The sequence below is a fragment of the Micrococcus sp. Alg238-R198 genome (assembly GCF_900537135.1).
Classification (GTDB): Bacteria; Actinomycetota; Actinomycetes; order Actinomycetales; family Micrococcaceae; genus Micrococcus; species Micrococcus luteus.
The window spans coordinates 1-55,445 of the sequence record NZ_UNRH01000004.1 but is presented as its reverse complement, the minus strand read 5'-3'; the positions used below and the strand labels follow the sequence as shown (position 1 = coordinate 55,445).

Sequence of the window (55,445 nt, the reverse complement as noted above, 5' to 3'; positions counted from 1 at the left end):
GCGCCGCCGTCGCCACCGTCCTGTTCGTCGTGACCGAGCTGCGCGTCGCCGAGCCGCTCATCCCGCTCACCCTCTTCCGCGACCGCACCTTCACCCTCGCGACGATCGCCTCGATCGCCACGGGCCTGGCCATGTTCGGCTCCTCCGTCTACCTGGCCCAGTACATGCAGCTGGCCCGCGGCGCGGCGCCGACCCAGGCCGGCCTCATGACCATCCCGATGATCCTCGGCCTGCTCGTGTCCTCCACGGTGATCGGCGGCCTCATCACCCGCACCGGCGTGTGGAAGCGCTGGCTCGTGATCGGCGCCGTCCTGCTGATCGCCGGCACCGCCCTGCTCGGCACCCTGCACTACGACACCTCCTTCTGGCTGGTGTCCCTCTACATGTTCCTGCTCGGTGCCGGCGTCGGCATGACCATGCAGAACCTCGTGCTCGTGGTGCAGAACACCACCGACCCGCGGCAGATGGGCGTCGCCAGCTCCGGCGTCACCTTCTTCCGCACCCTGGGCGGCAGCATCGGTGTCGCCGTGATGGGCGCCGTGGTCTCCAACGTGGTCCCGGACCGCATCGAGGAGCGCCGCGCGGACCTCGCCGCGGCCCTGCGCAGCCTGGGCCCGGACGCCGCCGAGTGGTCCGAGAGCCTGCAGTCCAGCACCCTGCCACGCGTGGCGGAGATGCCCGACGGCCTGCGCTCGATCTTCGAGGACGTCTACGCCACCGGCATCTCCCACGCGTTCCTCGTGGGCGTGCCGCTCGCGATCGTCGCGCTGATCGCGATCCTGTTCCTGCCGAACATCCCGCTGGGCCGCATGACCACCTCCGAGCGCCTCCACGCCACCCGCGCCGACCTGGCCACCCACTCCACGGCCGAGGCCATGCAGACGCTGCCCGCGACCGGTCCGATCCCCGTGGTGACCGCGGCGCAGGGGCAGCATCCGGCCGAGGACCCGGAGGAGTCCCGGGCGGTGGCGGCCGAGCGCCCGGCGACGGCGTCGCCGGTGGCCGGCCGGCCCGTCGTCCCCGCGGCGCTGGCCGTGGCGGGGACGGCCCTGCTGGCGGCCGTCGTCACCGCGCTGGTCCGGGCCCGCCGTGGCTGACGGCGCCCCGGACCCGGGCAGAGGCGGCGACGACGCGGGCTTCGAGGCCGCCGTCCAGGGGCTCGAGCAGGCGTTCTCGCGTCTGGTCCTGCAGCACCGCCAGGTGATGGTCCGCTACGCGGCGGCCCTCAGCCCGGCCCTGTCCGTCGGGGCGATGAAGGCGTTCATGATGCTGGCCAACGAGGGGACCATGACGCCCTCGGCCGTGGCCGAGGGCCTGCTGGTGGACCGCGCCCAGGTCTCCCGCATGGTCCGCGACCTCGAGGCCGCCGGGCTGATCACCCGAGAGCCGGACCCGCGGGACCGCCGCTCCGCCCTCCTGAGCGCCAGCCCCGAGGGGCTCGCCCGCCTCGACGCGGTGCGCGGCGGCCCGGCGGGTCGCGGGCTGCGCGACGACCTGGCGCGCTGGGACCGCGAGGACATCCGGACGCTGACGCGCCTGCTGGACCGGCTGGCCGCCGAGCGTCAGACCCGGATGCAGGACCCCGCCGAGTCCGAGTGAGCCGCCGGCCGGACCCGCGGGCCCGGCCGGCGGGCGGGATCACCAGATGGTGACGCGCTCCTCCGGGGCCAGCCACATGGGATCCCCCTCGCGCGTGCCGAACGCCTCGTGGAAGGCGTCGATGTTCTTGACCACCTGGTTGCAGCGGAACTCGTTGGGCGAGTGCGGGTCCGAGGCGATGCGGGTGACCATGGCCTCCGGTCGCGTGAGCTGACGCCACACGGTGGCCCAGGCGGTGAAGAACTCGCGGTCCCCCGCCGCGGCGTCGAGGGAGGCGCCGTCGCCCTCGTCCCGCCAGATCTCCAAGGCGCGGTGGGCGATGCCCAGGCCGCCGAGGTCGCCGATGTTCTCCCCCAGGGTGAACTCGCCGTTGACGCGGTGGTCCGGGGCCTCGGCCGGGGAGAGCGCGTTGTACTGGGCCACCAGCCGGGAGGTGCGCTCGGTGAACGCCGCGCGGTCCTCCTCGGTCCACCAGTCCTCGAGCCGACCGGCGCCGTCGTACCGCGAGCCCTGGTCGTCGAAGCCGTGGCCGATCTCGTGGCCGATCACGGCGCCGATCGCCCCCAGGTTCGCGGCCATCGAGGCCTCGGGGTCGAAGAACGGGGGCTGCAAAATGGCGGCCGGGAAGACGATCGCGTTCTCGAGCGGGGAGTAGTACGCGTTCACCGTCTGCGGCGTGATGTGCCACTCCTCCGGGTCCGGCCCGTCCGCGATCTTGCGCAGGTCCCGCTCCCACTCGAGCTCCGAGGATGAGCGGGCGTTGCCCAGCAGGTCGCCGGCGTGGACCTCGAGGGCGGAGTAGTCCAGCCACTTCGAGGGGTAGCCCACCATGGGGCGGAACATCGCCAGCTTCTCGAGCGCCCGCTGACGGGTCTCCTCGCCCATCCACTCGAGCTCCTCGATGGACCGGCGATAGGCCTCCTGGAGCAGGCCCACGAGCTCGTCCATCGCGGCCACGTGGCCCTGCGGGAAATGGCGGGCCACGTAGAGCTGCGCCACGTCCTCGCCGGCCGCCCCGTTGACGAACGCGACCGCGCGCTTCCAGCGGGGGCGGACCTCCTCGGTGCCGGCCAGGCGGCGGCCGTAGAAGGAGAAGTTCTCCTGCACGAACGCGTCCGGCAGGAAGCCGGCGAAGGAGCGCAGCACCTGCAGGATCAGCCAGTGACGCCAGTCCTCGAGGTCGGCGGCCTCGGGTCCCTCGAGCAGCCCCTGCACACCGGAGAGGAAGTCCGGCTGCCACACCACGACCTCCGCGGCGCGCTCGCCGGCGGCGTCCACGCCCTCGAGCCACGCGTCGGCCAGGGGGAAGAGCTCCGTCAGCCGGTCGTGGGTCATGGGGTTGTAGCGGGCCACGGCGTCCCGGCTGCGGACCAGGTCCCAGTGCAGGGCGGCGATGCGCTTCTCCAGCTCCACCACCCGGACGCCCAGCGCGGCGGCCTCGTCCCGGTCCGCGCCGATCCCGGCCAGCGTCAGCAGGCGGCCGGTGTGCTCGGTGTACTGCGCGAGGATCTCGGCGTAGGCCTCGTCCCGGTAGTAGGACTCGTCCGGCAGGCCCAGGCCGCCCTGGAGCAGGTGCAGGAGCATGCGGTCCGGGTTCCCGGCGTCGTTGAGTGCGCCGGTGTTGATGAGGCCGGAGACGCCCTGACGCTGCAGTCGCCCGGAGAGGGTGAGCAGCTCCGCAGGGGTGGTCACGGTGGCCACCGCCGCCAGGTCCGAGGCGATCGGCTCGAGGCCGCGGGCCTCCACGGTCTCGTCGTCCATGAAGGAGGCGTACAGCGCGGCGATCCGGCGCTTGAGCTCCGGATGCTCCATGCCCTCCGTGTCCTCCGCATCCAGCGGCGCGAGCGGGGCGTCCCGGTGCGCGCCGGCCGCGGCCGTGGCCTGCACGCGCGCCTGGGCGGGGTCGAAGCCCGCGCCGACCTCGCGCACGGCGTCCTCGCACAGGTGCCGGACGGCGAGCTCGGCCGCGTCCCGCAGCTCGAGGAACGCGCCGTAGGCGCCCTGGTCCGCGGGGATCTCGTGGGTGTCCAGCCACCCGGCGTTGACGTGGCGGTACAGGTCCTCGCGCGGCGACGGGACGCGGGGCTCGGCGGTGGCGGTCACGGCGGATCCTCCTGGACGTGGGGGGTGGGACGGTCTCGCACGGCACTCTAGCCGTGACACCGGACACGACGACGGGCACGCACCCTGGTCGGGTGCGTGCCCGTCGTCGTGGGGACGGCCGGCCCGGGGGCCGCCGTCGGGAGGCGGGGGCTCAGCCGACCTCGGCGGCCAGCTTCGCGAGCGACTCCTCCATCTGCTCCTCGGAGACCATCGGGAAGAGGTTCTTCTCCAGCAGCTCCGGGTCGGTCACGTCGGTCCAGTCGTAGGTGAGGGACACGTCCGTGCTGCCGGAGCCGTTGTCCTCGAGCCGGTAGACCCACTGCCAGCCCTTGGGCTCGGTGCCGGCGGGGGCGGTCTTCCAGCCGACCAGCTTGTTCGGGTCGTAGGCGACCACGTGGTTGTCCGTCTGGTAGTCGCCACCCATGTGCTCCGCGTGCATGTTCATGGTGAACACGTCGCCGACCTTCTGGATGCGCTGGGTCTTGTCGTCCGACTGCACCATGCCCGAGCCGTCGAACTTCGCGTGGTTCGCGGGCAGGGTCAGGAAGTCGAACACGTCCTTGGCGGACGCGTCGATGGTCCGGGTGACGGTCTGCTGGGTCTCGCCGTGGGCGGTCTTGTTCATCTCGGTCATGGGATCAACCTAGGCACGGGGCCGGGGCGGCCGACAAGGTCTGGGGCTCAGTCCGGCACGTTGCGCCCACGCCGGAACGCGGACACGCTGCGGTGGCCGGCCACGCTGAACCGCCACGGGAAGCGCACGGAGCCGCCCTCCCCCGAGACGCCGACGCGCGGGCCCGTCACGACCTCGATCGGCGGCTCGGCCGGATCGCGGGGCGCGGGCGGGGCCAGGAGGAAGCGGGCGGGCGCGGCCGGCGCGGCGAGGCGGGCCGGGGTGCCGCCGTCGTCGGCCACCTCCGGCGGCGCGGCGACGATCTCCACGGGCGCGTGGCCCATCTCCAGGGTGATGCCGAGGCCCTGGCCGAGGTTCCCCGGGCCGGAGAGCAGCTTGAGGCCGGTGTCCCGGCCACGGCGGGCCACCGCGAGGTCCCCTCCCGCGAGCACCTCGGCCGCACGCAGCAGCACACCGCCGGCCTCCCCCTCGGGGTGGCCCACCAGGTTCAGGCAGCGGTGGATGCCGTAGTTCAGGTACACATACGTACGCCGCGGCGGCCCGAACAGCGCGGCATTGCGCTCGGTGCGACCGCGGAACGAGTGGGCGCCGGGGTCCGCGCCCGCGTTCCCGTACGCCTCGGTCTCGGTCAGCCGCACGGTGACGGCGCCGTCCGGGGCGACGACGGTCAGCCGGCACCCCAGCAGCGTCGCGGCGAGCGCGGGCGAGGGGCCGTCGAAGGCGGCGGCGAGACGCTCCGGGGTCACGGCAGCGGCCCCGCGGCGGGCAGCACCATGGTGTCGATCAACCGGACGGGCGGCACGTGCGCGGCCACGAGGGCGAGGGCCTCGCGGCGCAGCGGCTGGCACAGCAGCTCCGGACCGAGCTCGGCGAAGGTGTCCCGGTCCACCACCACGAGGTGGTCCAGCTCGACGCCCGGCTCGTCCTCGACCATCCGGCGAGCGGCCTGGACGTCGACGGGCTCACCGGCCGCCGCGGCGTCGGCCAGGGAGCGCAGGGCGCGGCTGAGGACGAGCGCGTGTTCCAGGCCCGCGGCGTCCAGGCGGGTGTTGCGGCTGGAGAGCGCGAGGCCCTCGGGCGAGCGGACGATGGGCACGGCGCGGACGTCGACGTCGATGTCCAGGTCCGTGGCCAGGCGGCGCAGGACGGTGAGCTGCTGCGCGTCCTTCTGGCCGAAGTAGCTGCGCAGGACCGGCACCGCCGGGCGCACGATGTTCCACAGCTTCGCCACGACGGTGGCCACGCCGTCGAAGTGGCCCGGGCGGGAGGCGCCCTCGAGGACCTCCCCCATGCGGCCGGCGGAGACGGTGACGATCGGCGCGTCCGGGTAGCCCGGGTACATCTCCTGCACGTCCGGGGCGAACACCACGTCGGCGCCCGCCGCCGCCAGCAGGTCCAGGTCCGCGTCCAGGGTGCGCGGGTAGTGCTCCAGGTCGGCCGGATCGCCGAACTGGAGCGGGTTCACGAAGATGCTGACCGCGACGACGTCGTTCTCGGCGCGGGCCCGCCGCACCAGGGCCGCGTGGCCGCCGTGGAGGGCGCCCATCGTGGGGACCAGGCCGACGGTGACGGGCTCGGCGTCGCCGTCGTCCGTGGCGTGGGCGACGAGCTCACGGAGAGCGGAGCGCATCTCGGCGACGGTCCGGGCCAGACGCGGGCGCGCGGAGACGCCGTCAGCCTCGGGCGTCACGGGAGCGGGGAGGGCGTCCTCGAGGGTCAGGCCGGTGCCGGCGGGGACGGGGCGCTGGTCGGGGACGCGGTCGAGAGGGGTCACCCTCCGAGTCTAGGCACGGGGCCTCGGGGAGGACTTCCGCCTCACCACGCGCATCTGGTCCAAGGCCTGAGCCGCGGGCCGGATTCGGCCCCGCCACGCGCGACGCCGGCCGGTCCCGTCAACGGGACCGGCCGGCGTCGTGCTCGAGTCGGGCTCAGGCGTCCTTCGCGGTGTCCTTCACCTGGCGGGCGGCGTCCTGGGACTCCGCCTTGAGGCCCTGCGCCGTGTCCGTGCCCTGCTCCTTGAGGTGGGAAGCGGCCTCGGCGGCCGACTCCTTCACGCTCCCGGCGGCCTCGCGGGCGGCGGGCTCGAGGTCCTCGCGCAGCTGCTGGGCGGCCTGCTTGGCCTCGTCCACCAGCGGGGCGGCCTGGTCCTTGAGGCCCTCCGCGGCGCGCTGCTCCGCGCGTGAGGCGGGGATCAGCGAGCTGAGCAGCAGGCCGGCACCGAAGGCGATCAGCCCGGCGGCCAACGGGTTGCCCGCGGTGCGGCCGCGCAGCTGAGCCGGGGCCTGGTGCAGGGCGTGCTGGGCGTCGTCGGCCCACTCGGACACCCGGTCGCCGGCGTCGCCCAGGCGGTCCTGGGCCTGGCCGGCCGCGTCATACGCGGAGGCCCGGGCGTCGTCGACCACCGCGTGGGCGCGATCGCCCAGCGAGGGCTCGTGGCGGTGCTGCTCCGGGGAGCCCATGATGTTCTCCTTCGCGTGGATGAAGCCGTCCTTGATGCGGTTGGTCTGCCGGGACACGGCCTTCGTGGGGCTCACCTTCTCGGCGAGGGCGTCCACGTCCTGGCCGAGCTCGCGGCGCGTGCGCTCGATGTCGGCGCGGATCTCGTCGGGGTTGTTGCTCGTGGTCATCGCGTCTCCTTCGCGGGGTTCAGGGTCTCGGGGATCTCCTGAAGCGTCTCCTGGGTCTGCGGCAGACCCTTGATCTTCTCGATGTCCTTCTTGCCCTGTACGGCCAGCACGGCCGCGACGACGCCCCACAGCACGGCCACGATCAACGCGGCCCAGCCGATCGGCAGGAATACGTCGAGCAGGTGCATCAGGGCCAGGGACAGGAACATCAGCAGGAAGAAGCCGCCGACGGCGGCGCCGGCCAGCAGGCCTGCCCCCTTGCCGGCCTTCTTCGCGGACTCGGTGGCCTCGGCCTTGGCCAGGGCGATCTCCTGGCTGACCAGCGTCGACAGCTTGGCCGACAGGCTCTGGAACATCTCGCCGAGGCTCTCGTGCTCGGCACGGAACTCCGCCTGCGTGGGCGGCGGGGTGTGCGCGCCGGAGTGCGGCGTCGCGTCGCGGAACGGTTCGTGGGCGGTGCTCATGCGTCACCCCCGGGCCGGGTCTGGTCGAACGGCCGCTCGGCGGTCAGGCCCTGCTGGACCGGCGCCTGCGTGCCATACGGGGTGTCCCCGACGCCGGCCGCGCGGCGGGGCCCGGCGCCGTCCGCGACGCGGCCGTCGGCCTGGGAGAGCGAATCGCTCGAGTAGGCCGGGGCCTGCGAGTCCAGGTGGTGCGGGGTCACGTCCGCGTGCACCGCGTCCGGACGGGTCGTGTGACGGCGCGGCGAGGTGGAGGCGGCGGAGTCGGGCTGGGCGGCGTCGCGGATGCCGCGCGTCAGTCGACCGGCCACCAGCCCGGCGCCCAGGGCGAGGGCCAGGAACGTGCCCGGACGGCGAGCGGCGAAGCCGCGCACGTCCTGCAGCAGGTCCTGCGGGGAAGCGGTCTCCAGGCGCTGCGTCAGGGCCTCGGCACGGTCCGCCACCGAGGCGACGCCCTGGCGCACCAGGTCGGTCTGCGGCTGCTCACCGGAGACCACGCGGTGCAGGTCGTCGGTGTAGCTGCGCACCTGGCCCGCGAACCGCTCCTGCTGGGTCTGCACCTGCGCGCCGACCTGCTCCTGGGCGGAGCCGACCAGCGACTGCACCTGGTCAGCGGCCTCGTCCTTCACCTGGCCGGCCTCGTGCTTGGCGGTGGCCGCGAGGTCCTGGGCCTTGTCCTTGGCGTCCTGGGCCACGGCCTTCGCCTGGCCCTGGGCCTCGCCCGCGGCCTGCTGGGCCTTGTCCTTCGCCTGGTCCTTGGCGTCACGGCCCTCGGCTGAGGAGCCGTGGGCGTTCTTCGGCGTGTTCGTCGTCATGCTGTGCCTTCCTTCGTCCGGGTCGGCGGCCCCTCATGGCCAGCCCTTCTGGCCGTCCACGTCACCGGGTCCACCGGTCCTGAGGGCCAAGGTAAGCACCGCGACGGACGTGCCGGAAGACCTCGGGTCCGCCGGGATCGTCTCCGGTCGGGACGGGGTCAGCGCACCTTCAGGCCCCGCTGGGCGGTCTTGCCGACGCCCCGGCCCGGGTGCTCCTTCTTGCCCTGCATCCAGGTGTCCACGGCCTGCACGCCGAGGTCGGGGTGGTCGGTGAAGAAGCCGTCGATGCCGGCGTCGAGGAACGGCTGGATCATGCCGACCATGTCGCCCCGCGCGTTCGGGTCCGTGGAGGAGCGGAACTCCGTGTAGAGGAACTGGTTCTCGGCGCGGAAGGTGTACGGCACCACCTCAAGGCCCGCGCGGTGGGCGAGGGAGACGAACGCGGTCTCCTCGCCCATCGAGCCGTCCTTCTCCTTGGTGATGATCTGCGCGAAGGCCGGGCCGAGCGTGTCGACGCCGGCCGCGCGGACCTCGCGCATGCCCGCGGCGGTCTCGTAGAAGTCGTAGTCGCGGAGCCCGTCGCCGGCGGCCACGGAGTCATAGGGCGCGCCGGTGACGCTGGAGAGGAACACCGTCTCGGCCTTGAGGCCGAGGTTCTCGTTGAGATCGCGCAGGTTGGCGAGCTCGAAGGACTGCACGGTGGCGGGGGCGTTGCGCTTGTTCAGGCCGTACTCGTCGAGCAGCTCGACGACGCGCTCCTCCATGGACAGGCCGATGGAGTCGAAGTAGGTGGGGTGCTTGATCTCGGGGATGACGCCGATCTCGCGGCCGTACCGGGCAGAGAGGCGCTCCCGCAGCTCGAGCACCTCCTCGAAGGTGGGCACCTGGTACCGGCCGTCGTAGGACGCGGACTCGGGGCGGACCTGCGGCAGGCGCTCCTTGGCGCGCAGGGTCTTGAGCTCGGCGAGGGTGAAGTCCTCGGTGAACCAGCCGGTGAGGGCCACGCCGTCGACGACCTTGGTGGTCTTGCGGTCCGCGAACTCGGGCCGCTGGGCGACGTCCGTGGTGCCGTCGATCAGGTTCTCGTGGCGGACCACGAGCACGCCGTCCTTGGTGGAGACCAGGTCCGGCTCGATCACATCCGCGCCCTGGGCGGCGGCCAGCTCGTAGGCGGCCAGGGTGTGCTCGGGGCGGTAGCCGGAGGCACCACGGTGACCCACGACGTCGGGGCGCACTACGGGCTTGCCCGTGACGGACTGCGCGGCGGCCGGGGTCGTCGGTGCGGCGGGGGCGGCGGCGGCCGGGGCGGCCAGCGGGGCGCTGACGGCGACGGCGGCGGCGAGGGCCACGAGGCCGCGGGCGGCGTGACGACGGACGGAGGTCATGGAACGGTCCTTTCCGGGAGGGGGATGACCGCTCCAGTGGGCCAGATCCGGGTGTCGGCCGGGTGGCCCCCCTCCGGCCACAGCCGGCCCGTCCGGTGAACAGCCGGTGACGGGCGGCTGATCGGAGAGGTTCAACCGCCCGTCACGATGCGCGGCGCCGGGCCCGGCGGCTCAGCCCGCCGTCGGCGACGGCCGCGTCAGTCCCAGCGTCTCCGGGGCCGACGGGGTGCCGTCGCCGAGGACGTGCTCGCCCAGGAAGCCGAGGACGACCTCGTACCAGACCCTCGCGTGCTGCGGGGCGAGGATCCAGTGGTTCTCGTGCGGGAAGTAGAGGAACCGGTGGTCGGTGGTGCCGTCCGCGGCGGCCGGCCGCCCGGACTTCGCCAGCAGGTCCGACCACAGGCGCAGCCCCTCGCCGATCGGCACGCGGTAGTCCTTGTCGCCGTGGATGACGAGCATCGGAGAGACGATCTCCCCCACGAACCGGTGCGGAGAGTTCTCCTGCTGCATTTGCTCGTCCATCTCGCGGGCCCAGTAGAACGCGGCGTCCGTCGTCGGGCCGAAGCCGTCCAGCGCCCACAGCGAGGCGTGCGTGACCACGCACCGGAACCGATCGGTGTGCCCGGCCACCCAGTTCGCCATGTAGCCGCCGAACGAGCCGCCCATGGCGGCGGTGCGGTCGCCGTCGACGTCCTCACGCGCCACGACGGCGTCCGTGAGCGCCATCAGGTCCGTGTAGGGCGCCTGACCCCAGCGGCCCCAGCCGCGTTCGATGAAGTCCTGGCCGTAGCCCGTGGACAGCGCCGGGTCCGGCATCAGCACCGCGTAGCCGCGCGCCGCCATGACCCACGGCGTCCAGCGCCAGCTCCACGCGTTCCACGAGCCCAGCGGCCCGCCGTGGATCCACAGTAGCAGCGGGTGACCGCCGGCCGGCGCCTCCCCCTCGGGGAGCACGAGCCAGCCGCGCACGCGCGTGCCGTCCTCGGCGACGGTCTCCACGTCCTCGAGGGTGCCCGGGATCGCGGGGCGCTCCACGGGGTTCGGCAAGCGCGTGGCCTCGCCCGTGGCCAGGTCGATCCGCGCCACCTCCGGCGGGAACAGGTAGGAGGAGCGGACGCCGTAGGCCGTGGCCCCGTCCGGGGAGAGCACGACGTCGGTCCACGCCTCGTCCTCCCGGGTCACCTGCGCGACGGCGCCGGTGGCCACCTCGATGCGGAACACCGGGCGGCGACCCTCCGAGTCCGCGAGCGCGATCACCGCGGAGTCGTCCGGCAGCCACGCGACGACGTCGGCCCAGCGGTCCCAGCCGTGGGCCAGGGGCGTGGTCTGGCCCGTGGCCGTGTCCATCACGTACAGGCGCGGGTGCACGGCGGAATGCGGGGTGGAGTCGGGGGTGCGGACGACGACGGCGCGCGTGCCGTCATGGCTGACGGGGCCGACGGCCACGTCCTCACCGGGGACGTCGTGCAGGACGCGGTGCTCGCCCGTGGCCAGGTCCACGCGCACCACCGTGCCCTCGCGCACGTTGCCGCGAGCCTCGGCGGTGGCGGCCGTGGTGAGCAGGAACGAGCCGTCCGGGGCCACCTGCGCGCCGATCCCGAACGCGTGGGAGCGCGGGAATCCGGAGACGTGGCGCAGGTGGTGCGCCACGTCGTCGGCCTCGGGAGCCAGGCCGGAGGCGGCGGGGCCGGGCTCGGCGACGTCGGCGTCGGTGGCGGGCTCGCCCTGCGGGTCCGGGCCGGGCTCGAGGACGAAGAGCTCGGGGCGGGCGGGGCCGAGGTCGTGGTCCCAGAAGCGGATGGGGTAGCCGGTGTGCAGGATGGCGTCCACGCCGGCGTCCCTGCGGGTCTGCGCGAGGGCCGCGTGCTCGGCCTCGGTGGTCGCACCGAGCAGCCGGTCCGCCGTGACGACCACGCGGTCCGCCGCGGAGGCGCACGTGACCGCGGCGACGCCGCCCGGGCGGGAGAGCACCACGCGCGCCTCGCCGCCCCGGGCCGGCAGGGCCCACAGGGCGTTGCGCTTCTCGGCCTCGGCGTCGGCGGGGTCGGGACGGGCGGAGGTGAAGAAGAGGGTGCCGTCCGCGGCGAACTGCGCGCCGGCCTCGCCCTCGCGGGAGCGGGTCAGGCGGTGGGCGGGGCGCTCGCCCGCGGGGTCGACCTCCCAGAGGGCGGTGGCGTAGCCGGTGCCCTTCGCGTCCCGGGTGGCGACGGTGGTCACCAGGCGGGCGCCGTCCGGGCTGAGGGTGAGACCGGCGACGCGCGGCAGGGCGGTGAAGGCGTCGAGGTCGTGGAAGGGGGTGGCGGGGGTGTTGTCCGGGGTGTCCGGGGTGGAGGTCATGCGTTCGTTTCTATCGGCCTGCACGTGATCCGGGCAACACGGAGGGCGGCGGGGTGGTGGCCTCGACGGCGGGCCGCCCCGGTGCCCGCCGCGCCTCAGGCGCCGGGCAGCGCGCCGGCGTCGGCCCGGATCTGCTGGAGCTGCTCGCCGAGCCAGTCGACGTACCCGCCCATCCACTCCCCCGTGGCCTGGTCGTTCCAGCTCTGGCCGACCACCGGCTGCGGGAAGACGACGGCGTCCGAGAGGGTGTCCCGCAGCGCGAGGGCGGGCCCCTCCTCGTCCGCGACCGTCACCCACTGCATGCCGTGGCGCGCGCCCAGGTGCTCGCCGAGCAGCACCGCGACGACGTCCAGCAGCACCGCCAGCTCCTCGGGGTCCAGCTCGTCGGCCTCCGCCTGCGAGCGGGCCAGCACGGCGTCGTAGTACGCGGCGACCGCGTCCAGGTCCAGGTGGTCCACGCCCTCCTGCGCGGCGAAGTCGCGACGGACGCGCACCCACTCCCGCTCGGGCTCGGTCAGGGGGCTCATCTCGGGCTGGTCGGTCATGGCCTCCATCCTGCCAGGCGCGTCGGGCGCCGCCGTCGCCGGAACGGGCGGCGCCGGCCGCGCTTTCGTTCGAGAAACGGCGAGGAACCGGGGGGACACACCGCCGGAGGCCTGCGATCCCCCAGCGGGAGCACTCGTGGACGCGCCCGATGTCGTGCCGCCAGCGACGAGGCGAGCGTGCGGGCCGTCGTCGTCCGCCGCCCCCGACCGGACTTGAGACACTGGCCCCATGCGCATCATGACCGTCTGCCTGGGGAACATCTGCCGCTCGCCCGCCGCCGAGGCCGTGCTGAACCGCAAGCTCGCGGAGGCCGGTCTCGACGACGTCGAGGTCACCTCCGCCGGCACGTCCGACGAGCACGTGGGCGCCCGGCCGCATCACCTCACCCGCGAGGTCGGCGGCGAACTGGGCTACGAGTTCCCGACGGTGGGGGTGCAGCTGTCCGCCGACCTCGTGGACGACGCCGACCTGATCCTCGTGATGGACGAGGCCAACCTCGCCGACGCGCGGCGGCTCGCGACCACGGACGAGCAGCGGGACCGGATCCACCTGATGGGCGAGTTCGCGTCGGATGCGGACAGCGCCGGGGTGCGCGAGGTCCCCGATCCGTACGGGTATCCGCGGCCGCAGTTCGAGGAGATGTACCGGCAGATCGAGGACGCAGCAGACGGCGTCGTCGCCGCGATCCGCGACGGCCGCCTCTGACGGCCGGGGCGCGGCCCCGGACCCGCCGTTTCCCGAACGAAAACGGTCCGGGACCCGCCGTTTCCCGAACGAAAGCGGGGGGCGGGGGCGGCGGGGGGTCGGTCAGTCGTCGTGGGGGTCGTCGGAGTCGTCGAGGACCTCTCGCAGCCGCGCCGCCGTGTCCGCGCGCAGGGTGCCGCGGGTCTCGGCGCGGTCGGTCGTCGCGCGGGCGAGGGTCTCCCACACGGCCCGCACGTCCGGGGGCAGTCCCCCGGCCTCGAGCTCCCCGAGGGTCTCACGGTGGGTCCGCAGCGTGTCGACGTCACCGCGGGCCACGGGGCCGGTGAGGGCGCCGTCGCCGTCCGTGAGCGCGTTCTCCAGCGCGGCGGTCATCAGTGAGCGCAGCACCCGCTCCGGGTCGGCCACCCCGATCGTCTCCAGGATCTGGCGGGCCTGCGCCGTCAGCGTCACCAGGTGGTTCGACCCGTGGGACAGCGCCAGGTGGTAGGCCGCCCGGTCGGCCTCCTTCACGACCACGGGCTCGCCGCCCATCTCCACCACGAGCGCCTGGGCCACGGGCAGCACCACGGGGTCCGCGGTCACGCCGAACACGCAGTCCTGCAGCCGGGCGACGTCGAGGCTCAGCCCCGTGAACGTCATGGCCGGGTGGATCGCCAGGGGGATCGCCCCGTGCGCGCGCACCGGCTCCATCACCCCCACCCCGTAGCGGCCGGAGGTGTGCACGAGCAGGTGGCCGGTCTGCACGTGGCCCGCGGCGGCCAGGCCGGCCACGAGCTCGCCCAGCGCGTCGTCCGGGACGGCGAAGACGACCATCTCGGAGCGGCGCAGGATCTCGGGGATCTCCAGGACGGGCACGCCCGGCAGGAGCATCTCCGCGCGGTCCCGCGAGGCCTCGGAGACGGCGTGCACGCCCGTGATCGTGTGGCCCGCAGCCCGCAGCGCCGAGCCCAGCACGGCCCCCACTCGACCCGCGCTCACCACGCCGACGCCCAGCCGCCCGGGCCGCTGCGCCGGGTCATGCGGGTCCAGGCTCAGGTCGAGTCCGCCGGTCATCGCTCCTCCTCGCCGCGCACGGCGGGGACGTCTGCCCCGCTCTCCTCCCCGACGACGACGCCGCCGCCGACGCCGGCCCGCGCCAGTTCGCGGCGGCCCACCTCGGTGGCCGCGACCTCGCGCGTGCGCTGCTCGAAGCGGGCCAGCTCCTCCGGGCGCATCCACTGGTCGCGGTCGGCGAGGCGACGTGAGACGGCCGCGTGCCGTGCCTCCCGGGCGTACAGGTCCACGGCCACGTCCTCGTCGAGGTCGCGGACCACGGCGTTCGCCCCCGCGACCCACACGCGCACCGTGGCCAGGCCCAGGCGCCGCTGCACCGGCCCCTGCACCAGCTCGGCCGCCTGCACGCGCTCGTGCTGGAGGGTCTGCAGCCGGCGGTTCAACCAGCCGCTGCGCACCACCAGCAGGGACCGCGTCGTCGTGAAGCCGATCCGCCGCCAGGCGAACCAGTTGAACCACCACCTGCCGCGCCGCGGCACGTGCTGGAAGCCCCCCTCCGTGCCGGAGCCGTGCACGCCCAGGTGCATGAGCCCCGCGGGGGTCAGCCCCTGCGCGGCGCGCGGATCATCCTCCAGGCCCGGGTCCGGGGCCACGACCGTGAGGACGCGGAGCACGTCCTCCCACGGACCGACGGGCAGCGCCACGTCCCGGGTGCCGTCGGACTCCTGCAGGTAGCCGGCCACCGCCATGGTCACCCGATACCAGCCGAAGGGCCGCCAGAACAGAGGCTGGGAGACGGTCACCCCCTGCACCCGCCCCGGCGGGACGGTCTGGTGGGTGGTCTCGGTGAGCCCGTGCCGCAGTCGCAGCCCGTCGGTGGAGCGGCGCACCTGGAAGCCCCAGCCGGCGTTCAACCGGGACCACGCGACGCCGGCCACGGAGAACAGGGCGGGCAGGGACGCAGCCGCGCCGATCCCGGTCAGGGTCTCCCCCTCGTCCAGCACCGCCTCGGGCAGCAGCGCGACCACGAGGGCGAGGCCGGCCAGCCAGATCAGGGACCCGGCCAGCACCCCCAGCACGCCTCCGGAGAGCAGGACGGAGCCGAGGAGCCGCCCCGCGGGCACCTGCAGCATGAGTTCGCCGGCGTCCGCGGCGTCGGCGTCGGGGAGGCCGGGCTCGGCCGCCCGCTCCGGCGCGGACGCGTCCGCCCCGGCTCCCCCGAGCATCCCCGACGCGCGGTCCAGGATCTCCCGGCGCACCGCTTCGGCCTCGGCGCGGCGCAGGAAGGACAGCTCGAGCGCGGACTCGCCGCCGTCGGCCGCCTCGACCTTCACTGTGGCCAGCCCGAGCAGCCGGGCCACGAGGGGGTGCTGCAGGTCCACCGCCTGGATGCGGTCGTAGCGCATCTGCCGGCGGCTGCGGAAGAGCCAGCCCTGGCGCAGCTCGATCCGGTCCTCCCCGCAGCGGAACCGGGTGAACCACCAGGAGAAGAAGAACACGAGGCTGATCAGCAGGGTGACCCCCAGCAGGATGCCGCCGGCCACGAGCAGGCTGCCGTCGCCGCCGCCCGGGGCGTCCTCCCCGCTGAGCCGGCCCGCCGCGAAGTCCTCCACCGCGTTGCGGCCCGCGAAGAACAGGATCAGCAGCAGGAAGGTCCAGCCCCGCACCCAGGGCGAGGCGGGGTGGACGCGGACCCAGCCGGCGTCGTCGGCGGGGGGCGGGGCGGCCGCGCTCACAGGCCCGCCAGCCGCGCCTGGCCGCGCGCCATGAGGACTTCGCGCAGCTCCTCGGCCCTCTCGCGGGGCACGCCCTCCAGGGTGACGTCCCCGCCCGCGGCGGCGGTCTTCAGGGTGAGGGTCTGCAGCCCGACCCGGCGCAGCAGCGGACCGTCCGACACGTCCACGTACTGCAGGCGGCCGTACGGCACCGCGTGCACGCTGCGGAACAGGATGCCCTCGCGCCACAGGACGTCGTCCTCGCGCTCGGCCCAGCCCATCGCGCGCACGCGCCGCGGGATCAGGATCAGGTCCACGATCCAGGACACGACGACGACGGCCGGCAGCCCCCACGCGACCCACGCGGCCATCCCCGCCCACGGGCCGGTGAGCTTGAGGATCAGCGGCACGGAGAACGCGGCGAGCCAGATCAGGTGGCCGATGGACGTGGCGATGAGATTCACCGTGGTCAGCCGCGGCGAGGCCGGCGTGAAGGCCACGCCGCTCAGGTCAATGCCGGGCACGGGCATACCCTCCTTCGGTCTCGGGACGGGCCGGTCGGCCGCGGCCCGGGGACCCATCCTGCCCACGGCCGCCCTCGGGCGCATCCTCCTCAGGGGGGATCCGGCACCACCGTTCGACGATCAGCCCCACCACCAGCAGGACGAGACCGCCGGCGGCCTGCAGGGCGGCCTCCCGCACGGTCGGCGCCCCGACGCCGGCCCGCAGCAGCACCTGCACCGCCACACCGGCGTGCCAGCCGCCGAGGGCCGCTCCCGCGAAGCCGGAGGCCTGGCCGAGCACGAGCGTGCGGGCCGCGGCGAGCGGGTCCATCCGCGCGGCGGCGGGCTTCTCCCGGTCCCGGCGCACCCGCCAGCCCAGCCCGATGCACAGCACGGAGACCGCGGCCACGGTGATCAGGCCGCCGCGACCCACCACGGGCGCCGGCCAGCCCAGGGACGGCGCGGCGAGCCCGGCCAGCCAGCCGAGCACGGCGGCCGCCAGCACCACGAGCAGGGTCCACCCGGAGCGCAGCGCGATCACGTGTCCTCCCTCCCGAGGGCGTCCGGGCATGCCGGGCGGAGCGGGACGACGTCGTCGGTGCCGGCCAGCAGCCGGTGCCGCTCGGGCTCCTGGCGGCGCACCCCGGGGGCGTCCGCGGCGACGGCGGCGAGGTCGGCGACGGGCGTGCCGGCGAGCGTGGCGTCCGCGTCGAGCCACAGCCACGGCAGCAGCACGAAGGCCCGCTCGGCCGCGCGGGGGTGCGGCAGGGTGAGGTCCGGGTGGTCGCTGCGCACGTCCCCGTAGGCGATCACGTCCACGTCCAGGGTGCGCGCGCCCCAGCGAACCTCACGCCGCCGATGGTGGTCCTGCTCGAGCCGGTGCGCCACCGCGAGCAGCTCCCACGGCGCGAGGTCCGTGCGCAGGGTGACCACCTGGTTGAGGTAGTCGGGTTGGCCCGGCGGCCCGCCCACGGGCGCGGTGACGGCCCGGGGCGAAGCCCGGACGTCCGTGATGTGCGGCAGCGCGGACAGGGCGGCGACGGCGGCGTCGAGCGTCTGCGCGGGCTCGCGCAGGTTGGCGCCGAGGGCCAGCACGGCCGCGACGGGCGCGTCCGGGCGGGCGCCCAGCTCGGGGACGGGCGCGGGGCCCTCGGCCGGGTGCGTCCAGTCGACGGTGCTCACGCGAGATCCTCCCGGGTGCGGTGCACGGTGACGGCGGCGTCCGCGAAGTCGTGCGGGATGGGCGCCTGCGGCTTGTGCACGGTGACCTCGACGGCGGTCACCACGGGCTGCTCGGCGAGGACGGCGCGGGCGATCCGGTCGGCGAGGGTCTCGATCAGGTCCACCGGCTCCCCGGTGACCAGGCGGACCACCGTGTCCGCGACCTCGGCGTAGTTGGCGGTGCGGGCGAGGTCGTCGCCGGCCGCGGCGGGGCCGGCGTCGAGGTGGAGGACGACGTCCGTGACGAACGGCTGCCCGTCCCGGCGCTCGTGGTCGAAGACCCCGTGGTGCCCGACGGCGGACAGCCCGGCCAGGCGGATGCGGTCCCGGGCGCTCACGGCAGCACGTCCTCGGAGACGGGCTCACCCGGGGCATGCGCCCCGACCCAGGCGGCGGCGGTGCGGACGGCGTCGGCGCTGGCGCGCACGTCGTGCACGCGCACGCCCCACGCGCCCTGGGCGGCGGCGAGGGCGGAGATGGCCGCGGTGGCGGCGTCGCGCGCGGCGGGCGGGGCCGGGGTGCCGTCGTCGTCCGCCAGCAGCGTGCCCAGGAACCGCTTGCGCGAGGCGGCGACGAGCACCGGGTGGCCCATGGCGCGGAGCCACTCGAGGCCGCGCAGCAGCTCCCAGTTCTGCTCGCCGGCCTTCGCGAAGCCCAGGCCCGGGTCGACGATCAGCTGCGCGGGCTCGACGCCCGCGGCGAGGAAGCGGCCGGCCACGTCCCGCAGCTCGCACACGACGTCCGGGACGGTGTCCTCGTAGACGGCCAGCCCGTCCATGGTCTGCGGGTTCCCGCGGTTGTGCATGAGGATGTACGGCGCGCCCGACGTGGCGATCAGCGCCGGCATATCCGGCTCGTGGGCGAGGCCGGAGACGTCGTTGACGATCACCGGCCCCAGCGCCAGGGCAGCCCGGGCGGTGGCGGTGTGGCGCGTGTCCACGGAGAGGACGACGTCCTCGGCCAGCAGCGCCTCGATCACGGGCAGGATGCGCTCCTGCTCCTCGGCCGGCGGCACGGCGCGGGCCCCGGGGCGGGTGGACTCCCCGCCCACGTCCACGATGTCCGCGCCGTCCGCGACCATGCGCCGGGCGTGCTCGACGGCCGCGCGGACGGTGGCGTGCTCCCCGCCGTCCGAGAACGAGTCAGGGGTGACGTTGAGGATGCCCATGACCAGGGTCCGGTCCGCGGGCAGCCGCCCCAGCAGGGCGCGGTTCGCCTCCCGCGCCGCCGCGTCGATGCTCTCGTCCACGTGTCCTCCTCCGCCGTCGGTGGTCCTCAGCCGTGCATGATGAGGCTCATCGCCTCCGAGCGCGTGGACGGATCCCGCAGCTGGCCGCGCACCGCCGAGGTGACGGTCTTCGCGCCCGGCTTGCGCACGCCGCGCATGGACATGCACATGTGCTCGGCCTCCACCACCACGATCGCCCCGCGCGGGGCCAGGTGCTCCATGAGCGCCTCCACCACCTGCGTGGTCAGCCGCTCCTGCACCTGCGGACGCCGCGCGTACAGCTCCACGAGACGGGCCAGCTTGGACAGCCCCGTCACGCGGCCCTCGGCGGAGGGTATGTAGCCGATGTGCGCGGTGCCGTGGAACGGCACCAGGTGGTGCTCGCAGGTCGAGTAGAACGGGATGTCCTTCACCAGCACGAGCTCCTCGTGCGCGATGTCGAACGTGGTGCCGAGCACCTGGTCCGGGCTCTGGTGCAGGCCCGCGAAGAACTCCGCGTACGCCTTGGCCACCCGCGCCGGGGTGTCCGCCAGGCCCTCGCGGTCCGGGTCCTCACCGATCGCCAGCAGGATCTCCCGCACCGCCGCCTCGATGCGCGGCCGGTCCACCGCGGTCGAGTCCGGGTCGAACGTGCCGGGGACGGCGTCGTCGGGGGTGTGGGCTGTCATGCGGGCCTCCTGCGCGGTCAAAAGGTCGGTCCCTCGCCGGGGCCCGGCGTGTTGCTCGGACCGCCGTGCGGCGGCAGGCCGGGGCCGGCCGCGTCCCCGCCCAGCGACGACGGCGGCGCACCCTCCGGACGCACCGGCACCGTGGTGCCCTCGACGCCGACGGGGGTCTGCTCCCCGCCGTCGTGGCGCGAGCGGCGCTCGGAGGGGGAGAGGACCGGCGGGATGTCCTGCGGGAGCCGGTCGTCCGAGGCCAGCCACACGCCGCGCTCGGGCCGCTTGCGCACGTCCGCGAAGATGGCGGCGATGGCCTCCTGGGTCAGCGTCTCCTTCTCCAGCAGCTCGTAGGCCAGCCGGTCCAGGACGTCCCGGTTCTCCGTGAGCACCCAGTGGGCCTCGGCGTGGGCCTGGTCCAGCAGGGTGCGGACCTCGGCGTCCACCAGGTACGCGAGCTCCTCGGAGTACTCACGGGAGGAGCCGCCGGCGGCGCCGCCCACGAAGGGCTCGGAGCTGCCGCCGCCGAGCTTGACCGCGCCCACCTTGGCGGACATGCCGTACTCGGTGACCATCTTGCGGGCCGTGTCCGTGGCCTTCTGGATGTCGTTCGCGGCGCCCGTGGACGGGTCCTTGAACACGATCTCCTCCGCCACGCGCCCGCCCATCGCGTACGCGAGCTGGTCCAGGAGCTCGTTGCGGGTGACGGAGTACTTGTCGTCCTCCGGGACCACCATCGTGTAGCCCAGGGCGCGGCCGCGGGGCAGGATCGTGATCTTGGTGACCGGGGCGGAGTTGCGCAGCCCGGCCGCCACGAGCGCGTGGCCGCCCTCGTGGTAGGCGGTGACCTTGCGCTCGTGCTCGTTCATCAGGCGGGTGCGCTTCTGCGGGCCGGCCATCACGCGGTCCACGGCCTCGTCCAGGGCGTGGTTGTCGATCACGTTGTTGTTCGAGCGCGCCGTGAGCAGCGCGGCCTCGTTGATCACGTTGGCCAGGTCCGCACCCGTGTAGCCGGGGGTGCGCTTGGCCAGGGAGCGCAGGTCCACGTCCAGGGCGATCGGCTTGCCCTGCGCGTGCACCTCGAGGATCTTGGCGCGGCCCTCGAGGTCCGGGGCGTCCACGGGGATCTGGCGGTCGAAGCGGCCCGGGCGCAGCAGCGCCGGGTCCAGGACGTCCGGGCGGTTGGTCGCGGCGATCATGATGACGTTCGTGGAGGCGTCGAAGCCGTCCATCTCCACGAGCATCTGGTTCAGGGTCTGCTCGCGCTCGTCGTTGCCGCCGCCGATGCCTGCGCCGCGGTGCCGGCCGACGGCGTCGATCTCGTCCACGAAGATGATGGCGGGGGCGTTGGACTTGGCCTGCTCGAAGAGGTCGCGCACGCGCGAGGCGCCGACGCCCACGAACATCTCCACGAAGTCCGAGCCGGAGATCGAGTAGAACGGCACGCCGGCCTCACCGGCCACGGCCTTGGCCAGGAGGGTCTTGCCCGTGCCGGGCGGGCCGTAGAGCAGCACGCCCTTGGGGATCTTGGCGCCCACCGCGCGGAAGCGGTCCGGCACGGTGAGGAACTCCTTGATCTCCTGGAGCTCCTCCACGGCCTCGTCCGCGCCCGCGACGTCCTTGAACAGCACGTCCGGGTTGTCCTTGTTGATCAGCTTGGCGCGGGACTTGCCGAACTGCATGACCTTGCCGCCGCCGCCCTGCATGCGGGACATCAGGAACCAGAACAGCAGTGCGATGAGCAGGAACGGGACCATGAAGCCGAGCAGCGAGAGGAACCAGTTGCTCCGCACCGGCTCGTCCGTGTAGCCGTCCAGGGCCGAGTCGTCCACCGCGGTGACCACGTCCGTGGCGCGCGCGCTGGCGAAGTAGAAGTAGACCTCCTTGCCGAGGTCCCGGTCGTCCTGCTTGTAGGGCTCACGCAGGGTGAGGTCCACGCGCTGGTCCCCGTCCACCACGCGGGCCTGCGCGGCCTTGTCGTCCTTCAGCAGGGCCATGCCCACGTTGGTGTCCACCATGGTGCGGCCGCTCTGCGACGTGGTCAGCGGGATCGCGACGGCGAGGACCAGCAGGCCCAGCAGGATCCAGACGTAGGGCTTGTTGAACAGCTTCTTCACGGTCCGAGTGTCTCCTGGTCTGCCGCGGGGGCCGGGCTGCCCGGGGCGGCCGCCGTGCGGCCGGGGACGGCGCAGGGCCGACGTCGCGCCCGGGTCAAGCCCCCACGGTACCGGCCCGGCCCGGGTGTCCGCTGACTGTTCGCGTCAGGTGGACAGGGCGCGGGCGGTCGGCCGGCGCCGACGTCGGCCAGCGCCGTCTTGACGCCCACCGGGAATGCGAGAGGTCGGAATGGCGCGTGGATGGCGCCTCGGAGCGACCGCTCGCGTGACAGGTCGCCGGCGCTGCGGTCGCGCCCCTGTGTCCCCTCCTGCACAGGCCCCCGCGCACCCGAAATCCTCCCCGGGCCGGCGGCGGCCCAGCACATCGCCCGCCCCACCGCGCCAGGCTGGCACCATGCGTCGCCCCGCCCCGCTTCCCGCGGCCTTGCCTGACGGTCCCTTCACCGCCGCGCAGGCGAGGGCCGCCGGCATCGACCGCAACCGGCTGCGTCGCTCCGACATCGAACGCCTCGCCCGGGGCCTCTACCGCCGGCGTGAGGCCACCCCGGCCGCCGTCGAACGCCCCGTGGCCGGCTCCTCCCCCTACCGGTGGAGCACCCCGCTCTCGGCCACCCAACACGAGCTCCTGCTGCGACTCGCCCGGCACCGCGCCACCACGGTGGTGTCGCACCAGACCGCGGCCCGCGCCCGGGAGATCTGGCTGCCGGAGCGACTGGACGCGGGGGACGACGTCCACGTGAGCCGCCCGCGAGACCGTGGCCAGCTCTCCCTCCCCGGCGTCACCTCCCACCGAACAGCGCTCCCGCCCGCGGACGTGGAGCGCGTGCGGATCGGCGGCCTGGCCTGGTACGTCACCGCCCCGCCCCGTCTCTGGGTCGACCTCTCGGCCCTGCTCGACGACGACGAGCTCGTCATCCTCGGCGACCATCTCGTCCGCCGGGCGCAGCTGTCCGGCGGCCCGGACGCCGCCGAGCGGACCCGGGCGGCCCTGGCCCAGGCGGCCGAAGCGAGCCCGTCCGCGCACAACCGACGACGACGGCTCCGCACCACCGCCACACTGGTCCGGGTGGGGGCGCACTCGCCGAAGGAGACGCGGCTGCGGCTCGCGCTGAGGGCCGCCGGGCTCCCCGAGCCCGCACTGCAGCTCGAGGTCTGGGACCCGGAGTTCTCCCTGCACCACCCCGCGACGGCGGACCTGGGCTATCGGCAGGCGAGAGTGGCCCTGCACTACGACGGCGGCCACCACGGCGCGGATCGCCAGATCGACCGCGACGTGCAGCGCAACGCGGCCTTCGAGCGACGGGGCTACCGGAACATCACCGTGTCCTCCTCCGACGCTCGCCGCGGATTCACGCGCGTGATCGTGGAGGTGCGCCGTCACCTCGGGGACGCCGGCGACCTGTCACGCAAGGAGTCGGAATGGGGCGTGAATGGCACCTCAGAGCGACCGCTCACGTGACAGGTCGCTGCTGCGGCGGCCACGCCGGGCCGGGCCCCCGGTCAGCTGTACACGTGCGGGGCGAGGGTGCCCACGAAGTCCAGGTTGCGGTACTTCTCCGCGTAGTCCAGGCCGTAGCCCACCACGAACTCGTTGGGGATGTCCCGCCCGACGTACTTCACGTCGATGTCCACCTTCATGGCCTCCGGCTTGCGCAGCAGGGTGCAGATCTCGACCGAGGCCGGGCCGCGGGACTCCAGGTTGGCCTTGAGCCAGGACAGGGTCAGGCCGGAGTCGATGATGTCCTCGACGATCAGGACGTGCCGGCCCGTGAGGTCCGCGTCGAGGTCCTTGAGGATGCGCACCACGCCGGAGGACTTGGTGCCGGAGCCGTAGGAGGAGACCGCCATGAAGTCCAGCTCCACGTGGGAGTGCAGGGCGCGGGTGAGGTCGGCGACCACCATCACGGCGCCCTTGAGCACGGCGACGATGAGCAGGTCCTTGTCCGCGTAGTCGCGGTCGATCTGGCGGGCCAGGTCCGTGATCGTGTCCTGCACGTCCTCGCGGGACATGAGGACGTGGGTGAGGTCGTTCTGGACATCCTGTGCGTCCATGCGCCGCTCCTGGTGAGTGCTCGTGCGGGAATGCCGGGCCGGGCCGCAGTCAGGGACCGGGCAGGCAGGGGATGAGGTCCAGTCTGGCACACGCCCGATGCGCGGCCACCCCGCCGGGCAGCTCCACCGGACCGGCCGACGTGCCCCCCGCGCGGGCGCCCGTCACGAGGGCGTCCACCGCGAGGATCCGTTCGCGGGGCGGGGCCTGCCCTCCCGCGGCGCGGGCGGCGCGCGCGATCACGCGGTGGCGCACGGCGGCGGGCAGCGCGGCCAGGGCGTCCAGATCCAGGGAGACGACGCGCGGGTCCCGGGCGGGCGGGTCGACGCGCAGCCGGGTGACCTCGGCGCCGGCCCATGCCTCGAGGGCCGCGGCGTCCTCGGCCGCGATGGCCGCGGTGCGCACCAGCCCGGCCCGCACGCCGGGGCCGAGGCCGGCGTCGGGGTCCTCGAGCGCGGGCAGCACGCGGGTGCGGACCCGCGAACGCAGCAGCGCGGGATCGCGGTTGTGCGGGTCCTCGAACCAGGTCAGCCCGGCCCAGCGGCAGATCGTCTCGGTGTCCGCGCGGGTCAGGCCCAGCAGGGGGCGGACGACGGCGGCCCCGCCCGGCAGCGTCCCGCGCGCCGGGATCCCCGCGAGGGACCGCGTGCCGGAGCCGCGTGCGAGCCCGAGGAGGACCTGTTCGGCCTGATCGTCGGCGGTGTGGGCGGTGAGGACGACGGCGGCGCCCCCCTGCCCCGCGTCCCGGGCGGCGGCGGCGAGGGCCTCCCGGCGGGCACGCCGGGCGTCGGCCTCGGGGCCGTCGCCGGTGCGGGCCACCTCGACCCGCGTGACGGTGACCGGGGTCAGACCGAGGATGCGGGCGACGTCGGCGGCGGCCGCCGCCACGGTGTCGCTGCCCGACTGCAGCCCGTGGTCCACCACGGCCGCGCCGATCGGGCCGAGCCGCGCACCCTCCCGGGTGCCCACGAGGACGGCGCAGGCCACGGCGAGCGCGAGGGAGTCGGCGCCACCGGAGAGGGCGACGAGGCCGCGGGGACGACTCCCCGCCCGGCCCGGCACGGCATCCGCGCGACGGGTCCCGTCGCCCGCCAGGGCCTCCCGCACCGCCGCGACGGCCCGGTGCAGGGGCTCGGGCCAGCGGGTGCGCGGCGGCCACGCGCCGACCGCGGGCACGCCGCCGACCCCGCCCACCGGCGTCGGCCCCGGGTCCCGCGCCTCAGGCCTGGGCACGGATGCGCGCCACCCACGTCTCGGGGGCGTGGAGCTCGGCCTCGCTCGGCAGCAGCTCGGGGGCGTCCCAGACCACGTTGAACCCGGCCATGCCGAGCTCGGCCACGGCGGCGGCCACGAACCTCTGACCGTCGCGATACTGGGCCATCTTGGCGTCCATGCCCAGCAGACGGCGGAGCATGCGGTCCAGGGGCGAGCGGCGGTCGCCGCGCTCGTCGAAGCGGCGGCGGATGGTCTTGACGGAGGACACGACGGAGGAGTCGACGCCGTCCATCACCACGTTCGCGTGCCCCTCGAGCAGGGACATCACGGCCGTCAGCCGGGACAGGCGCTCCCGGTCCTCCTCGTCCTGGATCGCACCGAGCAGGCCCGGCGCGGGGCGGGCCGGGGCCACGTCCTGCGCGTCGTGTCCGTCCCGCGCCCCAGTCCGGCCGGCGTCGGCCTCCCGACCCAGCGGGTTCGCCGCCGCGAGCGCGGTGCGCAGGCGCTCGGGCAGGGACTCGGCCTTGTCGAACAGGCCGACGGTGAGCGCCGTGATCTCGGCCCGCAGGTGCTCGCGCAGCCAGGGCGCGGCCGCGAACTGCACGCGGTGGGTCTGCTCATGCAGGCACACCCAGAGGCGGAAGTCCGCCGGGTCCACGTTGATCTCCGCGCGCACCTGCGCGACGTTCGGGGCCACGAGCAGCAGGCGTCCGCCGGCGGGGCCGCCCGCCGTCCCCCCGGGGCCGGGCAGCGCGATGAACGGGTCGTACTGGCCGAGGATCCTCCCGGACATCCAGGCGAGGATCCCGCCCATCTCCAGGGCGGTGGCGTGCCGGGTGACGCGGGTGGTGGCGGCGGCGTGCTCGCGGGGCCGGGTGTCCCGCAGATGCGCGAACGTGGGGTCCAGCAGGGTGGCGAAGGACTGGGTGGCGGCGCGCGACCAGGTGGGGCGGTCCACCACGAGCACCTGCGAGTCGCGCAGGTCCCGTGCCGCCTCGAGCCCGGTCAGGCGGTGGACGTGCGGCACGGCGGCCTCCGCGGCGGCGCGCAGGCCCTCCGCCTCGCGCGTCGCCTCCCGCGGCGTGAACCGGGGCCCGGCGGCGGCGAGGGACCGTGCGGTCCGTGCTGCGAAGGCCCAGTCCACCGGGTGGGCGACGGCGGGGCCCGGCTCGGCGGTGGCGCCCGGCTCGGCGTCCGCGGCGGTGCGGGGGCGGTCGGTCGCGTGGTCGTCGCTCATGGGCTCCATCAGATCACAGGCCCCGAACCTCGGATCAGAGCCCGGCGACGGCGCTGACGGCCTCGTCGACCGCCGCGCGCGCGGGCTCCAGCTTCCACTGCAGATCCGAGCAGATGATGCTGAACGCGAGGACCCGCCCGGACGTCGTGGTGACGGTGCCGGTGAGGGAGACCGTCTGGTCGAGCGTGCCGGTCTTCGCGGCCACGGCCTGCCGCGCGGGGGCATCCGGGAACCGGTCGCCCAGGGTGGAGTCCTCGCCGGGCCGCGGCAGGCCCTCCAGCACGGTGCCCAGGGCGGGTGTGCGGGCCACCCCGGCCACGACGCCGGCCAGCTGGCCCGCGCTGACGCGGTTGTCCGGGGACAGGCCCGAGGAGTCCACGAGCGCCATCCCGGCGGTGTCCACGCCGAGGTCCTCGGCGGTGGCCGTCAGCAGCCGCGTGGCGCCCTCGTGGGTGGCCGGCAGGTCCGTGGCGGGCGCGGCCGTGTGGGCCAGGGCCTCGACCACCTGGTTCTCCGAGTGGGCCAGCAGGTACGCGACCTGCTCCCCCACGGACGCGGACTCCACCGCCGCGACGGGGGCGGCGGCGAGGACCGTGGCGCGCGGCACCTCGGTGGCCGGGAACGTGTCCCGCAGGCCCACCTCGAGGTCGGCGCCGGAGGCGGCCACCGCGTCGTCGAGCGCGGCCTGGAAGGTGAGCGCGGCGAACTGCGCCGGGGCCTCGATGCGGTCCTCCCCGGTGCCGGGGGCCTCACGGCCGCCGTAGGTGGCCAACGGCTGCACCGGCGCGATGTTGCCGCTCTCCGGGATGTCCGACGTCCAGCGCGGGTTCAGGGCCGTCCGGTCCGTGAAGAGCCGCAGGTCCGTGCTGACCACCACCCGCCCGGTGACGCCGTCCTCGACCAGCCCGGCCACGGTCCGCTCCGCGAGGGTGCGCAGGCCCGCGCGGCCGGAGACGTGCGTCGAGTCCGAGGCGCCCGTGCCCAGCAGCACGTCGCCGCCGCCCACGAGCACCAGCTCGGTGGCCGCGCCGTCCGCGGTGGGCTGGGCCACCACGGTGGTCTGCAGGGTCGTCTCAGGACCCAGGGCGGAGACGATGGCCGCGGCGGCGAGCACCTTGAGCGAGGACGCGGGGGCCACGGGCTCGTCCGCGTCCCGCGCGTAGAGCACCTCGCCGGTGGCGAGGTCGCGGAACTCGGCGGAGACCGTGCCCGGGGACGTCGCCAGCCCCGGCTCGACGGCGGCCGCCACCTCGGCCGCGGTGGGGCCGGCGGACGGGGACGTCGACGTCGGCGCGGCGGTCGTCGACGCGGCGGGCGCGCTCGACGGGGCCGGCGGCGCGGTCACGGGCCCGCAGGCGACCAGGACGGCCGCGAGCGCGGCCAGGAGGACGGCGGGGAGCGAGCGGCTCCGGCGGTGTTCCGTGCGTCGATCCCGACGCCCAGCGCGCCCCGTGTCCACCTGTCCCATGCGTCCATCATGACGGACGCCCCCGGTAGGCTGACGGCAGCACCGCCGGGCGGCGCCGCGCCGCCCGGACACCCCACCCTCTGTGCGAAGGAGAGTCATGGCGCACGACGTCACCATCGAGATCCCCGCGGGCTCCCGCGTGAAGTACGAGTTCGACCACGAGACCGGCCGCCTGCGCCTGGACCGCGTGCTCTTCACCTCCATGCAGTACCCCACGCACTACGGCTACTTCGAGAACACCCTCGGCGAGGACGGCGACCCGCTGGACGCCCTCGTGTACCTGCCGGGCTTCGACCTGGTGCCGGGCTGCGTCGTCGAGGCCCGCCCGATCGGCGTGTTCAACATGACCGACGACGGCGGCGGCGACGCCAAGCTGCTGTGCGTCCCGGCGGACAAGCGCTACGACCACATCACCGAGCTCGAGCACGTGGAGGAGTCGCTCAAGCAGGAGATCGAGCACTTCTTCACCCGCTACAAGGACCTGGAGCCGGGCAAGTGGGTCAAGGCCGAGGGCTGGGAGGGCCGCGCGGCGGCCGAGGCCGAGCTCGAGGCCTCCATCCAGCGCTTCAACGCCGAGGGCGAGGAGTCCCCGACCGACGAGCCCCAGGGCCGCGCGGTGGACACCGAGGAGGCGCAGCCGGCCACCGAGGAGGGCGAGGCGACGGACGAGCCCCAGGGCCGCTGATCCCCGCACCGCCCACGCGCGCGACGCCGGCCGCTCACCCCTCGGGGTGGGCGGCCGGCGTCGTCTGCGGGCTGGCAGAATCGACGACCATGTTCGTGCTCACCATCAACCAGCGGGACACCCTCGACGCCGGCGACCGCGTGGACACGTTCCTGCGCGCCCTCCAGGACGTGCCGGGGCTGGGCGACGCCGTCGCGCTCCCGTTCCAGCGCGCCGTGGGCGACGAGCTGATCGGCGCCGTCGAGGACCCGCGCGTCGCCGTGGACGTGGCGCTGCGCGCCCTGCGGCAGCGCCGCTGGAACGTGGGGGTCGGCGTCGGGACGGTGACGCACGCGGACGGTGCGGCGGGCGCGCCCGCCTCCGGCGACCTGCACGACGCCGGCGGGCCCGGTCTCGCGGCGGCGCGGCGGGCCGTGGAGGCGGCGGCCGTGTCCACCGCGCGGATCCCGTTGGCCGTGCGCGGCCGGGACGAGGAGGCGGCCGCCGAGGCCGAGGCCGTGCTGCGACTCGTCGGGCAGCTCGTGTGGTCCCGGACCGACGCCGAGTGGGCGGTGCTGGACCTGCTGGTGCCCGGGGTGCGCGGCCAGCAGAAGCCGGCGGCCGCCGCGCTCGGGATCACGGCGCAGGCCGTCTCGCAGGCGGTGCAGCGCTCCTACTGGAACGAGGAGCACGCCTGCCGCCCCGCCGCCGCGCGGCTGCTCACGCTGGCGGGGGGCTGACCCGGCGGCCCGGGCCGGTCGCGCCGCTCAGGCCGCGGCCGGCTCCTCGAGGAGCGAGCGCAGCACCGTGGCGAGCCCGTGCTCGTCCACGTGCCCGGTGACCTCGTCCGCGGCGGCCACGACCTCCTCCACGGCCTGGCCCATGGCCACGCCGCGGCCGGCCCAGCGCAGCATCTCGATGTCGTTGCGGCCGTCGCCCACGGCCACGGTGTCCTCGGGGGCCACCTTCAGCACGGTGCGCAGCGCCTCGAGCCCGGAGGCCTTGGTCACGCCCGCCGCGGCGACGTCGAGCCACGCCGTCCAGCCCACGGAGTAGGTCACGCCGGACAGGCCGATGCCCTCCACCGCGCGACCGAACTCCTCGGCGGAGGAGTCCGTGGAGAACACCACGAGGCGCACGGCCGTGGTGTCCATGAGCTCCTCGAACGTGACGCCCTCCGCGGCCACGCCGAAGGACATGTCCTGGAACCGCTCGGTGGAGCGGAAGGTGCCGTCCGGCAGCTCGAGCGCGTACTTGGCGCTGGGCAGGCGGTGGCGCAGCTGGGTCAGGACCGAGCGCGGGTCGAAGGTGCGCAGGTCCGTGACCTCGTAGCCCTCCTCCAGCTCGGGGTCCAGGCGCAGCGTGACGCCGCCGTTGGAGCACACCATGAAGCCGGCGCCGATCCCCAGGGAGCGGGCCACGGGCAGGGTGGCCGCGCGGGAGCGGCCCGTCGCGATGACCACGTGGTGCCCGGCGTCCAGCACGGCCCGCACGGCCGCGCGCACGGGCTCATGCAGATGGCCGTCATGGTCCACGATCGTTCCGTCCACGTCCAGGCACACGAGCTTCTTCGTCATGACCTCCACCCAACCACACGGCCCGGACACGACGGCGACGCGCGGGTGAACCGCAGGGGCGCCGCAGGGGCGCCGCGGGGCGGGCAGGCGAGGCGACCGGCGCCGCGGGGGACGACGTCGTCCGTTCAGACCAGCTCGAAGCGCTCCATCCCGCCGAGGTAGGGACGCAGCGCGGCGGGCACGGTGACCGAGCCGTCCGCGTTCTGGTGGTTCTCCAGGATCGCCACGATCCAGCGGGTGGTGGCCAGGGTGCCGTTGAGCGTGGCCACCATGCGGGTGCCGCCCTTGGAACCGTCCTCCGTGCGGACCCGCTCGCGGATGTTGAGACGGCGGGCCTGGAACGTGGTGCAGTTCGAGGTGGACGTCAGCTCGCGATAGGTGCCCTGCGTGGGGACCCAGGCCTCGCAGTCGAACTTGCGGGCGGCGGAGAGGCCGAGGTCGCCGGCGGCGATGTCGATCACGCGGTACGGCACCTCGATGGCGCCCAGCATCCGCTCCTCCCACGCCAGCAGGCGCTCGTGCTCCGCCTCCGCGTCCTCCTGTGCGGCGTAGATGAACATCTCCAGCTTGTTGAACTGGTGCACGCGGATGATGCCGCGGGTGTCCTTGCCCGCCGAGCCCGCCTCACGCCGGTAGCACGTGGACCAGCCCGCGTACCGGACGGGGGCGCTCACGTCCATGATCTCGTCCGCGTGGTAGCCGGCCAGGGCCACCTCGGAGGTGCCCACGAGATACAGGTCGTCGCGCTCCAGACGGTAGATCTCGTCGTCGTGCTCGACGTCGAAACCGGTGCCCTGCATGGTCTCCGGGCGCACCAGGGTGGGCGGGATGACCGGCACGAAGCCGTTCTCCAGGGCCAGGTCCAGGCCCAGCTGCATCAGGGCGAGCTCGAGACGCGCGCCCACGCCCTTGAGGAAGCTGAACCGGGCGCCGGACACCTTCGCGCCGCGCTCCATGTCGATCGCCCCGAGCAGCTCGCCGAGCTCGAGGTGGTCGCGCGGCTCGAAGCCCTCGGCGGCGAAGTCGCGCGGGGTGCCGACCTCCTTGAGGACCACGAAGTCGTCCTCGCCGCCGGCCGGGACGCCGTCGACGATCAGGTTCGGGAAGGCGCGCTGCAGCTCCGCGAGGCGGGCCTCGGCCGCGCCGGCGGCCGACTCGGCCTCCTTCACGCGCGCGGCCAGGTCCTTCACCTCGGCCAGCAGGGCCTGCTTCTCCTCGCCCTTCGCCTGGGCGACGCGCTTGCCGAAGGCCTTCTGCTCCGCGCGCAGCTGCTCGAAGCCCGCGATGGACGAGCGGCGGGCCGCGTCCGCCTCGACCACGCGGTCCACGAGGGACGCGTCCTCCCCGCGCGCCTCCTGGGAGACGCGGTACTTCTCGGGCTGCTCGATGAGGTCCTTGACGTCGATCACGTGCGCCAGCCTAGCTGTTGTGGGTCATGAGGTTCTTGGCACGAGGGCCGGGCTGAGATGAGACGAGCGGGCCCCGCCCGGCAGGATGGAAGTTCCTCAACAACCCATCCGCTGGAAAGAGCCCGCTCATGACCCACGCTAACGCACCCCTGACCCCCACCGGCCGTCTCAGGATGGTCCACCGCCACCTGCACGACGGGATCCCCCAAGCCCATGTCGCCGCCGAGTTCCGCGTCAGCCGCCCCACGGTGGCCACCTGGGTGGCCCGCTACCGCGCCGAGGGCGAGGCAGGACTGCAAGACCGCTCCTGCCGGCCACGACGCTCTCCCGCCCAGCTCGACCCCGAGGTGGTGGCCCAGATCCAGACCCTGCGTCGCAGGGAGAAGTGGTCAGCCCGCCGCATCCATCACCACCTCGTCTCTGAAGGCCACCGGGTGTGCCTCCGAACGGTGGGCAGGTGGCTGCACCGGCTGGGCATCTCCCGGTTGCCAGACCTCGCGCCCACGGGTGAGGACCTGCGCCAACGACCGCAGAAGATCACCGCCCGCGGCCCGGGGCGCATGGTGCACCTGGACGTGAAGAAGATCGGGCGCATCCCTGACGGGGGCGGCTGGCGTGCTCACGGCCGGGACTCCGAGAACGCGCGAGCAGCCAAGCGCGGGCCTGGCCGACGGGTCGGCTACACCTACCTGCACTCGGCGATCGACGGGTTCACCCGCCTGGCCTACACCGAAGCCTTGCCCGATGAGCGGGCAGCTACGACCGTGAGCTTCTTCTGCCGGGCGCGGGCGTTCTTCGCCGCCCACGGCATCCGGATCGACAGGGTGATCACGGACAACGGCAACAACTACCGGGCCGTGGACTTCACCGCGAAGGTGGTCTCGCTCGGGGGCCGGCACCACCGGATCCGGCCCTACACGCCCCGCCATAACGGGAAGGTCGAACGCTACAACCGGCTGATGGTGGACGAGGTCCTCTACGCCCGCCCGTATACCTCAGAGACGGCCCGGCGTGAGGCGTTGGCAGTGTGGGTGAACCACTACAACTACCATCGGCCTCATACCTCCTGCGGGGACGCCCCGCCGGCCTCGTTGGCACCGGCCCGAGTCAACAACGTCATGACCTCTTACACCTAGCGGGCGGGGCCGACGCCTAGACTCAGGGCATGACTCCCGAGTGGTGGATGGCGCTGGCCGCCCTGGTGCTCCTGGCCGTGCTGGCCGTCGTCGTGGTGGTGCTGGCGGTGCGCCAGGTCCGCCTCGGCGTGCAGCACGAGCGGACGCGTCTCCTGGTGGACGCCCTCGACGCGCGGATGGGCGGCGTGCAGCGCCGGCTGGAGGAGGTGCCCGGCATCGGCACGGGCCGGCACGAGGTCGCGCTGGTGCTGAACCCCATCAAGACGCACGCGGACCGGGTGCGGCGCGAGCTCGAGCGGCTCGCGGCGGCGGAGGGCCTCGGCGAGGTGCTCGTGCTCGAGACGCAGGAGGACGACCCCGGCACCGCCATGGCGCGGCAGGCCCTCGACGCCGGCGCCCGGCTCGTGATCGCCGCGGGCGGCGACGGCACGGTCCGCACCGTGGCCGAGCAGCTGGCCGGCACCGACGTCGCCCTCGGCGTGGTGCCGCTGGGCACCGGGAACCTGCTGGCCCGCAACCTGGACCTGCCGATCAACGACGTCGAGCAGTGCCTGAGGATCGCCGTGGGGGGCCGGCAGCGGCGCATCGACACCGTGGACGTCCGCTTCACGCACGAGGACGGGCGCGTCACCCGGCAGACCTTCACCGTGATCGGCGGCGCCGGCTATGACGCGGACATCATGGGCGACACCAAGGACGAGCTGAAGAGCCTGGCCGGCTGGCTGGCCTACAGCGAGGCCGGCATGCGGCACCTGCGCGGCAAGCGGCACGAGGTGACCGTGGCCCTCGACGGCGGTCAGCCCCGCCGGTTCAAGGTGCGCACCGTGATGGTGGCCAACTGCGGGATGCTCACGGGCGGCGTCGAGCTGCTGCCCCAGGCCAAGCTGGACGACGGCCTCCTCGACGTCATGGTCCTCTCGCCCCGGCACGCGCTCGACTGGGCGCGGATCGCCGTGAAGACCGTGACCCGGCACCCCAGCTCCGTCCCCGCGATGCACACGGAGCAGGCCCAGCGCGTGAAGGTCGAGTTCGCCGAGCCGATGCCCTCCCAGCTCGACGGCGACGCCACCGGGGTCATCACCGCCCTCGACGCCCGCGTGCGGCCGGACTCGCTCGTCGTGATGCTCGTGGCCGAGGACGACGCCTCCGTCCGCGACGACGGGGTCTCCGCCGCCGCCCCCGTCCCGGAGCCGGCCCCGCACATCTGACCCCCCGTCCCCGCTTTCGTTCGGGAAACGGCGGCTTCCCCACCGTTTTCGTTCGGGAAACGGCGGCTTCCCCAGCACTTTCGTTCGGGAAACGGCGGCTTCCCCAGCGCTTTCGTTCGGGAAACGGCGGCTTCCCCAGCACTTTCGTTCGGGAAACGGCGGCTTCCCCAGCGCTTTCGTTCGGGAAACGGGCGCCGGGGCGACGCGCGGACGGGAAGCGCGACGACGGCCCGTCGTCGTGGTGATCGTCCCGTTTCGGCCACGAAAGGGGCCTAGGAACCCCCCGTTTCGTCAACGAAAGTCCCTCGGGGGCCGCCGTTTCCCGAACGAAAGTGGCCCGGGGGCCGCCGTTTCCCGAACGAAAGTGCTGCACCGCCTCAGCGGGAGCGGAGGGACTCCACCCAGGCGCGGCCGGAGCGATACGCGGCGTCGGTGAACTCGGCCGGCACCCTCGTGGGCACGGGCTCGGCCTGGGCGTAGGAGCCCAGGAACCGCAGGTCGGGGTACTCCCGGTACAGGGCCGCGAGCGCATCACCCACGCGGGCCTCCGCCAGGTGCCCCTCGAGGTCGAGGGAGAAGAAGTACCGCCCGATGCCCTCGCCGGTCGGCCGGGACTCGATGCGGGAGAGGTTCACCCCGCGCGTGGTGAACTCGGCCAGGATCTGCCCGAGGGCGCCGGGCCGGTCCTCCGGCAGCGGCACCACCAGCGTGGTCTTGTCCGCTCCCGTGGGCGCGGGCAGGGCCGTCGGCCGGGAGAGCAGCACAAAGCGCGTCACGGCGCCCGGCACGTCCTCGATCCGCTCGGCGAGCACCGGCAGCCCGGTCTGCTCGGCCACGAGCGGGGCGCACACGGCGGCGTCGAAGTCGCCCTGGGCCACGAGGCCGGCCCCGGCCGCCGTCGACGGGGCGGGCGTGAACTCCACGCCCGGCAGCGCCGTCTCGGCCCAGCCGCGCACCTGCGCCCAGGCGTGGGGGTGCGTGGTCACGCGCCGCACGTCCTCGATCGCGACGCCGGGCCGGCCCACGAGCACGAAGCTGATGGGCACGTGCACCTCCGCGAGGATCTGCAGCGTCTCCCCGAGGGCGATCTCGTCCACGGTGGCGGAGACGCCGCCCTCCACCGAGTTCTCGATGGGCACGACGGCGCGGTCCACCTCCCCCCTGCGCAGCGCCGCCACGGCGCTCAGCACGGAGCCCGCAGACACGAACTCGGCCTCGGCCGGGTCCGCCACCTTGCGCAGGGCGGCCTCGGTGAAGGTGCCGGCCGGGCCGAGGAAGGCGTAGCGCAGGCGCGACGGCGTCGCGTCAGCGGAGTCCGTCCCCGTCACTTGACGGTGGGCTCGGCGTCGCCGTCGGCCTCCATCGGCTTGCCGGCCTCGAGCCACGCGCCGGAGCCGCCGGCCACGTTGATGGCCGAGTAGCCGCGGCCGGTCATGAACTCGGCGGCGCGGGCGGAGCGGCCGCCGGTGCGGCAGATCAGGTAGTAGTCCGTGTCCGGGTCCAGCTCCTCGAGCCGGTCCGGCAGCTGGCCCAGCGGGATGTGCTGGGCGCCGGCGGCGCGGCCCAGGGCCCACTCGTCGTCCTCGCGGACGTCCAGGATGGCCGCATCGGCGGGGATCTCGTTCACATCGACGGTCTCGAAGGCGCTCATGGCTTCAGCGTAGCCACCCGCCCGGATGTCCCAGGAAGGCCCCGCCGTCCATGACCCGGCCCACGCCCGTTAGGCTCGGCCGCATGCAGACCTCCGACGCCGCACCCGCCGCCGACGACGACCGCACCCCCTCCGCCCCCGGCCCGGCCCGGCTCCTGGACCGCTCGGCCGTGCGCCTGCGGAAGGACCTCGCCGCCGGGGAGCTGAGCGCCCGGGAGGTCACGGAGGCGGCCCTCGCCGCGGCCCAGGCCCACGCGGACCTCGGCGCGTTCGCCCTCCTCGACGCCGAGGGCGCCCGGACCCGTGCGGCCGAGCTGGACGCGGCCCACCCGCGCGTCGCACCCCGGGCCGTGCCCGGTCCGCACACCTCCCCCGCCCCGGACGACGACGGCGCCCCCGCCTCCCTGCACGGTCTTCCGCTGGCGTACAAGGACCTGATCGACGTGCGCGGGATGCCCACGCGGTTCGGCTCCGCCCTGCTGGCCGACGCGTCGCCGTCCGCGCAGGACGACCCGCTCGCGCTCCGCCTGCGCGGGGCCGGCACCGTCACCCTCGGCAAGACGACCGTGCCCGAGTTCGGCCTGGACTCCTACTCGGAGAACCTCGTGACGGCGCCGGCCCGCAACCCCCTGGACCCCACCCGCACCGCGGGCGGCTCCTCGGGCGGGGCCGCGGCCGCCGTCGCCGCGGGGATCCTCCCGTTCGCCCCGGGCTCGGACGGGGGCGGGTCCATCCGCATCCCCGCCGCGGCGTGCGGGCTCGTGGGCCTCAAGCCCGGTCGCGGGGAGCTGCCGATGGACGAGCACGCGGACACGGTCCGCAACCTCACGGTGTCGGGCCCGCTGGCCCACACGGTCGAGGACGCCGCCCTGCTCTACGACGTGCTGCTCTCCCCCGAGGGTCTGCCCGGCCGGGTGCTGCCGGACCTGCGCCGCACCGTGGAGACCGCCCGGGCCGGGGGCGCCGTCGACGCCCGCCGGATCGGCGTCACCACGGCCTCGCCCTTCGCCCCCGACCTGGAGATCTCCCTGGCCCGGCCCGCCGTCACCGCCCTGACGAAGGCCGCCGCCGCCCTGGACGCGGGCGGCCACGCGGTCGAGGACCTCTCCCCCTACTACGGCGAGGACTACCACCGGGACTTCCGCACGGTGTGGACCGCCGGGCTGCTCCGGGCGCCGCTGCCGGAGGACGCCGAGGCGCACGTGGGCGCGGTGGCCGCGCACTTCCTGCGCACGGCCCGGGCCGCAGGGCGCGCCGAGATCGACGACGCCGCCCACCGGCTCGAGGAGTGGGCGCGCGGGGTGCGGGCGCAGTTCACCGCCGTCGACGTGGTGATGACCCCGGTGCTGGCCACCGCGCCCCCGCCGGTCGGCCACTTCCTGGCGATGGAGCCCGAGGCCAACTACGAGGCGCAGTGCGCGTTCACGCCCTACACCTCGATGGTCAACGTGCTCGGCCTGCCCGCGGTCGCGGTGCCCGTGCTCCGGGACGAGCGGGGCCTGAACTGGTCCGTCCAGCTCATCGGCCGACCCGGCACGTCCGCGCCCCTGCTCGCCCTGGCCGCGCATCTCGAACTGCTGCTGGCCGGCTGAGCCGGCCGGTCAGGTCGAGGTGTAGTCGCCCAGGGAGATCCCGGCGATCACCAGGATCACGAGGAACACGACGGCGAGCAGCAGCAGGGCGAGGGACACGTAGTTCATCACGAGGCCGGCGATCGCCATGCCGCGGCCGTGGGGCTCGCGCTTGAGGCCCAGGTGTCCGAGGACCACGCCCACGATCGGCGGGAGGAGGAACGTGAACCCGCCCACCACGGAGATGATGCCGAGGATCATGGACGCCACCGAGCGGCCGACGCCGTCGGTCTGGCCGGGCTGCAGCGGGGCTCCGAAGCCGTGGCCGGGCGTGCCCTGCCCGTAGCCGTAGGCGGGGACGGTGTTCGCGTCCTGGCCGTAGCCGTACGGCTGCCCGTAGGCGGGGCGGGTCTGCCCCTCCTGCTCGGCGTACGAGGGGGCCCGGTCCCAGGCGGCGCGGTCGGCGTCGCCGGCCGGGGCGTCGGGCCAGCCGGCGGCGGAGGAGCCGGTGCCGGAGGAGCCCGCACCGGCCTCGGACCCGTACCAGCTCGGCCGGGCGGCCTCACGGCGCGGGTCGTGGGAGGCGTGGGGGTCGGTCATGACGGTCCTTCCGGTTCGGGGCGTCGCGGTCCGGTGCCGAGTCTAGGTGTAGGAGGGCATGACGTTGTTGACTCGGGCCGGTGCCAACGAGGCCGGAGGAGCGTCTCCGCAGGAGGTATGAGGCCGATGGTAGTTGTAGTGGTTCACCCACACCGCCAGGGCCTCACGCCGAGCTTGCTCTGAGGAGTACGGGCGGGCGTAGAGGACCTCATCGACCATCAGCCGGTTGTACCGCTCGACCTTCCCGTTATGGCGCGGGGTGTAGGGGCGGATCCGGTGATGCCGGCCCCCGAGCGAGACCACCTTCGCGGTGAAGTCCGCAGCCCGATAGTTGTTCCCGTTGTCCGTGATCACCCGGTCCACGGTGATGCCGTGGGCGGCGAAGAACGCCCGCGCCCGGCAGTAGAAGCTCACGGTCGTGGCCGCCCGCTCGTCCTCCAACGCCTCGGTGTAGGCCAGGCGGGTGWACCCGTCGATCGCCGAGTGCAGRTAGGTGTASCCGACCCGCCGGCCKGCMCGCGCTTGGAAGCACGGCCTGCTTCACTTTCACGTCCGTGGGTGCGCCAGCCGCCCCCGTCTGGGATCTTCCCGATCTTCTTCACATCCAGGTGCACCATGTGCCCCGGCCCTCTCGCGGTGATCTTCTGGGGTCGTTGGCGCAGGTCTTCTCCGGCCGGGGTCAGGTCCCGTAGGCGGGAGATCCCGAGTCGGTGCAGCCACCGTCCCACGGTACGAAGACACACCCGGTGGCCCTCGGAGACGAGGTGGTGATGGATGCGCCGTGCGGACCACTTGCGCTCCCGCCGCAGGGCGTGGATCTGGGCGACCAGGACCGGATCGAGCTGGGCAGGTGAACGGTGCGGCCGGCTGGGCAGGTCCTGAAGGCCGGCTTCTCCCTGGGCGCGGTAGCGGGCGACCCAGGTGGCCACCGTGGGCCGGCTCACCCGGAACTCGGCTGCCACGTGTGCCTGCGGGATCCCGTCGTGCAGGTGGCGGTGGACCATCCTGAGACGGCCGGTGGGGGTCAGGGGTGCGTTAGCGTGAGTCATGAGCGGGTCTCTTCTGGCAGGTGGGTTGTTGAGGAACTTCCATCTTGCGGCAGGGGCCCGCTCGTCTCATCTCAGCCGGCGCCCCGTGGCAAGAACCTCATGACCCACAACAACTAGACTGGAGCCCATGCCCACCGCCACCGCAGCCCCCCTCGTGCTCGGCATCGAGTCCTCCTGCGACGAGACCGGCGTCGGCGTCGTCCGCGGCACCGCCCTGCTGGCCCACGAGGTCGCCTCCTCCGTGGAGGAGCACGTGCGCTTCGGCGGCGTGATCCCGGAGATCGCCGCCCGCGCCCACCTCGAGGCCCTCGTGCCCACGATCCGCCGCGCGCTGGACACCGCCGACGTCACCCTCGCGGACCTCGACGCGATCGCCGTCACCTCCGGCCCGGGTCTGGCGGGCGCGCTCATGGTGGGGGTCGCGGGGGCGAAGGCGCTGGCCACGGCCCTCGGCACGCCCCTCTACGGCATCAACCACCTCGTGGCGCACGTGGGCGTCGGCATGCTGGACGGCGTGCGGCCCGCGCAGTGGGACGACCTGCCCGCGGACCTGGGCGCGCTGCTCGTCTCCGGCGGGCACACCGAGATCCTGCGCGTGGGCCGGATCAGCTCCGAGGTCGAGCTGCTGGGCTCGACCATCGACGACGCGGCCGGCGAGGCGTACGACAAGGTCGCCCGGCTCATCGGGGCGGGCTACCCCGGGGGCCCCGTGATCGACCGGCTCGCCGCCCAGGGCGACCCGACGGCCTTCCGCTTCCCTCGCGGGCTCACCGCGGGCAAGTTCGTCGGCAGCGCCGAGGAGCCCGGCCCGCACCGGCACGACTGGTCCTTCTCCGGGCTGAAGACCGCCGTCTCCCGCGCCGTGGAGCAGTTCGAGGCCCGCGGCCTCGAGGTGCCGCGCGCGGACATCGCCGCCTCCTTCCAGGAGGCCGTCGCGGACGTGATCACCGCCAAGGCCGTCCGCGCCTGCCGCGAGCACGGGCTCACCCACCTGATGCTCGGCGGCGGCGTCGCGGCGAACTCGCGCCTGCGCGCCCTGCTCGCCGACCGGTGCCGCTCCGCCGGCATCGAGCTCACCGTCCCGCCCGTGAACCTGTGCACCGACAACGGGGCGATGGTCGCCGCGCTCGGCGCACGCCTGGTGCGCGACGGCGTCGCCCCCTCCGACGCGTGGTTCGGCGCGGACCCGGGACAGCCGGTCGAGGTCGTCAGCGTCTGAGCGCGCCCGGCCTCTTGCCGCCACGCCCACGCGTTCCGTAGGCAGGGCCCATGACCGGTCATGATCACCCCCGCCCCGAGTCCATCTCCGCCGCCGTGGACGAGCAGATGCTGGAGGACTTCCTCAATCAGCACCTGCTCGGCTCCCGCTCCGGTGTGAAGGCGTTCCGCGCCGCCGAGCAGACCTGGGCCGGCACCTCGCAGGAGGCCGCGCTGCGCCGCCTCGGCGACGCCGTCCAGGACGACCAGGACCGCCTCGAGGCGCTCATCGGCGAACTGGGTCTCCGCACCCCGCTGGTGGACCGGGCCGCCGGCGCGGCGGCCGAGGTCGGCGGACGCCTCAACCCCGTGAACGCGCTGCGCACGCGCGGCTCCGGCTGGACGCAGATCGAACTGGACCTGCTGCAGGGCATGCTCCAGGCCAAGCTCGCCATGTGGCGCGTCCTCGAGCAGCTGGCGCCGCACCTGCCGGCGATCGACGCGGAGGAGATGCGCGGGCTGTGTGAGAAGACCGCGGAGCAGCGGCGTGGGGTCGAGCGCATCACCTCCGCCACCCTCGAGGGACGGTTCCTGGCCGGCTGAGGCCCGGGCTACTCCTCGCCCGTCTGATGCTCCCCGGACCGACCGCCGTGCACCTCGGCGGGCAGCTCGTCCACCGGCGCGACGACGACGTCCTGCAGCTTCCAGTCCAGCGCGGCGATCGCGTCCCGCAGCGCGCAGCAGCGGGCCACCGTCACGTCCGCCCCCTCGTGCGGCACCACGAACATCTCCACGTGGAACACGTGGCCCTCATCCCGGACGCGGGCGCCCGCATGGCGCACCCACGGCTCCGCCCAGGCGACCCGCTCGGCACGGTCGATGAGCGGGTGCGGCCGGGCGCCGTCGATCGTGGCGGCGCGGCGATCCGCCAGGTTCGTGACGGCCTCCTTGAGGTTCTTCCAGCCGTCCAGCACGATGCTCACGCCCACGAAGATCGCCGCAGCGGAGTCCGCCCACCACCAGCCCAGGCCGATGCCGGCCACGCCGACGATGGTCGCCACGCCCGTCTGCCAGTCCGCCTTGTTCATGTCCGCGTCCGCGTACAGCACGCGGTCGTGGAGCTGCTCGGCCAGCTTGAGCTTCTTGTGGCCGAGGATCATGGGCCCGGGCACGGACAGGGCCATCACGGCCATCATGAACCAGCCCTGCCACACGGTGTGCCCGAACAGGTCGAACGTGCCGATGGGCGGGTGCTCCGCCGTCACCAGGCCCAGCACGGAGTCGCCGACGAGGACCACGCCCATCACGGACAGGGCGACGGCGGCCACGAGGTGCCCCACCCCGACGGACCGGTGAGAGCCGTAGGGCCGGGCCCGCGTCGGGGCCATGCGGGCCACGCGCAGGGCGACGAGGAACACGATCGGTGGGATCAGGGAGAGCAGGTCCTCGATCCACGCGGCCCGCATGGCCTGCGAGGAGCCCATCACGATCGCCACGAGGACGATCGTGACCACGATCACCCCCAGCGTCGCCCATTCGAGCCGCTTGGCCTGCTGGACCACGCGCTCGATCTCCGGGGGCAGCTCCGTGGCGCCGAACCGGCGCCCGCTCGGCCCCGTCTCCCGGGTGTCCCGCCGCGTCATCGGGCCTCCTCCGCTGCGCGCTGGTCGAAGTACGCCTCGAGGGCCGTGAGCATCTGATTCTCACCCAGGGGCACGGCCATCACGAGCTTCACCGGCTCGCCGTCCGGGCCCTCCGCCTCGGCGTAGTCGCGGGTGATGCTCGCGTGCGACGTCCACGGGGACGCCGACGTCAGGCCGCCGGCCACCAGGTCCACGTCGCCCTTCTCCAGCGCGGTCATGAGCGCCTCCTCCCCGGCCACGGTCCACTCGACGCGTGCGTCGTGCGCCGCCGCGAACCCGCGGATCAGGTCGGGCTCGGGGCCGACGGGCTCGGCGCCCGAGGCGTCCACGTGGGGCGGGTGGTGCACGACGCCGGCGCGCAGCACCCCGCCCGTGACGCGGTCCAGGGTGCCGTCCGGGTCGGCGGGGTAGCCGGAGGAGGTGCAGGCGGTGAACCCGAGGGCGGCGCCCCCGAGCAGGCCCGTCAGGGCGGCCCGGCGGGTGAAGGTCATCGCCCTCATTCCGTGGGCGAGTGCGAGCGGTGCCCGGCGTTGCCCAGACCTTCGGCACCGTCGAGATGGTCGAGCACGAGGCGGACCGCCTCCCGGGCGTCGGTGGTCTCGGACCAACCGGTCGCGGCGCGCAGGGCCGTGGTGTCCATGATGGGCACCGCTGCGGCCATGTCCACCCACCCCGGGTCGGTGGGCTGCAGCCGTGCCCGGTAGCTCAGCGCCGCGGCCGCGCGGAATAGGCCCACGGGCAGCTCCAGGATGCGGCGCGCCCCGAGGACGGTGCCCATGGTGTGCGCGTCCAGCACGGGGTCGGCGGCCACATTGAAGGCGCCGCCCGCCCGGTGGACGATCACGCGCCAGTACGCGTCCGCCACGTCCTGGGCCGTGAGCGCCTGGAATCGCAGGCCCCGCGGGAACGGGAGCACCGGAGTGCGCAGGCGGGCGACCAGCCGGGCGGGGACGAGGTCGCCCAGGAAGTAGTCCTTGATCTCGGGCCCGGCGGCGGACTGGAAGATCAGCCCGGGGCGCAGCCGGGTCACGAGCAGCTCGGGGTGCTCGGCCTGCACGCGGTCGAGGATCGACTCGACCTCGGCCTTCTGCGCGGCGTAGTGCGAGGTGGGGACCCCGGTGGTGGGATGGGACTCGGGCACGGCGCGGCCCTTCGGCCCGGGCCCGTACGCGCCCACCGAGGACGCGTAGACCAGGTGGGGCACGCCCGCCTCGGCCACGGCCCGGAACACCCGCTCGTTGCCGGCCACGTTGACGGCGCGCAGGTGGTCGCGGTCGCGGTTGGGGCGGATCACCCACACCAGGTCGACGACGGCGTCGGCGCCGGCCACGATCTCGCGCAGCCGCCCCGCCGCCGTGGGCTCCGCCACGTCCAGGCGGTGCCACTCGACGCCGTCGTAGGGCGCTCCGGCCCGGTCCGGGCCGCGCCGGCTCACGCCCACGATCGAGCTCACCTCGTCCGCGGCCTGGAGGCGGTGCAGGACAGCGGTGCCGACGTTGCCCGTCGCGCCCAGGACGACGATCCTCACGGCTTCAGGACCACCTTGATGCAGCCGTCCTCCTTCTTCTGGAACGTCTCATAGAGGGCGGGCGCGTCCTCGAGCGGGGCGGTGTGCGTGGTCAGGTCGAGCACGCCGAGGGGGTCGGACGGGTCGTCGAGCAGGGGCAGCAGGTCGTCCACCCAGCGACGGACGTTGCACTGGCCCATCGTCAGGGTGACCTGCTTGTCGAACAGGGTGAGCATCGGCATCGGGTCCTTCATGCCGCCGTAGACCCCGGAGAGCGACACCGTGCCGCCACGCCGGACCGCGTCGATCGCGGTGTGGAGGGCGCTCAGGCGGTCGACGCCGGCGGTCTTCATGGCCGCCCGGCCGAGCGCGTCGGGCAGCAGGCCCACGGCGGTGTGGGCCGCATGCCCCGCCGGGGAGGCGTGCGCCTCCATGCCGACCGCGTCCACGACCCCGTCGGGGCCGCGGCCGCCGGTGCGCTCGCGGAGCACCTCGGCCTCGCCGCCGTCGGCGTCCAGGACCTCGATGCCGTGCCGGGCCGCCATCGCGCGGCGCTCGGGGACCGGGTCGACGCCGATCACCCGGTACCCCAGGTGCACGCCGATGCGTGCCGCCAGCTGGCCGATGGGGCCGAGGCCGAGCACCGCGAGCGTGCCGCCGTCGGGGACGTTCGCGTACTGGACCCCCTGCCAGGCGGTGGGGACGACGTCCGAGAGGAACAGCCACTGCTCATCCGGGCCGGTGTGCGGCACCTTCACGGGGCCGTAGTCCGCGTGGGGCACGCGCAGCAGCTCGGCCTGCCCGCCGGGGACGGAGCCGTAGAGCCGGGAGTAGCCGAAGAGTGCGGCGCCGGAGCCCTGCTCCCGCACCTGGGTGGTCTCGCACTGGGACTGCAGCCCGCGCTGACACATCCAGCACCGCCCGCAGGAGATGGTGAAGGGCACGACCACCCGGTCACCGGGCCGGATGTGGGTGACCTCGGACCCGACCTCGCGGACGATGCCCATCGGCTCGTGGCCGATCACGTCCCCCGCGTCCATGAACGGCCCCAGGACCTCGTACAGATGCAGGTCCGACCCGCAGATGCCGGTCGAGGTGACCTCGATGATCGCGTCCGTCGGCTCCTGGATCCGCGGATCCGGGACGTCCTCGACGGCGACGTTGCGCTTTCCCTGCCATGTGAGTGCTCGCATGGTGCGACCGTAGACGCGCCGGACGGGCCGGGGGAAGCATGGAGACGCGGCAGGGCCGCCACCTCGCCGGGGGAGCGGCCGCTCAGCCGGTGCGGCCGTCCAGCGACGCGCGGGTGCGGGCGGCGGCGTCCAGCACGACCGCGCGCAACGGGGCCACCGCGTCATCCGTGTCCTCACCCGCGGCCGGCGGGCCGGCCAGGGCCTGTGCCTCCACGCGACGCTGACGCGCGGCGCCACCGTCGTCGATCATCGCCTGGACGCCGGCGAGCTCCGCCGCGCAGCCCAGCCGCTCGGCGACCGGGGTCAGTCGCTCGATCTCCGCCGGCAGGTGCTCCGCCAGCGGGACCTGGGTGCCCCGGGCGTCCACGATCACGGTGGCGTCCATGCCGTACCGGGCGGCGCGCCACTTGTTCTCCTGCACGTGCCACGGCGGCAGGACCTCGACCGTCTCGCCGCGCTCCAGGCTCGCGGACAGGTCATCCACGAGGCACTGCGTGTAGGCGGTCACGGCGGCGATCTCCTCGAGCGTGGCCAGGCCGTCGCACGCGCGCATCTCCACCGTGCCCAGGCGGGGCACGGCCCGCACGTCCCAGCGGCACTCGGTGACGTCCGCGATCATGCCCACCTGCTCCATCTGGGCCACGCAGCGCTCGAAGTCCTCCCACTCCTGGAACTGGAACGGCAGGCCGGCCGTGGGCAGCTGCTGGAACAGGAGGGTGCGCTGGGACTGGTAGCCCGTGTCCGTGCCCGCCCAGAAGGGGGAGGAGGCCGAGAGTGCGAGCAGGTGCGGCACGCGGTTGACCAGGCCGTTCACCACCGGCATGGCCTTGGAGACGTCGTCCAGGCCCACGTGCACGTGCACGCCGAAGATCAGCATCTGCCGACCCCAGTACTGGGTGAGATCCAGCATGCGGTCGTAGCGCTCGCTGGGCGTCGAGGGCTGCGCGATCGCGTCCGCGAACGGGTGCGTGCCCTGGCAGAACAGGGAGATGCCCCGCGCCGCCGCGGCGTCGGCCACGCGCGCGGCGATCCGGCCGAGGTCCGCCGTCGCGGCGTCGACGCGCTCGTGCACACCCGTGACGAGTTCCACCGTGTTCTGCAGGAGCTCGCTGGTCATGTGCGGGTTCACGTCGTCCTCGGCGAGGCCCTCGGTCACATGCAGGGCGCGCAGCAGGTCCGGGGCCTCGGAGCGCAGCTCGCCGGACACGGCGTCCACGAGCGCGAGCTCCCACTCGATTCCGAGAGTGGACTGCGCGGAGTCGGCGAAGGGCAGAGTCATGCCGCCCATCCTAGAAGCCCCTGCCGGGTCTGCGCCCGGTGTCCACGCTTCGGACCTAGGGTGGGGCGCATGGCCCGTCCCCGCCCCGGCTCCCGCTCGCCGCGCCCCACGGCCGCCGCCTCGGAGGCGGACGCCACTGCCCTGACCCCCGTCCTCGAGCCGGAGGGCCGCGCGCTCCTCGACTCCCTCGCCGGGTACCGGGAGGCCGACGCGCTCGCGGTCTCCTCCCGCCTGCGTGCGGCCGGGCATCCTCCGGAGCGCGTGGCCGCCGCGCTGACCCAGGCCGCGCTGCGGTCCCGGGCGGAGGCCCGCCTCGGGCGGCAGGCGCGCCGGATGCTGTTCACCCGCGACGGCCTGGAGCAGGCCACCCGCCCGCTGGTCGCGGGCCTGCACGCGGACCGGCTGGCGGCCGCGGGGGCCCGGTGCGTCGCCGACCTCGGCTGCGGTCTCGGCCTGGACGCGCGCGCCTTCGCCGACCGGGGCCTGGACGTCGTGGCGGTGGAGCGGGACGCCGTCGTCGCCGCGGCCGCCGAGGTGAACCTCGCCGGCCTCCGCGGTGCGCGTGTGGTGCACGGCGACGCCGTGGCCTGGGCCCGCGCCCACGTGCCCGCCGAGGCGGACGCGGTGTGGCTGGACCCCGCCCGCCGTCAGGTCGGCGGGGGCGGATCCGCGCGCGTGTTCGACCCCGAGGCGTTCTCCCCGCCCCTGAGCGTCGTGACGGACATTGCCGCGACGGGCGTGCCGGTCGGGGTCAAGCTCGGCCCGGGGCTCCCGCACGAGGCCGTGCCGGAGGGCGCCGAGGCCGAGTGGGTGAGCGTCGACGGCGACGTCGTGGAGGCCGCCCTGTGGTTCAACGCGGCGGCCCGCCCCGGGGTGCGGCGGGCGGCGCGCGTCATGACCGTCCGGGGCGGGAAGACGACGACGGCGCAGCTCGTCTCCGGCGCGGACTTCGGCGACTCGCCCGAGGTCGAGGCCGTGGGGGAGGAGGGCATGGCAGGGCTCGTCGGCGCGGTCCTGCACGAGCCGGACGGCGCCGTCATCCGGGCCGGACTCGTGACGGACCTGGCCGCGTCCTGGCCCGTGCCGACGCGGCAGCTGGACCCCCACCTGGCCTACCTCGTCGCGCCCGAGCCGGTGCGGGACGGCCTGGCCCGCGCCCATCGGATCGAGGCGGTGCACGACTTCCACCTGGCCTCCCTGCGGCGCTGGGCGAAGGAGACCGGGGTGGGCCGGCTGGACGTGAAGAAGCGGGGCATCCGCGAGACGCCCGAGGAGGTGCGTCGCGCCGTCCTCGGCGGGGCGAAGCCGGGCCGGCGTGGCGGGGCCGGACGGCACGCCACCCTCGTGCTGGCGCGCGTGGGCCGGTCGCGGTTCGCCCTCGAGGTCACGCCGTTGGACTGACGGGGTTCGAGGCCGCGGGCCGCGGGGCCCGTCGAACCCCCGTTGGGGATTACGGCACCCTCGTGTACGGTATTCAACTGAGGCAAGGCTCACCTCCACAAGAGCGCGCCCACCACCCCGACTGCTCATCCCGGGGCAGCCCCGCCGCCCAGAAGGAGAACCATGCCGCGTTCCGTCAGCGCCCCCCGCCTCGCCCGTCTCGCCCTGACCTCGGTGGCGGCCCTCGCCCTCGTCGGCTGCTCCGCCGGCGGCGCGGCCACGGGCTCGTCCTCCGCGAGCGCCTCCGGCGAGTCCTCGGCCTCCGCGAGCGCCGCCGGCGGCTCCTCGGCCGCCTCGGGCGGCATCGCGGCCGGGGTCACCGTCACCGACATGTCCGGCGCCGAGGTCACCCTGCCGGAGGAGGTCGACTCCGTCATCGCCACGGACAACCGCACCTTCCGCACGCTGGACGACTGGGGCGTCGAGCTGTCGGCCGCGCCGAAGCAGATCATGTACAAGGGCGAGGGCGGGCCCTCCTACCTCCAGGACGACTCGGTCGCCGACATCGGCAACCACCGGGAGCCGGACATGGAGCTGTTCGTCACCGCCGAGCCGGACGTCGTGTTCAACGGCCAGCGGTTCAACGAGCGCAAGGCCGAGATCGACGAGCTGACCGGCGACGCCGCCGTCGTGGACACGGACTTCGACGTCACGCAGACCCCCATGGACGAGGGCCTGAAGGAGCTGACCACCCTGCTGGGCGAGGCCACCGGCCACGAGGCCGATGCCGAGAAGCTCATCGCCGACTTCGACGCCGCCACCCAGCGCGCCAAGGACGCCTACGACCCCGAGCAGACCGTCATGGGCCTCATCGCCTCGGGCGGAGAGCTGTCGTACGTCGCGCCCAGCACCGGTCGCGCCATCGGCCCGTTCTTCGACATGCTGGAGCTGACCCCGGCCCTCGAGCAGTCGGGCACCGACAACCACCAGGGCGACGACATCTCCGTCGAGGCCATCGCGAAGTCGAACCCGGACTGGCTGATCGTCATGGACCGCGACGCCGCCATCGGCGAGGAGAACGCCACCGCCGCCGAGCTGATCGAGCGCTCCGAGGCCCTCCAGGACGTGACCGCGGTGAAGGAGGGCAACATCGTCTACCTGCCCGCCGACTTCTACGTCGCCGAGGACATCCAGAACCACACCACCGTCATGGAGGACCTCGCGAAGGCCTTCGAAGGCGCGCAGTGACTCTCGACGTGCGTCACCACGTCGCCGACGCCCCGCCCCGGCTCGAGGAGCCGGGGCGGGGCGACCGCGTGTGCTGGGTCCCGCCCGCCGTCCTGCGGCCCGAGCGCACCCGCTGGCAGCGCACCTGGCCGCTGCTGGTCGGCGTCGTGGTGACCGCGGCCCTCATCGTGGTCTCGCTGTTCGTGGGCGTGTACGACGTCGGCGCGGAGGGCGGACGCGAGATGTTCGCCATCACGCGCGTGCCGCGCACGGTCGCCCTCGTGCTGGCCGGCGCCTCGATGGCGATGTGCGGGCTGATCATGCAGCTCATGACGCAGAACCGCTTCGTGGAGCCCAGCACCACGGGCACCACCGAGTGGGCCGGTCTCGGCTTATTGGTGACCATGGTGCTCGTGCCGGGGGCGGGCCTGGTGACCCGGATGGTCGGGGCCATCCTCTTCGCCTTCGTCGGCACCCTCGTGTTCTTCCTCTTCCTGCGGCGGGTGCGCCTGCAGTCCTCCCTCATCGTGCCGATCGTGGGCATCATGCTCGGCGCCGTCGTGGGCGCCGCGTCGACGTTCCTCGCCCTCCAGACGGACATGCTGCAGCAGGTGGGCGCGTGGTTCGCGGGCTCGTTCACCTCCGTGGTCCGCGGCCGGTATGAGCTGCTCTTCCTCGTGCTGATCGTGTGCGTGGCGGTCTTCCTCATCGCGGACCGCTTCACCGTGGCCGGCCTCGGCAAGGACGTCGCCACGAACGTCGGCCTCAACTACGACGCCGTGATCCTCACCGGCGTGGCCATGGTGGCCGTGGCCACCGGCGTGGTCACCGTGGTGATCGGGGCCCTCCCGTTCCTGGGGCTCGTGGTCCCCAACCTCGTGTCCATGGTGCGCGGCGACAACCTGCGGACGAACCTGCCCTGGGTGGTCATGGTCGGCGTGTGGATCGTGATCGTCTGCGACCTGATCGGGCGCACCGTGATCGCCCCGTTCGAGGTGCCCATCTCGCTGATCCTGGGCCTCGTGGGCGCGATCGTGTTCCTCGCCCTGCTGCTGAGGCAGGCCAAGCATGGCTGAGCCGCTCGCGACCGCCCCGGGTCGCCTCCCCGCCCCGCCCGGCGGCGCCACCGCGGCCGGGCCCGTCGACGCCGACGCCCCGCGCCGGTCCGGGGCGTTCGTCACCGCCGCCGACCGCCGGAGGTATGCGGTCGTCGTCGCGGTGCTGGCCGCCGTCGCCGTGCTCTCCACCGCCGGGATCCTGCTGTGGGGCAACGAGGCCGAGCCCGGCTCGCGCGCGTTCTGGATGATCGCGCGGATGCGCGTGGAGTCCCTGGGCGTGATCGGCATCGTGGCGCTGTGCCACTCCTTCGCGACCGTCAGCTTCCACACGGTGACGGGCAACCGCATCATCACGCCCTCGATCATGGGGTTCGAGGCGCTCTACACCGCCGTGTCGACCGTCGCCGTGTACGTGCTGGGAGCCGCCGGCGTCGCGGTGCTGACCGGGGTGGGGCCGTTCCTCGCCCAGGCCGCGCTCATGGTGGCGCTGGCGACGGCCCTGTACTCGTGGCTGCTCTCCCGGCCCTACGGCAGCGTCCATCTGATGCTGCTCGTGGGCGTGGTGCTGGGCGGCGGGCTGGCCGCGCTGAGCACGTTCATGCAGCGACTGCTGGACCCGAACTCGTTCGACCTGCTGAGCGCGCGGCTCTTCGGCAACATCTCCAACGCCCGGACCGAGTACGTGGCGATCGCCGCGCCCATCGCCGTCGTCGTGTGCGCGCTGCTGTGGCTGCGCTCCCGCCGCCTGAACACGGTGGCGCTCGGCGCCGACGCCGCGACCAACCTGGGCCTGCACCACCGGCGCGAGCTCATGGTGACGCTGCTGCTGGTCTCCGTGCTGATGGCCATGACCACCGCGCTCGTGGGCCCGATGACGTTCCTCGGGTTCCTCGTGGCGACGCTGGCGTACAGCCTCGTCGACACCCACGACCACCGGTTCATCCTCCCGGTGGCGGCGCTGGCCGGGTACGCGGTGCTCACGAGCGCCTACTTCGTGCTGCGGCACGTGTTCTACGCGGGGGGTGCGGTCACGGTGGTCATCGAGCTGATCGGCGGCATCACCTTCCTGGTCGTCGTGATGAGAAAGGGACGTCTGTGATCGAGCTGCGCGGCGTGGTGAAGCGCCACAGCGATGAGGTGTGCATCGGGCCCGTGGACCTGGACATCCAGGCCGGGGGAGTGACCGCGCTCGTGGGGCCCAACGGGGCGGGCAAGTCCACGCTGCTGACGATGATCGGCCGGCTGCAGGACGCCGACGCCGGGACGATCGCCGTGGGCGGGCACGACATCACCACGACGCCGTCCCGGAAGATCGCGCAGACCCTGTCCATCCTGCGGCAGGAGAACCACTTCGTGACGCGGCTGACCGTGCGACAGCTCGTGGGGTTCGGGCGCTACCCGTACACGCGCGGCCGGCTGACCCTGGAGGACGAGCGGCACGTGTCCGACGCGATCGACTTCCTCAACCTCGGCCCGTTCGAGAACCGCTACCTCGACCAGCTCTCGGGCGGCCAGCGGCAGCGCGCGTACGTGGCGATGGTGCTGGCGCAGAACACCGAGTACGTGCTGCTGGACGAGCCGCTGAACAACCTGGACATGCAGCACTCGGTGCAGATGATGCAGCAGCTGCGTAGGGCCGCCGACGAGCTGAACCGGACCGTGGTGATCGTGCTGCACGACATCAACTTCGCCGCCCACTACGCCGACCGGATCGTGGCCATGGGCGACGGCCAGGTGGTGGAGACCGGCACCCCGGCCGAGATCCTGCGCCCCGAGGTGCTGGAGCGGATCTTCAAGACCCCCTGCAGCGTGGTGGACGGACCGCACGGGCCGCTGGCCGTGTACTACTGAGCGGGACGACGGTGAGGTCGGCCCGGGTCGGTCCGGGCGGGGGTCGGGTGCCCGGCCGACGCGAGCGTTCCGTGGGCAGAACCCGCCGGGTCTCGCCTTCCGGGGGCAGAACCCGCGTGTTTCCAGGTTCCGTGGGCAGAAGCACCCTCGCTTCTGCCCACGGAACCCCTGCGCATGGACGGCAGGGCCATACGCGACGACGACGTCAGGCATCCCAGCCGTTCGAGACCTGTGCCCGTCGTCTGAGGACGGCCTCGATCACCCGCGCATATCCCTCGCCGACGTCCCGGCCCGTGACGTGCAGGGTCATCTGCCCACGCTCCGCGTAGTACTGGTCTCGCCGGGCGTCCCGGGCGTGTTGCTCGGCACTCCGGTGCACCTCGCCGTCGTACTGGAGGACGAGCCGGCAGTCCTCGAACCACAGATCGGCCTCGGGGGCGTCCCGCCGCCCGGGGTCGAACACGTGCTGCAGCGTCGGCTCGCCCAGCCCCGCCTCGACGAGCGCCAGCCTCAACCGGGTCTCCTGCGGTGAGTCGGCACCCACCCGTACGCGCTCGAGCGCCGCCGTCGCCCGCGGTCTTCCGACGAACCGCCCGAGCGGCCGCATCGCCTCGTGCAGCGCGGTGACCGTGGTGATGGGAGGCCGCCGGCCGCGCGGGGACCAGGGGTGACGGACCAGGTGGTCACCCGCCGACACGAGGGATGCCTCGTCCCAGGGGTGGCCGATCGAGCACAGATCGAGCCAGGTCCGTTCCGGCGTCGTCACCCGTAGCCCGAGCACGGAGGTGACGTGGCCGGCGGGCAGGGGTCTGCGGTGCTCCATGATGCCGGGGATCCGCGCCCGTGCGGTGCCGCGGTGCAACGTGATCTCGACGGCGGCGCGTCGCGTGGCCCCGCCCGGGGGAAGCGGGAGGCCGTGGAGGTGCGCCGCCGTCTCGTGGGAGAGAACGGCGTCGGGACGGGACCGCAGGAGGGCGGTCAGCAGGTCGAGGCCGACCCCGTGGTGCGGCGGCGGGAGCCCGGCCGACTCCCAGGTGCGCAGCGGCATGTCACGGCGACGGTGGATGCCGCGGGCGAGGCGGAGGACGTCGGACCGCCGCACCCGGCTGGGCGGCAGACCGCGTTCGAGCACGTCGCGGGTGGTGAAGACGGGGACGAGGGGGAGATCGGGGGCGAAGGACATGGGTCGACCTTGACGCGGTCGGCCTGACGACGGCCGGGCGGGCCGCGTGTCTGTGCACACCGGCGCGGGGTGGGCCGGCTGTGCAGGACTCGGCGGCGGCCGGTTGTCCCGCCGGGACGACGTCGTCATGGCTCGGTGGGCAGAACTGCGAGGAGTTCCGCCCACGCAACATCCGTGGGCAGAAGAGAGGGCGCTTCTGCCCACGGAGACCGAAAACCTGCGGATGCTGCCCACGCGATGGGCGGGGGTGCGGTTTCTGCCCACGGAGGGGGGAGGGGGGAGGGGGGAGGGTGGGGAGTGGGGGAGGGACAGGATCCCGGCCGCAGTCGTGACCACTCCGTGTGCTCCTGGGCCCGGAACCCGCCCCGCCCGCCGCCGCCCCACGCCGCCCCACGGTGCCCCACCGCATCGTGCCACCGACCTCCGCCCTCGGCGGACGGCGGGGACACGGCTGGCACTCATGTTGAAGGAGTGCCAAAACCCGGAGTAGAATCGGGGCTGGCACCCGGGGGTACCTGGTGCCAATGCCCGAGGTGGACCGTCCGGCACCGCGACGACGGAGGGTCTGACGCCCGTGGCGCACCCGCAGACCACAGCATCAGCGGACCGGCGAGCCCGCCGGAGCCGCACGTCGACGAAGAAGGAGTGTGCAGCATGTCTGTCTCCATCAAGCCCCTCGAGGATCGCATCGTTGTCCGCCCCCTGGAGGCCGAGCAGACCACCGCGTCGGGCCTCGTGATCCCGGACACCGCCAAGGAGAAGCCGCAGGAGGGCCAGGTCGTGGCCGTGGGCCCGGGCCGGGTCGCCGAGAACGGCAACCGCGTGCCGGTCGACGTCGCCGAGGGTGACGTGGTGCTGTACTCCAAGTACGGCGGCACCGAGGTCAAGGTCGGCGGCGAGGAGTACCTGGTGCTCTCCGCCCGCGACGTGCTGGCCGTCGTCACCAAGTGACCCCGCCGCGATGGGCCCGGTGAGCGGCGCGCACCGCACCGGTGCGCGCGCCCCGGGCCCCTCGCGTCCCCGCACCCCCTGACTCCCTGAACGAAAGGAGCGTCCGTCATGGCCAAGCAGCTGGCTTTCAACGACGACGCACGCCGCGCCCTCCAGGCCGGCATCGACAAGCTCGCCGACACCGTCAAGGTCACCCTCGGCCCCAAGGGCCGCAATGTGGTGCTCGACAAGGCGTGGGGCGCACCCACCATCACCAACGACGGCGTCACGATCGCCCGTGAGGTGGAGCTGGAGGACCCGTACGAGAACATGGGCGCCCAGCTCGCCAAGGAGGTCGCCACCAAGACCAACGACATCGCAGGCGACGGCACCACCACCGCCACCGTCCTGGCCCAGGCGCTCGTGAACGAGGGCATGCGCCAGGTCGCCGCCGGCGCCGCGCCGGGCGAGGTCAAGAGGGGCATCGAGGTGGCCGTGGCCGCCGTCGAGCAGCGCCTGCAGGAGAACGCCCGCCCGGTCGAGGGCAAGGAGGTGGCCCACGTGGCCGCCATCTCGGCCCAGAACGACGAGGTCGGCGAGCTGCTGGCCCGCGCGTTCGACACGGTCGGCACCGACGGCGTCATCACCATCGAGGAGTCCTCCACGACCTCCACCGAGCTGGACGTCACCGAGGGCATGCAGTTCGACAAGGGCTTCCTGTCCCCGTACATGGTCACCGACGCCGAGCGTCAGGAGGCCGTGCTCGAGGACGCCTACGTCCTGATCAACTCGGGCAAGATCTCCAACGTGCAGGAGCTGCTGCCCCTGCTGGAGAAGGTCGTGCAGGCCAACAAGCCGCTGTTCGTGATCGCCGAGGACATCGAGGGCGAGGCCCTGTCCACCCTCGTGGTCAACAAGATCCGCGGCACCCTGAACGTCGTGGCCGTCAAGGCTCCGGGCTTCGGCGACCGCCGCAAGGCCATGATGCAGGACATCGCGATCCTCACCGGCGCCCAGGTCGTCTCCCCGGACCTCGGCATGAAGCTCGAGCAGGCCGACCTGGACGTGCTCGGCTCCGCCCGCCGCATCACCGTCACCAAGGACGAGACCACCATCGTCGACGGCGGCGGTGCGCCCGAGGACGTCGAGGCCCGGATCGCCCAGATCAAGGCCGAGGCCGCCGCGACCGACTCCGACTGGGACCGCGAGAAGCTCCAGGAGCGTCTCGCCAAGCTCTCCGGCGGCATCGGCGTGATCCGCGTGGGCGCCGCCACCGAGGTGGAGCTCAAGGAGCGCAAGCACCGCATCGAGGACGCCGTGTCCTCGACCCGCGCCGCCCTCGAGGAGGGCATCGTGGCCGGCGGCGGCACCGCGCTCATCAACGCGCTGACCGTGCTCGACACCGACGCCGACGTCCAGGCCCTGACCGGTGACGCCGCCGTGGGCGTGGACATCGTCCGCAAGGCCCTGAAGCAGCCGCTGCGCTGGATCGCCCAGAACGCGGGCGAGGACGGCTACGTGGTGGTCTCCAAGGTCGCCGAGCTGGAGCCGAACCACGGCTTCAACGCGAAGACCGGCGTCTACGGCGACCTGATCGCCGACGGCGTGATCGACCCGGTCAAGGTGACGCGCTCCGCGCTGGCCAACGCCACCTCCATCGCGGCCCTCGTGCTGACCACCGAGACCCTCGTGGCGGACAAGCCCGCCGACGAGGACGAGGCCGGCCACCAGCACTGACCCCTGAGTCGGCCCTGACACGGCCGGCTGTCGACGACGGCCCCTCACCCGCCCGGGTGAGGGGCCGTCGTCGTCCGGGCGGGAGACGCCGGCCGTCCGGGGTGCCCTCTAGGTGTTGTGGGTCATGAGGTTCTTGCCACGGGGCGCCGGCTGAGATGAGACGAGCGGGCCCCTGCCGCAAGATGGAAGTTCCTCAACAACCCACCTGCCAGAAGAGACCCGCTCATGACTCACGCTAACGCACCCCTGACCCCCACCGGCCGTCTCAGGATGGTCCACCGCCACCTGCACGACGGGATCCCGCAGKCMCACGTGGCMGCCGAGTTCCGGGTGAGCCGGCCCACGGTGGCCACCTGGGTCGCCCGCTACCGCGCCCAGGGAGAAGCCGGCCTTCAGGACCTGCCCAGCCGGCCGCACCGTTCACCTGCCCAGCTCGATCCGGTCTTGGTCGCCCAGATCCACGCCCTGCGGCGGGAGCGCAAGTGGTCCAGTTGAGTCCCTGATAGTGGTGTAACCCTCCCCGGTCGCCAACACCGTCCCCTTCACGGACGCGGTCACCGTGGGAGCCTTCGAGCGAACCTTCCACAGCACTCTCGAAAGGACATCACCACGATGACCGCTCCACACATTGTCGACCCTGAACGCCTGCTGCGCGAAGCTCTCGGGGAGGCCTCCCCAGACCTGTTGCGCCACCTGCTGCAGACCGTGATCAACGCACTGCTCTCCGCCGACGCGGACGCGGTCTGCGGCGCCGAGTACGGCCAGGCCTCCCAGAGC

At 74.0% G+C, this 55,445-nt stretch carries 52 protein-coding genes and 3 pseudogenes (1 of these 55 running past the window's edge); 20 read left to right on the top strand and 35 right to left on the bottom strand.

The window, feature by feature from the left end:
- Both G6R13_RS05285 and G6R13_RS05280 read left to right on the top strand, forming a co-directional pair.
- Positions 1 to 1,097, top strand: partial view of an MDR family MFS transporter gene (locus G6R13_RS05285; protein ID WP_163721160.1) — the 3' portion only. Its footprint begins 778 nt before the window's first position; 1,097 of the gene's 1,875 nt are visible here — the last part of the coding sequence; its start codon lies beyond the left edge, outside the window; its stop codon occupies positions 1,095 to 1,097.
- Positions 1,090 to 1,599 (top strand): MarR family transcriptional regulator, encoded by a 510-nt coding sequence (locus G6R13_RS05280; RefSeq protein ID WP_036314817.1) that lies wholly within the window; start codon positions 1,090 to 1,092, stop codon positions 1,597 to 1,599. Before G6R13_RS05285 ends, G6R13_RS05280 begins: the two co-directional genes overlap by 8 nt.
- Positions 1,600 to 1,638: 39 nt before the next feature.
- On the opposite strand, the gene G6R13_RS05275 is transcribed toward G6R13_RS05280, so the two are convergent.
- The 10 genes from G6R13_RS05275 to G6R13_RS05230 all read right to left on the bottom strand — a co-directional run bounded on the left by G6R13_RS05275 (position 1,639) and on the right by G6R13_RS05230 (position 12,506).
- Positions 1,639 to 3,702: a M13-type metalloendopeptidase gene (locus G6R13_RS05275; protein WP_159833628.1), complete on the bottom strand. Its 2,064-nt coding sequence runs from the start codon at positions 3,700 to 3,702 to the stop codon at positions 1,639 to 1,641.
- A gap of 151 nt (positions 3,703 to 3,853) precedes the next feature.
- Positions 3,854 to 4,336 (bottom strand): SRPBCC family protein, encoded by a 483-nt coding sequence (locus G6R13_RS05270; protein ID WP_036314813.1) that lies wholly within the window; start codon positions 4,334 to 4,336, stop codon positions 3,854 to 3,856.
- 47 nt (positions 4,337 to 4,383) lie between these two features.
- Positions 4,384 to 5,082: a DNA-3-methyladenine glycosylase gene (locus tag G6R13_RS05265; protein WP_036314811.1), complete on the bottom strand. Its 699-nt coding sequence runs from the start codon at positions 5,080 to 5,082 to the stop codon at positions 4,384 to 4,386.
- Positions 5,079 to 6,110: a pantoate--beta-alanine ligase gene (gene panC / locus G6R13_RS05260; RefSeq protein WP_159833626.1), complete on the bottom strand. Its 1,032-nt coding sequence runs from the start codon at positions 6,108 to 6,110 to the stop codon at positions 5,079 to 5,081. Before panC ends, G6R13_RS05265 begins: the two co-directional genes overlap by 4 nt.
- A 154-nt stretch (positions 6,111 to 6,264) precedes the next feature.
- The gene (locus G6R13_RS05255) at positions 6,265 to 6,963 is read right to left on the bottom strand and encodes a DUF3618 domain-containing protein (RefSeq protein WP_036380847.1); all 699 of its coding nucleotides are present in this window, start codon (positions 6,961 to 6,963) and stop codon (positions 6,265 to 6,267) included.
- Complete coding sequence (locus tag G6R13_RS05250) at positions 6,960 to 7,427, bottom strand: phage holin family protein (protein ID WP_036314802.1); 468 nt, start codon at positions 7,425 to 7,427, stop codon at positions 6,960 to 6,962. The genes G6R13_RS05255 and G6R13_RS05250 overlap by 4 nt, the downstream gene beginning before the upstream one ends.
- On the bottom strand, positions 7,424 to 8,239 hold the full coding sequence (locus G6R13_RS05245; protein WP_036380841.1) for a hypothetical protein: 816 nt from the start codon (positions 8,237 to 8,239) through the stop codon (positions 7,424 to 7,426). The genes G6R13_RS05250 and G6R13_RS05245 overlap by 4 nt, the downstream gene beginning before the upstream one ends.
- Before the next feature lie 158 nt (positions 8,240 to 8,397).
- A complete protein-coding gene (locus G6R13_RS05240; protein ID WP_049146623.1) occupies positions 8,398 to 9,624 on the bottom strand; it encodes a glycerophosphodiester phosphodiesterase in 1,227 nt (408 codons plus the stop codon).
- 171 nt (positions 9,625 to 9,795) lie between these two features.
- On the bottom strand, positions 9,796 to 11,961 hold the full coding sequence (locus G6R13_RS05235; RefSeq protein WP_163721158.1) for an alpha/beta fold hydrolase: 2,166 nt from the start codon (positions 11,959 to 11,961) through the stop codon (positions 9,796 to 9,798).
- 95 nt (positions 11,962 to 12,056) lie between these two features.
- Positions 12,057 to 12,506, bottom strand: a complete 450-nt coding sequence (locus G6R13_RS05230) for a DUF3806 domain-containing protein (RefSeq protein ID WP_061866859.1) — start codon at positions 12,504 to 12,506, stop codon at positions 12,057 to 12,059.
- 229 nt (positions 12,507 to 12,735) lie between these two features.
- On the opposite strand from G6R13_RS05230, the gene G6R13_RS05225 reads away from it, so the two are divergent.
- Positions 12,736 to 13,212: a low molecular weight protein-tyrosine-phosphatase gene (locus G6R13_RS05225; RefSeq protein WP_061866860.1), complete on the top strand. Its 477-nt coding sequence runs from the start codon at positions 12,736 to 12,738 to the stop codon at positions 13,210 to 13,212.
- Between the two features lie 102 nt (positions 13,213 to 13,314).
- On the opposite strand, the gene G6R13_RS05220 is transcribed toward G6R13_RS05225, so the two are convergent.
- The 9 genes from G6R13_RS05220 to ftsH are packed head-to-tail and all read right to left on the bottom strand — an operon-like array spanning position 13,315 to position 21,648.
- A complete protein-coding gene (locus G6R13_RS05220; protein WP_061866861.1) occupies positions 13,315 to 14,265 on the bottom strand; it encodes a DUF2520 domain-containing protein in 951 nt (316 codons plus the stop codon).
- The gene (locus G6R13_RS05215; protein WP_061866862.1) at positions 14,262 to 15,941 is read right to left on the bottom strand and encodes a PH domain-containing protein; all 1,680 of its coding nucleotides are present in this window, start codon (positions 15,939 to 15,941) and stop codon (positions 14,262 to 14,264) included. The genes G6R13_RS05220 and G6R13_RS05215 overlap by 4 nt, the downstream gene beginning before the upstream one ends.
- The gene (locus G6R13_RS05210; protein WP_061866863.1) at positions 15,938 to 16,450 is read right to left on the bottom strand and encodes a PH domain-containing protein; all 513 of its coding nucleotides are present in this window, start codon (positions 16,448 to 16,450) and stop codon (positions 15,938 to 15,940) included. Before G6R13_RS05210 ends, G6R13_RS05215 begins: the two co-directional genes overlap by 4 nt.
- Positions 16,431 to 16,964 (bottom strand): DUF3180 domain-containing protein, encoded by a 534-nt coding sequence (locus G6R13_RS05205; protein ID WP_123244272.1) that lies wholly within the window; start codon positions 16,962 to 16,964, stop codon positions 16,431 to 16,433. Before G6R13_RS05205 ends, G6R13_RS05210 begins: the two co-directional genes overlap by 20 nt.
- On the bottom strand, positions 16,961 to 17,605 hold the full coding sequence (gene folK / locus G6R13_RS05200; RefSeq protein ID WP_123244271.1) for a 2-amino-4-hydroxy-6-hydroxymethyldihydropteridine diphosphokinase: 645 nt from the start codon (positions 17,603 to 17,605) through the stop codon (positions 16,961 to 16,963). Before folK ends, G6R13_RS05205 begins: the two co-directional genes overlap by 4 nt.
- Positions 17,602 to 17,982, bottom strand: coding sequence for a dihydroneopterin aldolase (gene folB, locus G6R13_RS05195; protein WP_044659875.1), 381 nt, complete (start codon positions 17,980 to 17,982; stop codon positions 17,602 to 17,604). Before folB ends, folK begins: the two co-directional genes overlap by 4 nt.
- Entirely contained in the window at positions 17,979 to 18,893 is a 915-nt protein-coding gene (gene folP, locus G6R13_RS05190; protein WP_095353930.1) for a dihydropteroate synthase, read from the bottom strand. The genes folB and folP overlap by 4 nt, the downstream gene beginning before the upstream one ends.
- Positions 18,894 to 18,919: 26 nt before the next feature.
- On the bottom strand, positions 18,920 to 19,540 hold the full coding sequence (gene folE, locus G6R13_RS05185; protein WP_020625291.1) for a GTP cyclohydrolase I FolE: 621 nt from the start codon (positions 19,538 to 19,540) through the stop codon (positions 18,920 to 18,922).
- 17 nt (positions 19,541 to 19,557) lie between these two features.
- Positions 19,558 to 21,648, bottom strand: coding sequence for an ATP-dependent zinc metalloprotease FtsH (gene ftsH / locus G6R13_RS05180; RefSeq protein ID WP_095353932.1), 2,091 nt, complete (start codon positions 21,646 to 21,648; stop codon positions 19,558 to 19,560).
- A 394-nt stretch (positions 21,649 to 22,042) separates the two neighbouring features.
- Between ftsH and G6R13_RS05175 the strand changes: the two genes are divergently transcribed.
- Positions 22,043 to 23,107, top strand: coding sequence for a type IV toxin-antitoxin system AbiEi family antitoxin domain-containing protein (locus tag G6R13_RS05175; RefSeq protein WP_123244270.1), 1,065 nt, complete (start codon positions 22,043 to 22,045; stop codon positions 23,105 to 23,107).
- Between the two features lie 41 nt (positions 23,108 to 23,148).
- On the opposite strand, the gene hpt is transcribed toward G6R13_RS05175, so the two are convergent.
- From hpt to G6R13_RS05155, 4 genes are read right to left on the bottom strand one after another with little or no spacing between them, the layout of a single operon-like run.
- Complete coding sequence (gene hpt, locus G6R13_RS05170) at positions 23,149 to 23,700, bottom strand: hypoxanthine phosphoribosyltransferase (RefSeq protein ID WP_002858265.1); 552 nt, start codon at positions 23,698 to 23,700, stop codon at positions 23,149 to 23,151.
- 49 nt (positions 23,701 to 23,749) lie between these two features.
- On the bottom strand, positions 23,750 to 24,931 hold the full coding sequence (tilS, locus tag G6R13_RS05165; protein WP_123244269.1) for a tRNA lysidine(34) synthetase TilS: 1,182 nt from the start codon (positions 24,929 to 24,931) through the stop codon (positions 23,750 to 23,752).
- A complete protein-coding gene (locus G6R13_RS05160) occupies positions 24,918 to 26,150 on the bottom strand; it encodes a zinc-dependent metalloprotease (RefSeq protein WP_123244268.1) in 1,233 nt (410 codons plus the stop codon). Before G6R13_RS05160 ends, tilS begins: the two co-directional genes overlap by 14 nt.
- A gap of 34 nt (positions 26,151 to 26,184) precedes the next feature.
- The gene (locus tag G6R13_RS05155) at positions 26,185 to 27,495 is read right to left on the bottom strand and encodes a D-alanyl-D-alanine carboxypeptidase (RefSeq protein WP_233569944.1); all 1,311 of its coding nucleotides are present in this window, start codon (positions 27,493 to 27,495) and stop codon (positions 26,185 to 26,187) included.
- Positions 27,496 to 27,715: 220 nt separating this feature from the next.
- On the opposite strand from G6R13_RS05155, the gene G6R13_RS05150 reads away from it, so the two are divergent.
- The gene (locus tag G6R13_RS05150; protein ID WP_069941985.1) at positions 27,716 to 28,303 is read left to right on the top strand and encodes an inorganic diphosphatase; all 588 of its coding nucleotides are present in this window, start codon (positions 27,716 to 27,718) and stop codon (positions 28,301 to 28,303) included.
- Positions 28,304 to 28,392: 89 nt separating this feature from the next.
- On the top strand, positions 28,393 to 29,022 hold the full coding sequence (locus G6R13_RS05145; protein ID WP_002858258.1) for a hypothetical protein: 630 nt from the start codon (positions 28,393 to 28,395) through the stop codon (positions 29,020 to 29,022).
- Positions 29,023 to 29,049: 27 nt separating this feature from the next.
- Here G6R13_RS05145 and G6R13_RS05140 read toward each other — a convergent pair whose 3' ends face one another.
- Entirely contained in the window at positions 29,050 to 29,859 is an 810-nt protein-coding gene (locus G6R13_RS05140) for an HAD family hydrolase (RefSeq protein ID WP_044659867.1), read from the bottom strand.
- A 125-nt stretch (positions 29,860 to 29,984) separates the two neighbouring features.
- Positions 29,985 to 31,268, bottom strand: a complete 1,284-nt coding sequence (gene serS / locus G6R13_RS05135) for a serine--tRNA ligase (RefSeq protein WP_036380800.1) — start codon at positions 31,266 to 31,268, stop codon at positions 29,985 to 29,987.
- A gap of 128 nt (positions 31,269 to 31,396) precedes the next feature.
- Here serS and G6R13_RS05130 point away from each other — a divergent pair, with 128 nt between their 5' ends.
- Both G6R13_RS05130 and G6R13_RS05125 read left to right on the top strand, forming a co-directional pair.
- A complete protein-coding gene (locus G6R13_RS05130) occupies positions 31,397 to 32,404 on the top strand; it encodes an IS481 family transposase (protein WP_163721155.1) in 1,008 nt (335 codons plus the stop codon).
- A gap of 29 nt (positions 32,405 to 32,433) precedes the next feature.
- On the top strand, positions 32,434 to 33,612 hold the full coding sequence (locus G6R13_RS05125) for a diacylglycerol kinase family protein (protein WP_163721153.1): 1,179 nt from the start codon (positions 32,434 to 32,436) through the stop codon (positions 33,610 to 33,612).
- A gap of 377 nt (positions 33,613 to 33,989) precedes the next feature.
- Here the strand turns inward: G6R13_RS05125 and pheA are convergent, their stop codons facing one another.
- Together pheA and G6R13_RS05115 are read right to left on the bottom strand one after the other, a co-directional pair.
- Complete coding sequence (gene pheA, locus G6R13_RS05120) at positions 33,990 to 34,940, bottom strand: prephenate dehydratase (RefSeq protein ID WP_020625278.1); 951 nt, start codon at positions 34,938 to 34,940, stop codon at positions 33,990 to 33,992.
- Positions 34,937 to 35,263 (bottom strand): rhodanese-like domain-containing protein, encoded by a 327-nt coding sequence (locus G6R13_RS05115; RefSeq protein WP_010079684.1) that lies wholly within the window; start codon positions 35,261 to 35,263, stop codon positions 34,937 to 34,939. Before G6R13_RS05115 ends, pheA begins: the two co-directional genes overlap by 4 nt.
- A gap of 83 nt (positions 35,264 to 35,346) precedes the next feature.
- On the opposite strand from G6R13_RS05115, the gene G6R13_RS05110 reads away from it, so the two are divergent.
- Positions 35,347 to 36,855, top strand: a complete 1,509-nt coding sequence (locus G6R13_RS05110) for an amidase (protein ID WP_163721151.1) — start codon at positions 35,347 to 35,349, stop codon at positions 36,853 to 36,855.
- Between the two features lie 9 nt (positions 36,856 to 36,864).
- Here G6R13_RS05110 and G6R13_RS05105 read toward each other — a convergent pair whose 3' ends face one another.
- Both G6R13_RS05105 and G6R13_RS05100 read right to left on the bottom strand, forming a co-directional pair.
- Complete coding sequence (locus G6R13_RS05105; protein ID WP_129867281.1) at positions 36,865 to 37,434, bottom strand: DUF4190 domain-containing protein; 570 nt, start codon at positions 37,432 to 37,434, stop codon at positions 36,865 to 36,867.
- Positions 37,435 to 37,476: 42 nt separating this feature from the next.
- A pseudogene (locus G6R13_RS05100) lies at positions 37,477 to 38,483 on the bottom strand (IS481 family transposase).
- Between the two features lie 127 nt (positions 38,484 to 38,610).
- On the opposite strand from G6R13_RS05100, the gene tsaD reads away from it, so the two are divergent.
- Both tsaD and G6R13_RS05090 read left to right on the top strand, forming a co-directional pair.
- Complete coding sequence (gene tsaD, locus G6R13_RS05095; RefSeq protein ID WP_049160281.1) at positions 38,611 to 39,702, top strand: tRNA (adenosine(37)-N6)-threonylcarbamoyltransferase complex transferase subunit TsaD; 1,092 nt, start codon at positions 38,611 to 38,613, stop codon at positions 39,700 to 39,702.
- A 50-nt stretch (positions 39,703 to 39,752) separates the two neighbouring features.
- Positions 39,753 to 40,283: a hypothetical protein gene (locus G6R13_RS05090; protein ID WP_123243872.1), complete on the top strand. Its 531-nt coding sequence runs from the start codon at positions 39,753 to 39,755 to the stop codon at positions 40,281 to 40,283.
- A gap of 8 nt (positions 40,284 to 40,291) precedes the next feature.
- Here the strand turns inward: G6R13_RS05090 and G6R13_RS05085 are convergent, their stop codons facing one another.
- The 5 genes from G6R13_RS05085 to G6R13_RS05065 form a co-directional block, all read right to left on the bottom strand.
- Positions 40,292 to 41,323, bottom strand: a complete 1,032-nt coding sequence (locus G6R13_RS05085; RefSeq protein WP_095346372.1) for a cation transporter — start codon at positions 41,321 to 41,323, stop codon at positions 40,292 to 40,294.
- Positions 41,320 to 41,814, bottom strand: coding sequence for an ABC transporter substrate-binding protein (locus G6R13_RS05080; RefSeq protein WP_123243871.1), 495 nt, complete (start codon positions 41,812 to 41,814; stop codon positions 41,320 to 41,322). The genes G6R13_RS05085 and G6R13_RS05080 overlap by 4 nt, the downstream gene beginning before the upstream one ends.
- Before the next feature lie 5 nt (positions 41,815 to 41,819).
- Positions 41,820 to 42,851: an NAD-dependent epimerase/dehydratase family protein gene (locus G6R13_RS05075; protein WP_036315887.1), complete on the bottom strand. Its 1,032-nt coding sequence runs from the start codon at positions 42,849 to 42,851 to the stop codon at positions 41,820 to 41,822.
- Positions 42,848 to 44,023: a zinc-dependent alcohol dehydrogenase gene (locus tag G6R13_RS05070; RefSeq protein WP_123243870.1), complete on the bottom strand. Its 1,176-nt coding sequence runs from the start codon at positions 44,021 to 44,023 to the stop codon at positions 42,848 to 42,850. Before G6R13_RS05070 ends, G6R13_RS05075 begins: the two co-directional genes overlap by 4 nt.
- Before the next feature lie 82 nt (positions 44,024 to 44,105).
- A complete protein-coding gene (locus G6R13_RS05065) occupies positions 44,106 to 45,302 on the bottom strand; it encodes a glutamate--cysteine ligase (RefSeq protein WP_144825584.1) in 1,197 nt (398 codons plus the stop codon).
- A 69-nt stretch (positions 45,303 to 45,371) separates the two neighbouring features.
- Here G6R13_RS05065 and G6R13_RS05060 point away from each other — a divergent pair, with 69 nt between their 5' ends.
- The 5 genes from G6R13_RS05060 to G6R13_RS05040 all read left to right on the top strand — a co-directional run bounded on the left by G6R13_RS05060 (position 45,372) and on the right by G6R13_RS05040 (position 50,818).
- The gene (locus tag G6R13_RS05060; protein WP_163721149.1) at positions 45,372 to 46,703 is read left to right on the top strand and encodes an SAM-dependent methyltransferase; all 1,332 of its coding nucleotides are present in this window, start codon (positions 45,372 to 45,374) and stop codon (positions 46,701 to 46,703) included.
- A 162-nt stretch (positions 46,704 to 46,865) separates the two neighbouring features.
- Positions 46,866 to 47,930, top strand: a complete 1,065-nt coding sequence (locus G6R13_RS05055; RefSeq protein ID WP_102708506.1) for an ABC transporter substrate-binding protein — start codon at positions 46,866 to 46,868, stop codon at positions 47,928 to 47,930.
- The gene (locus tag G6R13_RS05050) at positions 47,927 to 48,985 is read left to right on the top strand and encodes an iron chelate uptake ABC transporter family permease subunit (protein WP_163721147.1); all 1,059 of its coding nucleotides are present in this window, start codon (positions 47,927 to 47,929) and stop codon (positions 48,983 to 48,985) included. The genes G6R13_RS05055 and G6R13_RS05050 overlap by 4 nt, the downstream gene beginning before the upstream one ends.
- The gene (locus G6R13_RS05045) at positions 48,978 to 50,066 is read left to right on the top strand and encodes an iron chelate uptake ABC transporter family permease subunit (protein WP_163721146.1); all 1,089 of its coding nucleotides are present in this window, start codon (positions 48,978 to 48,980) and stop codon (positions 50,064 to 50,066) included. The genes G6R13_RS05050 and G6R13_RS05045 overlap by 8 nt, the downstream gene beginning before the upstream one ends.
- Positions 50,063 to 50,818, top strand: coding sequence for an ATP-binding cassette domain-containing protein (locus tag G6R13_RS05040; protein WP_163721145.1), 756 nt, complete (start codon positions 50,063 to 50,065; stop codon positions 50,816 to 50,818). The genes G6R13_RS05045 and G6R13_RS05040 overlap by 4 nt, the downstream gene beginning before the upstream one ends.
- Positions 50,819 to 51,023: 205 nt before the next feature.
- On the opposite strand, the gene G6R13_RS05035 is transcribed toward G6R13_RS05040, so the two are convergent.
- Positions 51,024 to 52,001 (bottom strand): hypothetical protein, encoded by a 978-nt coding sequence (locus G6R13_RS05035; protein WP_126860060.1) that lies wholly within the window; start codon positions 51,999 to 52,001, stop codon positions 51,024 to 51,026.
- A gap of 654 nt (positions 52,002 to 52,655) precedes the next feature.
- Here G6R13_RS05035 and groES point away from each other — a divergent pair.
- The 4 genes and pseudogenes from groES to G6R13_RS05015 form a co-directional block, all read left to right on the top strand.
- Positions 52,656 to 52,952 (top strand): co-chaperone GroES, encoded by a 297-nt coding sequence (gene groES, locus G6R13_RS05030; protein ID WP_002857590.1) that lies wholly within the window; start codon positions 52,656 to 52,658, stop codon positions 52,950 to 52,952.
- A 108-nt stretch (positions 52,953 to 53,060) separates the two neighbouring features.
- Positions 53,061 to 54,668 (top strand): chaperonin GroEL, encoded by a 1,608-nt coding sequence (groL, locus tag G6R13_RS05025; RefSeq protein ID WP_036340907.1) that lies wholly within the window; start codon positions 53,061 to 53,063, stop codon positions 54,666 to 54,668.
- Between the two features lie 225 nt (positions 54,669 to 54,893).
- Positions 54,894 to 55,160: pseudogene (locus G6R13_RS05020) on the top strand (leucine zipper domain-containing protein); the annotation flags it as partial.
- A gap of 120 nt (positions 55,161 to 55,280) precedes the next feature.
- Positions 55,281 to 55,445 (top strand): annotated as a pseudogene (locus tag G6R13_RS05015) (IS256 family transposase); the annotation flags it as partial.

What these genes read in the sequence shown, in the direction of transcription:
- G6R13_RS05175 (WP_123244270.1), top strand. Translation starts at nt 22,043, where the DNA reads ATGCGTCGCCCCGCCCCGCTTCCCGCGGCCTTGCCTGACGGTCCCTTC.
- G6R13_RS05250 (WP_036314802.1), bottom strand. Translation starts at nt 7,427, where the DNA reads ATGAGCACCGCCCACGAACCGTTCCGCGACGCGACGCCGCACTCCGGC.
- G6R13_RS05220 (WP_061866861.1), bottom strand. Translation starts at nt 14,265, where the DNA reads ATGACCGGCGGACTCGACCTGAGCCTGGACCCGCATGACCCGGCGCAG.
- G6R13_RS05225 (WP_061866860.1), top strand. Translation starts at nt 12,736, where the DNA reads ATGCGCATCATGACCGTCTGCCTGGGGAACATCTGCCGCTCGCCCGCC.
- G6R13_RS05210 (WP_061866863.1), bottom strand. Translation starts at nt 16,450, where the DNA reads ATGCCCGTGCCCGGCATTGACCTGAGCGGCGTGGCCTTCACGCCGGCC.
- G6R13_RS05160 (WP_123244268.1), bottom strand. Translation starts at nt 26,150, where the DNA reads ATGAGCGACGACCACGCGACCGACCGCCCCCGCACCGCCGCGGACGCC.
- groL (WP_036340907.1), top strand. Translation starts at nt 53,061, where the DNA reads ATGGCCAAGCAGCTGGCTTTCAACGACGACGCACGCCGCGCCCTCCAG.
- G6R13_RS05150 (WP_069941985.1), top strand. Translation starts at nt 27,716, where the DNA reads ATGGCGCACGACGTCACCATCGAGATCCCCGCGGGCTCCCGCGTGAAG.
- G6R13_RS05125 (WP_163721153.1), top strand. Translation starts at nt 32,434, where the DNA reads ATGACTCCCGAGTGGTGGATGGCGCTGGCCGCCCTGGTGCTCCTGGCC.
- G6R13_RS05255 (WP_036380847.1), bottom strand. Translation starts at nt 6,963, where the DNA reads ATGACCACGAGCAACAACCCCGACGAGATCCGCGCCGACATCGAGCGC.
- groES (WP_002857590.1), top strand. Translation starts at nt 52,656, where the DNA reads ATGTCTGTCTCCATCAAGCCCCTCGAGGATCGCATCGTTGTCCGCCCC.
- G6R13_RS05130 (WP_163721155.1), top strand. Translation starts at nt 31,397, where the DNA reads ATGACCCACGCTAACGCACCCCTGACCCCCACCGGCCGTCTCAGGATG.
- G6R13_RS05270 (WP_036314813.1), bottom strand. Translation starts at nt 4,336, where the DNA reads ATGACCGAGATGAACAAGACCGCCCACGGCGAGACCCAGCAGACCGTC.
- G6R13_RS05035 (WP_126860060.1), bottom strand. Translation starts at nt 52,001, where the DNA reads ATGTCCTTCGCCCCCGATCTCCCCCTCGTCCCCGTCTTCACCACCCGC.
- G6R13_RS05090 (WP_123243872.1), top strand. Translation starts at nt 39,753, where the DNA reads ATGACCGGTCATGATCACCCCCGCCCCGAGTCCATCTCCGCCGCCGTG.
- G6R13_RS05080 (WP_123243871.1), bottom strand. Translation starts at nt 41,814, where the DNA reads ATGACCTTCACCCGCCGGGCCGCCCTGACGGGCCTGCTCGGGGGCGCC.
- folE (WP_020625291.1), bottom strand. Translation starts at nt 19,540, where the DNA reads ATGACAGCCCACACCCCCGACGACGCCGTCCCCGGCACGTTCGACCCG.
- tsaD (WP_049160281.1), top strand. Translation starts at nt 38,611, where the DNA reads ATGCCCACCGCCACCGCAGCCCCCCTCGTGCTCGGCATCGAGTCCTCC.
- G6R13_RS05240 (WP_049146623.1), bottom strand. Translation starts at nt 9,624, where the DNA reads ATGACCTCCGTCCGTCGTCACGCCGCCCGCGGCCTCGTGGCCCTCGCC.
- G6R13_RS05140 (WP_044659867.1), bottom strand. Translation starts at nt 29,859, where the DNA reads ATGACGAAGAAGCTCGTGTGCCTGGACGTGGACGGAACGATCGTGGAC.
- G6R13_RS05115 (WP_010079684.1), bottom strand. Translation starts at nt 35,263, where the DNA reads ATGAGCGCCTTCGAGACCGTCGATGTGAACGAGATCCCCGCCGATGCG.
- G6R13_RS05145 (WP_002858258.1), top strand. Translation starts at nt 28,393, where the DNA reads ATGTTCGTGCTCACCATCAACCAGCGGGACACCCTCGACGCCGGCGAC.
- G6R13_RS05110 (WP_163721151.1), top strand. Translation starts at nt 35,347, where the DNA reads ATGCAGACCTCCGACGCCGCACCCGCCGCCGACGACGACCGCACCCCC.
- G6R13_RS05045 (WP_163721146.1), top strand. Translation starts at nt 48,978, where the DNA reads ATGGCTGAGCCGCTCGCGACCGCCCCGGGTCGCCTCCCCGCCCCGCCC.
- G6R13_RS05055 (WP_102708506.1), top strand. Translation starts at nt 46,866, where the DNA reads ATGCCGCGTTCCGTCAGCGCCCCCCGCCTCGCCCGTCTCGCCCTGACC.
- G6R13_RS05065 (WP_144825584.1), bottom strand. Translation starts at nt 45,302, where the DNA reads ATGACTCTGCCCTTCGCCGACTCCGCGCAGTCCACTCTCGGAATCGAG.
- hpt (WP_002858265.1), bottom strand. Translation starts at nt 23,700, where the DNA reads ATGGACGCACAGGATGTCCAGAACGACCTCACCCACGTCCTCATGTCC.
- G6R13_RS05060 (WP_163721149.1), top strand. Translation starts at nt 45,372, where the DNA reads ATGGCCCGTCCCCGCCCCGGCTCCCGCTCGCCGCGCCCCACGGCCGCC.
- G6R13_RS05235 (WP_163721158.1), bottom strand. Translation starts at nt 11,961, where the DNA reads ATGACCTCCACCCCGGACACCCCGGACAACACCCCCGCCACCCCCTTC.
- G6R13_RS05105 (WP_129867281.1), bottom strand. Translation starts at nt 37,434, where the DNA reads ATGACCGACCCCCACGCCTCCCACGACCCGCGCCGTGAGGCCGCCCGG.
- G6R13_RS05085 (WP_095346372.1), bottom strand. Translation starts at nt 41,323, where the DNA reads ATGACGCGGCGGGACACCCGGGAGACGGGGCCGAGCGGGCGCCGGTTC.
- G6R13_RS05230 (WP_061866859.1), bottom strand. Translation starts at nt 12,506, where the DNA reads ATGACCGACCAGCCCGAGATGAGCCCCCTGACCGAGCCCGAGCGGGAG.
- G6R13_RS05245 (WP_036380841.1), bottom strand. Translation starts at nt 8,239, where the DNA reads ATGACGACGAACACGCCGAAGAACGCCCACGGCTCCTCAGCCGAGGGC.
- G6R13_RS05070 (WP_123243870.1), bottom strand. Translation starts at nt 44,023, where the DNA reads ATGCGAGCACTCACATGGCAGGGAAAGCGCAACGTCGCCGTCGAGGAC.